General features: G+C 64.3%; 49 protein-coding genes (2 of these 49 running past the window's edge). 23 read left to right on the top strand and 26 right to left on the bottom strand.

The window, feature by feature from the left end; genetic code table 11:
- Positions 1–159: the 3' portion of a fumarylacetoacetate hydrolase family protein gene (locus ACVKN3_RS13625; RefSeq protein WP_354514682.1), read on the top strand. 822 nt of this gene lie to the left of the window's left edge; the window shows 159 of its 981 coding nt (coding positions 823–981); its start codon lies off the left edge, out of view; it ends in the stop codon at positions 157–159.
- Between the two features lie 102 nt (positions 160–261).
- Here the strand turns inward: ACVKN3_RS13625 and gap are convergent, their stop codons facing one another.
- Positions 262–1,278 (bottom strand): type I glyceraldehyde-3-phosphate dehydrogenase, encoded by a 1,017-nt coding sequence (gene gap / locus ACVKN3_RS13620; RefSeq protein ID WP_036139895.1) that lies wholly within the window; start codon positions 1,276–1,278, stop codon positions 262–264.
- Between the two features lie 173 nt (positions 1,279–1,451).
- Here gap and ACVKN3_RS13615 point away from each other — a divergent pair, with 173 nt between their 5' ends.
- The 5 genes from ACVKN3_RS13615 (at position 1,452) to ACVKN3_RS13595 (ending at position 7,881) form a co-directional block, all read left to right on the top strand.
- Positions 1,452–2,276, top strand: coding sequence for a S1/P1 nuclease (locus tag ACVKN3_RS13615; protein ID WP_285405869.1), 825 nt, complete (start codon positions 1,452–1,454; stop codon positions 2,274–2,276).
- 36 nt (positions 2,277–2,312) lie between these two features.
- Positions 2,313–3,782 (top strand): pyruvate kinase, encoded by a 1,470-nt coding sequence (gene pyk / locus ACVKN3_RS13610; RefSeq protein WP_354514679.1) that lies wholly within the window; start codon positions 2,313–2,315, stop codon positions 3,780–3,782.
- Between the two features lie 86 nt (positions 3,783–3,868).
- Positions 3,869–4,315 carry an energy transducer TonB gene (locus ACVKN3_RS13605; protein WP_354514677.1) on the top strand — a complete coding sequence of 149 codons (447 nt, stop codon included), beginning with the start codon at positions 3,869–3,871 and terminating at the stop codon, positions 4,313–4,315.
- 106 nt (positions 4,316–4,421) lie between these two features.
- Positions 4,422–5,447, top strand: coding sequence for a class I fructose-bisphosphate aldolase (locus tag ACVKN3_RS13600; RefSeq protein WP_354514675.1), 1,026 nt, complete (start codon positions 4,422–4,424; stop codon positions 5,445–5,447).
- Between the two features lie 193 nt (positions 5,448–5,640).
- On the top strand, positions 5,641–7,881 hold the full coding sequence (locus ACVKN3_RS13595; RefSeq protein ID WP_354514673.1) for a ricin-type beta-trefoil lectin domain protein: 2,241 nt from the start codon (positions 5,641–5,643) through the stop codon (positions 7,879–7,881).
- A gap of 77 nt (positions 7,882–7,958) precedes the next feature.
- Here the strand turns inward: ACVKN3_RS13595 and ACVKN3_RS13590 are convergent, their stop codons facing one another.
- Complete coding sequence (locus ACVKN3_RS13590; RefSeq protein WP_285405864.1) at positions 7,959–8,693, bottom strand: outer membrane protein; 735 nt, start codon at positions 8,691–8,693, stop codon at positions 7,959–7,961.
- A 223-nt stretch (positions 8,694–8,916) separates the two neighbouring features.
- Between ACVKN3_RS13590 and tkt the strand changes: the two genes are divergently transcribed.
- Both tkt and ACVKN3_RS13580 read left to right on the top strand, forming a co-directional pair.
- Positions 8,917–10,929, top strand: coding sequence for a transketolase (gene tkt, locus ACVKN3_RS13585; RefSeq protein WP_354514671.1), 2,013 nt, complete (start codon positions 8,917–8,919; stop codon positions 10,927–10,929).
- Positions 10,930–11,036: 107 nt separating this feature from the next.
- Positions 11,037–12,161, top strand: a complete 1,125-nt coding sequence (locus tag ACVKN3_RS13580) for an acyltransferase family protein (RefSeq protein ID WP_354514930.1) — start codon at positions 11,037–11,039, stop codon at positions 12,159–12,161.
- A gap of 157 nt (positions 12,162–12,318) precedes the next feature.
- Here the strand turns inward: ACVKN3_RS13580 and ACVKN3_RS13575 are convergent, their stop codons facing one another.
- From ACVKN3_RS13575 to ACVKN3_RS13555, 5 genes are all read right to left on the bottom strand, one after another.
- On the bottom strand, positions 12,319–12,870 hold the full coding sequence (locus tag ACVKN3_RS13575; protein WP_354514669.1) for a hypothetical protein: 552 nt from the start codon (positions 12,868–12,870) through the stop codon (positions 12,319–12,321).
- 885 nt (positions 12,871–13,755) lie between these two features.
- Positions 13,756–15,390 carry a hypothetical protein gene (locus ACVKN3_RS13570; RefSeq protein WP_354514667.1) on the bottom strand — a complete coding sequence of 545 codons (1,635 nt, stop codon included), beginning with the start codon at positions 15,388–15,390 and terminating at the stop codon, positions 13,756–13,758.
- Positions 15,387–16,331 carry a glycosyltransferase family 2 protein gene (locus ACVKN3_RS13565; protein WP_354514665.1) on the bottom strand — a complete coding sequence of 315 codons (945 nt, stop codon included), beginning with the start codon at positions 16,329–16,331 and terminating at the stop codon, positions 15,387–15,389. The genes ACVKN3_RS13570 and ACVKN3_RS13565 overlap by 4 nt, the downstream gene beginning before the upstream one ends.
- 73 nt (positions 16,332–16,404) lie before the next feature.
- Positions 16,405–17,055, bottom strand: coding sequence for an HAD hydrolase-like protein (locus ACVKN3_RS13560; RefSeq protein ID WP_354514663.1), 651 nt, complete (start codon positions 17,053–17,055; stop codon positions 16,405–16,407).
- A complete protein-coding gene (locus ACVKN3_RS13555) occupies positions 17,055–18,236 on the bottom strand; it encodes a phosphoglycerate kinase (protein ID WP_354514661.1) in 1,182 nt (393 codons plus the stop codon). Before ACVKN3_RS13555 ends, ACVKN3_RS13560 begins: the two co-directional genes overlap by 1 nt.
- A 113-nt stretch (positions 18,237–18,349) precedes the next feature.
- Between ACVKN3_RS13555 and maiA the strand changes: the two genes are divergently transcribed.
- On the top strand, positions 18,350–19,003 hold the full coding sequence (gene maiA / locus ACVKN3_RS13550) for a maleylacetoacetate isomerase (RefSeq protein WP_354514659.1): 654 nt from the start codon (positions 18,350–18,352) through the stop codon (positions 19,001–19,003).
- Between the two features lie 115 nt (positions 19,004–19,118).
- On the opposite strand, the gene ACVKN3_RS13545 is transcribed toward maiA, so the two are convergent.
- A complete protein-coding gene (locus ACVKN3_RS13545; RefSeq protein ID WP_285405857.1) occupies positions 19,119–20,228 on the bottom strand; it encodes a PilT/PilU family type 4a pilus ATPase in 1,110 nt (369 codons plus the stop codon).
- A gap of 95 nt (positions 20,229–20,323) precedes the next feature.
- On the opposite strand from ACVKN3_RS13545, the gene ACVKN3_RS13540 reads away from it, so the two are divergent.
- The 6 genes from ACVKN3_RS13540 to ACVKN3_RS13515 all read left to right on the top strand — a co-directional run bounded on the left by ACVKN3_RS13540 (position 20,324) and on the right by ACVKN3_RS13515 (position 26,726).
- Positions 20,324–20,881, top strand: coding sequence for a DUF4398 domain-containing protein (locus ACVKN3_RS13540; protein ID WP_285405856.1), 558 nt, complete (start codon positions 20,324–20,326; stop codon positions 20,879–20,881).
- Positions 20,881–21,531, top strand: coding sequence for a DUF4398 domain-containing protein (locus ACVKN3_RS13535; RefSeq protein WP_285405855.1), 651 nt, complete (start codon positions 20,881–20,883; stop codon positions 21,529–21,531). The genes ACVKN3_RS13540 and ACVKN3_RS13535 overlap by 1 nt, the downstream gene beginning before the upstream one ends.
- Positions 21,532–21,730: 199 nt before the next feature.
- Entirely contained in the window at positions 21,731–21,958 is a 228-nt protein-coding gene (locus tag ACVKN3_RS13530; RefSeq protein ID WP_285405854.1) for a YdcH family protein, read from the top strand.
- Between the two features lie 202 nt (positions 21,959–22,160).
- Positions 22,161–23,531, top strand: a complete 1,371-nt coding sequence (locus ACVKN3_RS13525; RefSeq protein WP_354514656.1) for a pyridoxal-phosphate dependent enzyme — start codon at positions 22,161–22,163, stop codon at positions 23,529–23,531.
- A 17-nt stretch (positions 23,532–23,548) separates the two neighbouring features.
- Positions 23,549–25,378 carry a glutamine--fructose-6-phosphate transaminase (isomerizing) gene (gene glmS, locus ACVKN3_RS13520; RefSeq protein ID WP_285405852.1) on the top strand — a complete coding sequence of 610 codons (1,830 nt, stop codon included), beginning with the start codon at positions 23,549–23,551 and terminating at the stop codon, positions 25,376–25,378.
- 4 nt (positions 25,379–25,382) lie between these two features.
- Positions 25,383–26,726, top strand: a complete 1,344-nt coding sequence (locus ACVKN3_RS13515) for a phosphohexomutase domain-containing protein (RefSeq protein WP_354514654.1) — start codon at positions 25,383–25,385, stop codon at positions 26,724–26,726.
- Positions 26,727–26,771: 45 nt separating this feature from the next.
- Here the strand turns inward: ACVKN3_RS13515 and ACVKN3_RS13510 are convergent, their stop codons facing one another.
- From ACVKN3_RS13510 to rfbB, 5 genes are read right to left on the bottom strand one after another with little or no spacing between them, the layout of a single operon-like run.
- Complete coding sequence (locus tag ACVKN3_RS13510) at positions 26,772–28,184, bottom strand: mannose-1-phosphate guanylyltransferase/mannose-6-phosphate isomerase (RefSeq protein ID WP_285405850.1); 1,413 nt, start codon at positions 28,182–28,184, stop codon at positions 26,772–26,774.
- A 7-nt stretch (positions 28,185–28,191) separates the two neighbouring features.
- Positions 28,192–29,124: a dTDP-4-dehydrorhamnose reductase gene (gene rfbD, locus ACVKN3_RS13505; protein ID WP_354514652.1), complete on the bottom strand. Its 933-nt coding sequence runs from the start codon at positions 29,122–29,124 to the stop codon at positions 28,192–28,194.
- Complete coding sequence (rfbC, locus tag ACVKN3_RS13500) at positions 29,121–29,678, bottom strand: dTDP-4-dehydrorhamnose 3,5-epimerase (RefSeq protein WP_036139942.1); 558 nt, start codon at positions 29,676–29,678, stop codon at positions 29,121–29,123. Before rfbC ends, rfbD begins: the two co-directional genes overlap by 4 nt.
- Positions 29,675–30,559 carry a glucose-1-phosphate thymidylyltransferase RfbA gene (gene rfbA / locus ACVKN3_RS13495; protein WP_036139944.1) on the bottom strand — a complete coding sequence of 295 codons (885 nt, stop codon included), beginning with the start codon at positions 30,557–30,559 and terminating at the stop codon, positions 29,675–29,677. The genes rfbC and rfbA overlap by 4 nt, the downstream gene beginning before the upstream one ends.
- Positions 30,556–31,605: a dTDP-glucose 4,6-dehydratase gene (rfbB, locus tag ACVKN3_RS13490; RefSeq protein ID WP_354514650.1), complete on the bottom strand. Its 1,050-nt coding sequence runs from the start codon at positions 31,603–31,605 to the stop codon at positions 30,556–30,558. Before rfbB ends, rfbA begins: the two co-directional genes overlap by 4 nt.
- A 212-nt stretch (positions 31,606–31,817) precedes the next feature.
- On the opposite strand from rfbB, the gene ACVKN3_RS13485 reads away from it, so the two are divergent.
- The 5 genes from ACVKN3_RS13485 (at position 31,818) to ACVKN3_RS13465 (ending at position 39,129) form a co-directional block, all read left to right on the top strand.
- Complete coding sequence (locus ACVKN3_RS13485) at positions 31,818–32,987, top strand: trans-sulfuration enzyme family protein (protein ID WP_354514928.1); 1,170 nt, start codon at positions 31,818–31,820, stop codon at positions 32,985–32,987.
- A gap of 31 nt (positions 32,988–33,018) precedes the next feature.
- Positions 33,019–33,846: an ABC transporter permease gene (locus tag ACVKN3_RS13480; RefSeq protein ID WP_240003867.1), complete on the top strand. Its 828-nt coding sequence runs from the start codon at positions 33,019–33,021 to the stop codon at positions 33,844–33,846.
- On the top strand, positions 33,836–35,212 hold the full coding sequence (locus ACVKN3_RS13475) for an ABC transporter ATP-binding protein (RefSeq protein WP_051938630.1): 1,377 nt from the start codon (positions 33,836–33,838) through the stop codon (positions 35,210–35,212). Before ACVKN3_RS13480 ends, ACVKN3_RS13475 begins: the two co-directional genes overlap by 11 nt.
- The gene (locus ACVKN3_RS13470; protein WP_354514647.1) at positions 35,209–36,771 is read left to right on the top strand and encodes a class I SAM-dependent methyltransferase; all 1,563 of its coding nucleotides are present in this window, start codon (positions 35,209–35,211) and stop codon (positions 36,769–36,771) included. The genes ACVKN3_RS13475 and ACVKN3_RS13470 overlap by 4 nt, the downstream gene beginning before the upstream one ends.
- Before the next feature lie 96 nt (positions 36,772–36,867).
- A complete protein-coding gene (locus ACVKN3_RS13465; RefSeq protein ID WP_354514645.1) occupies positions 36,868–39,129 on the top strand; it encodes a glycosyltransferase family 2 protein in 2,262 nt (753 codons plus the stop codon).
- A gap of 44 nt (positions 39,130–39,173) precedes the next feature.
- Here ACVKN3_RS13465 and ACVKN3_RS13460 read toward each other — a convergent pair whose 3' ends face one another.
- From ACVKN3_RS13460 to ACVKN3_RS13405, 12 genes are all read right to left on the bottom strand, one after another.
- Positions 39,174–40,487: a hypothetical protein gene (locus tag ACVKN3_RS13460; protein ID WP_354514644.1), complete on the bottom strand. Its 1,314-nt coding sequence runs from the start codon at positions 40,485–40,487 to the stop codon at positions 39,174–39,176.
- Between the two features lie 48 nt (positions 40,488–40,535).
- Positions 40,536–42,359: a hypothetical protein gene (locus ACVKN3_RS13455; RefSeq protein WP_354514642.1), complete on the bottom strand. Its 1,824-nt coding sequence runs from the start codon at positions 42,357–42,359 to the stop codon at positions 40,536–40,538.
- A 58-nt stretch (positions 42,360–42,417) separates the two neighbouring features.
- The gene (locus ACVKN3_RS13450) at positions 42,418–44,718 is read right to left on the bottom strand and encodes a hypothetical protein (RefSeq protein WP_354514640.1); all 2,301 of its coding nucleotides are present in this window, start codon (positions 44,716–44,718) and stop codon (positions 42,418–42,420) included.
- 38 nt (positions 44,719–44,756) lie between these two features.
- On the bottom strand, positions 44,757–45,149 hold the full coding sequence (locus ACVKN3_RS13445; RefSeq protein ID WP_036143922.1) for a GtrA family protein: 393 nt from the start codon (positions 45,147–45,149) through the stop codon (positions 44,757–44,759).
- A gap of 44 nt (positions 45,150–45,193) precedes the next feature.
- Entirely contained in the window at positions 45,194–46,492 is a 1,299-nt protein-coding gene (locus ACVKN3_RS13440; RefSeq protein ID WP_354514638.1) for an NAD(P)/FAD-dependent oxidoreductase, read from the bottom strand.
- A 22-nt stretch (positions 46,493–46,514) separates the two neighbouring features.
- Positions 46,515–47,459 carry an NAD-dependent epimerase/dehydratase family protein gene (locus tag ACVKN3_RS13435; protein WP_354514636.1) on the bottom strand — a complete coding sequence of 315 codons (945 nt, stop codon included), beginning with the start codon at positions 47,457–47,459 and terminating at the stop codon, positions 46,515–46,517.
- Between the two features lie 2 nt (positions 47,460–47,461).
- Positions 47,462–48,199: an SDR family oxidoreductase gene (locus ACVKN3_RS13430; protein WP_354514634.1), complete on the bottom strand. Its 738-nt coding sequence runs from the start codon at positions 48,197–48,199 to the stop codon at positions 47,462–47,464.
- Between the two features lie 3 nt (positions 48,200–48,202).
- On the bottom strand, positions 48,203–49,933 hold the full coding sequence (locus ACVKN3_RS13425; RefSeq protein ID WP_354514632.1) for a hypothetical protein: 1,731 nt from the start codon (positions 49,931–49,933) through the stop codon (positions 48,203–48,205).
- Positions 49,934–49,953: 20 nt separating this feature from the next.
- A complete protein-coding gene (locus tag ACVKN3_RS13420) occupies positions 49,954–51,258 on the bottom strand; it encodes an FAD-binding oxidoreductase (protein WP_354514630.1) in 1,305 nt (434 codons plus the stop codon).
- Entirely contained in the window at positions 51,258–52,694 is a 1,437-nt protein-coding gene (locus ACVKN3_RS13415) for a UbiA family prenyltransferase (protein WP_354514926.1), read from the bottom strand. Before ACVKN3_RS13415 ends, ACVKN3_RS13420 begins: the two co-directional genes overlap by 1 nt.
- A 93-nt stretch (positions 52,695–52,787) precedes the next feature.
- Positions 52,788–53,729, bottom strand: coding sequence for an electron transfer flavoprotein subunit alpha/FixB family protein (locus ACVKN3_RS13410; protein ID WP_036139970.1), 942 nt, complete (start codon positions 53,727–53,729; stop codon positions 52,788–52,790).
- A 21-nt stretch (positions 53,730–53,750) separates the two neighbouring features.
- Positions 53,751–54,497: an electron transfer flavoprotein subunit beta/FixA family protein gene (locus ACVKN3_RS13405; protein ID WP_285405832.1), complete on the bottom strand. Its 747-nt coding sequence runs from the start codon at positions 54,495–54,497 to the stop codon at positions 53,751–53,753.
- Between the two features lie 171 nt (positions 54,498–54,668).
- On the opposite strand from ACVKN3_RS13405, the gene ACVKN3_RS13400 reads away from it, so the two are divergent.
- The 3 genes from ACVKN3_RS13400 to ACVKN3_RS13390 are packed head-to-tail and all read left to right on the top strand — an operon-like array spanning position 54,669 to position 57,567.
- A complete protein-coding gene (locus ACVKN3_RS13400) occupies positions 54,669–55,649 on the top strand; it encodes a glycosyltransferase family 2 protein (RefSeq protein WP_354514628.1) in 981 nt (326 codons plus the stop codon).
- Positions 55,650–55,651: 2 nt separating this feature from the next.
- On the top strand, positions 55,652–56,635 hold the full coding sequence (locus ACVKN3_RS13395) for a glycosyltransferase family 2 protein (protein WP_354514626.1): 984 nt from the start codon (positions 55,652–55,654) through the stop codon (positions 56,633–56,635).
- Entirely contained in the window at positions 56,635–57,567 is a 933-nt protein-coding gene (locus ACVKN3_RS13390) for a glycosyltransferase family 2 protein (RefSeq protein WP_354514624.1), read from the top strand. Before ACVKN3_RS13395 ends, ACVKN3_RS13390 begins: the two co-directional genes overlap by 1 nt.
- Before the next feature lie 19 nt (positions 57,568–57,586).
- On the opposite strand, the gene ACVKN3_RS13385 is transcribed toward ACVKN3_RS13390, so the two are convergent.
- Positions 57,587–57,671, bottom strand: the final stretch of a protein-coding gene (locus tag ACVKN3_RS13385; protein ID WP_354514622.1) for an electron transfer flavoprotein-ubiquinone oxidoreductase. Its footprint extends 1,523 nt past the window's final position; 85 of the gene's 1,608 nt are visible here — the last part of the coding sequence; the start codon falls outside the window, past its right edge; its stop codon occupies positions 57,587–57,589.

The following is a 57,671-nucleotide window of genomic DNA, read 5'->3' as shown; positions in this document are numbered from 1 at the left end:
GCGTCCTGCCTGGCCGAGCAGCGCACGGTGGAGACCCTGCGCGACGGTAGCCCGAGTACGCCGTTCCTGTCGTTTGGGGACACGGTGAAGATCGACGTGGTCGACCAGGCGGGCGCCAGTATCTTCGGGGCGATCGAGCAGGTTATTCAGCAAGTCTGAGCGGTAGCCTGAGCGGCACCAAAAAAAACCCCGCACGGTGACGTGCGGGGTTTTTTCATAGGCATCGCGCGCATCGCGCGCTCCTACATGGGCGTTTTGGCCTTATTTGGCGGCCATCAGCGCCTTGGTCATGTCCAGCATACGGTTGGAGAAGCCCCACTCGTTGTCGTACCACGAGAGGACCTTCACCAGGGTGCCTTCCATCACGCGCGTCTGCGTCGAGTCGTAGATCGACGAGTGCGGGTTGTGGTTGAAGTCGATCGACACCAGCGGCGCGCTGTTGACGGCCAGGATGCCCTTCATGGCGCCGTTGGCGGCTTCATGGATGGCAGCGTCGATCTCTTCCTTGGTCGTCGCGCGTGCGGCGGTGAAGGTCAGGTCGACCACGGACACGTTGATGGTCGGCACGCGCATGGCGAAACCGTCCAGCTTGCCGTTGAGTTCCGGCAGCACCAGGCCTACCGCCGCGGCGGCGCCGGTCTTGGTCGGGATCTGGCTGTGCGTGGCGCTACGGGCGCGGCGCAGGTCCGAGTGGTAGACGTCGGTCAGCACCTGGTCGTTGGTGTAGGCGTGGATCGTGGTCATCAGGCCGTGCACGATGCCGATCTTCGTGTGCAGCACCTTGGCCAGCGGCGCCAGGCAGTTGGTGGTGCAGGAGGCGTTGGAGATGACTTCCAGCTTCGAGGTCAGCTTGTCGTCGTTCACGCCCATGACGAAGGTGCCGTCCACGTCCTTGTCGCCGGGCGCGGAGATGATCACCTTCTTGGCGCCGCCGGCGATGTGCGCGCTGGCCTTGGCCTTGGAGGTGAAGAAGCCGGTGGATTCCAGCACCACGTCGACGCCGTGCTCGCCCCAGGGCAGCTTGGACGGATCGCGCTCGGCGAAAACCTTGATCCGGTCGCCGTTGACGATCAGGTCGCCGTTGTCGACCGAGACTTCACCCGGGAAGCGGCCGTGGGCCGTGTCGTACTGGGTGAGGTGGGCGTTGGTTTCCGCGTTGCCGAGATCGTTGATCGCGACGATCTGGATGTCCTGGCCGTTCTTCTTCGACTCATAGAGCGAGCGCAGGATGTTGCGACCGATGCGACCGTAACCGTTGATGGCGACCTTGATGGTCATGTGCAGCCTCCGGGTGGGATTTGCTAACGAGGTAAGGGCAGGTGGCGTAAACCTCCATGGTAGCGGAACGTCGCAGGGGCCGGCTTGCTGCACCGCCGCGATTTGTCATCCGTGTGCTCGTCCGGCTGTGGCACACTTGGGCGTTCGCCCCGTCCGGAAACGTTTACCTGTCCATGAACGCCGTTCATAAGCGCCGCACCATCGCCACCCTGCTGGCCCTCGCCCTTCCGGCCTTCGCCAGTGTCCATGCCTGGGGCGACATCGGCCACCGGATCGTCGCCGAACTGGCCTGGCGCCAGCTGGACCCCGCCGCCAAGGCGGAAATCCAGCGCCTGCTCGGGGATACCGGCACCGCCGATCCCCTGCCGGACATCGCCAGCTGGCCCGATCGCCTCCGCGACGACCCCGCCACCAAGGCGCTGGGCAAGGCCACGGGCCCGCTGCACTACATGGATTTCGTGGACGGTAAGTGCCACTACGTGCCCGCCCGCGATTGCGCGGACGGAAAATGCGTCGTGGGCGGCCTCGAGAAGTACGTCGCCATCCTGGGCGACCGCCACAAGTCGCAGGCCGAGCGGGCCGAGGCGCTGAAGTTCGTCGTCCATTTCGTGGGCGACGTGCACCAGCCGCTGCACGCCGGCAACCGTGACGACAAGGGCGGCAACGACTACCAGGTGCAGTTCGACGGCAAGGGCACCAACCTGCACAGCGTGTGGGACTCGAAGATGCTCTACACCCGCGACCTGAAATGGCCCGCCTACGCCGACCGCCTGGCCGCGCAGGGGCCGGTGCAGCTGCCCAAGCCGCAGGCACCGCTGGACAATCCCTACGCCCAGTGGGCGGAGGAATCCTGCTCGATCGTGGCCACCGACGGTTTCTATCCCGACTCGCACACCATCGACGACGCCTACGTGGCGAAGCAGCTTCCGGTCGCGGAGACCCGCCTGCGCGAGGCAGGCAAGCGTCTCGCCGACCTGCTCAACAAGACGCTGGACTGATCCGCGTCCCGAATTCGAAGACAAGGTAGATACGTAATGACCGATATCCAGGTTCGCCGCACCAAGATTGTCGCCACCCTCGGTCCCGCCACCGACGCGCCGGGCATGCTTGAGAAAATCCTCGAAGAGGGCGTGGACATCGTCCGCCTCAACCTGTCCCATGGCGTGCCGGACGACCACCGCGCCCGCGCCGCCGCCGTGCGCGCCGCCGCCGAGAAGGTCGGCCGCGAAGTCGGCATCCTGGCTGATCTGCAGGGCCCGAAGATCCGCATCGAGAAGTTCGCCGACGGCCCGATCGACCTCCTGGCCGGTGACAGCTTCACGCTCGATTGCCGTCCGGACGCGCCGGCCGGTACCCAGACCCATGTGGGCGTGAGCTATTACGACCTGCCCCGCGACGTGGTGCCGGGCGACGTGCTGCTGCTGGACGATGGCCTTATCGCCTTGTCGGTACTGGAAATTTCGGGTTCCGAAATCCGCACCCGCGTCGTCATCGGCGGTCGTCTGTCCGCGCGCAAGGGCCTGAATCGCCAGGGCGGCGGCCTCAGCGTCTCCGCTCTGTCCGACAAGGATCGCAACGACATCAAGCTGGCCGCCGAGATGGGCGCCGATTTCCTCGCCGTGTCGTTCGTGCGCTGCGCCGACGATCTCCATGAGGCCCGCCGTCTCATGCGTGAAGCCGGTGGCGATGCCGCCATCGTTTCCAAGATCGAGCGCGCCGACGCCATCCCCGTGCTGGGCGAGATCATCGATGCCTCCGACGTGGTCATGGTGGCCCGTGGCGACCTGGGCGTGGAAATCGGCGATGCCGAACTTCCCGGTCTGCAGAAGAAGATCATCCGCGAGTCCGTGCAGCGCAACCGCTCGGTGATCACCGCCACGCAGATGCTGCAGTCGATGGTGCGCGCGCCCATCCCCACCCGCGCCGAGGTGCTGGACGTGGCCAACGCGGTGATCGACGGCACCGACGCCGTCATGCTCTCGGAAGAGACCGCCGCCGGCGCCCACCCGGACAAGGCCGTGGCCGCCATGCGCCGCATCTGCCTGGGTGCCGAGCGCCAGTTCGAGCCGCGCGGCGACCTGCGCCCGGACGTGCAGTCGCTGGATCGCAGCGACCAGGCCATCGCGCTGGCCGCCATGTCGCTCGCCGCCCAGGTGGGCGTCCGCGCCATCGTGGCGCTGACCGAGTCCGGTGCCACCGCGCAGTGGTTGTCGCGCTATCGCTTCGCGGTGCCGATCTATGCGATGTCTCCCTCGGACATGGCCCGCCGCCGCATGCTGATGCTGCGCGACGTGCAGCCGGTGGACTTCGAACAGGGCAACCTCGATCCCGCACACACCGCCCGTGCCGCGCTCCAGCACCTGTTCGCGCTGGGCAAGCTGGCGAAGGGCGACCGCGTCATTCTGACCCACGGCGACCACATCGGCCGCGGCGGTGGCACCAACACCCTGAAGCTGCTGGTCGTCGGCGACGACGGCATCGCCGACAGCCTGCGCGACCTCTGATCGACCCGCCGCGGACGCATGCCTCATACGCAGCGCATGCGTCCGCGGGGTTAAACTCGACGCCCTGGTTACCTACCGAGGGCGTCATGATCCGTATCTCCTCCCGCACCGGCGCCATTGCCGCCGCCGTCCTCCTCCTGGCCGCGGGCACCGCCCAGGCGCAGAACCTCCGCCGCGTCGCTCCGGAGCGACTGACCGGCTACTGGTACCTCACCAACAAGTCCGTCAGCCCCGATGTGCCGAACACCGGCAAGAACCTCAACCAGCCGACCTGCGTCGCCGTCAGCTACATGATCGGCTCGGACGGTCGCACGCAGAATGCAAGGATCGAGAAGGTCGAACCCCAGGGTGACCTCGGCCAGGTCGGCGTCAGCATCGTCAAGCAGCTGGTCTATGTGAAGGGCAGCCAGAACGGCACGGCCGTGCCCGTGCAGACCTACTACGTCACCGGGTTCAACCTTCCGGAAGACCCCGCCGCCAAGGCTGCCCTCCTGGCCAAGTGCAAGCTGCCGGGTTACGACCAGACCAGTTGATCGCAGCGCACAACGGCATTCGCGGCGCGCGGCCCTATACTCCGCCGGTTTCAGTCATCGCTTCGCCCCTGAAAAAGGGGCATACCACTACCATCATGGAGTTGTCATGAGCATCGAAAACCTCGAACAGATCGCGCAAGCGATGGTCGCCCCGGGCAAGGGCATCATCGCCATCGACGAGTCGACCAACACCATCAAGAAGCGTTTCGACAGCGTCGGCATCGAGAACACCGAGGAAAACCGGCGCGCCTACCGCGAGCTGCTGCTCACGACGCCCAACCTGGGCGACCATATCTCCGGCGCCATTCTTTTCGACGAGACGATCCGCCAGAAGACCAAGGACGGCGTGCCGTTCACCGAGGTCATGAAGAAGAACGGCATCATCCCGGGCATCAAGGTCGACAGGGGCCCGGTGCCGCTGGCCGGTTTTCCGGGCGACGTGATCACCGAAGGCCTGGATGGTCTGCGCGAGCGCCTGAAGGAATACGCCCAGCTCGGCGCCCAGTTCGCCAAGTGGCGCGCCGTGATCAACATCACCGACGACAACCCGAGCTCCACGGCCATCGAGGCCAACGTCCACGCGCTGGCCCGTTATGCGGCCCTGTGCCAGGAAGCCGGCATCGTGCCGATGGTCGAGCCGGAAGTGGTCATGGATGGCGCCGACAGCACGCACGACCTCGAGGTCAGCTACGAAGTGCACGAAGCCGTGCTGCGCAGCCTGTTCAACGCCCTCTACGAGCAGAATGTCATGCTCGAAGGCACCATCCTCAAGATCAGCATGGTGATCCCGGGCAAGAACGCCCCGGAAGAAAGCCAGGTCGATGCCGAGGACGTGGCCGATGCCACCGTCCGCGTCCTCAAGACCACGGTGCCGGCGACGCTACCGGGCATCGTGTTCCTCTCCGGCGGCCAGGAAGACACCCAGGCCACCGAAAACCTCAACGAGATCAACAAGCTCGGTCCGCACCCCTGGCCGGTGAGCTTCTCGTACGGCCGTGCCATGCAGGCGGAAGCCCTCGCGCTGTGGGCCAAGGACATCAAGGGCAACGTGGCCGCCGCCCAGAAGATCGTGCTGGAGCGCGCCAAGGAGAACGGCGAGGCCGCGCTGGGTCGCTGGAAGAAGCACGCCTAACCCGATCCTGAACGAACGAGAAGAGGCGCCCTCCGGGGCGCCTCTTTTTTTTGGGGGTACCGCCGTTAACTGATGGAATCCACATATTCGGCAACTTTGTTCAGTTCCTTGCCGTATATGTGGCAGTCCCCAGTCTGGGGACGGCGGGTCTTCTTCCTTGAAGCCCGATCCAGCGGCAGCGGAGAACGGCTCGATGAATCGTAAGAAAGGGACCGCCTGGGCGGTGGTCATGGGTACCCTGGCACTGGCCGGAGTCATGGTTTGGCAGGCGTCAGGCGCGACCGATCCCGGTAGTCGTCCCCCCATCGCTTCCGCGTCACCGGCCGCAGCCGCTTCCGTCGTAGCGCCCATCGTATCGACACCGCTTCGTCCCCTGGCTGCGAACGCCGCCCCCGGCGCCGCCGGCTCGGCCATGACGTCGTCCGCCAATGCGACCGCGCCGACGGGCGAGCTGTTCTCGTATTCGGCGACGGAGACGCCCCGCCGGGAAGGGCCGTACACCTACTATCCGGTCGATATCGACGTGGATCAGGTGCTCGCCTCCGCCTTGTCGGGCCACCTCGCGTTCACTGCGCCGGACGGCTCGCAGGTCGCCCTGGACTACGACAGGCACATCACCCACGAGGACGGGAACTGGACCTGGGTCGGCCGCAAGGACGGCGGTACGACGGGCCAGGACGCCGTGATCACCTTCGGTCCCGATGCCACCTACGGCGTGTTGCCGTCGTCGAACGGGCAGCAATTGCGCATCGCCACGCTCGGCGGCAAGACCTACGTGAGCAGCGCGCCTTTCAGCCAGCTGCAGCAAGGCATTCGTGCCGGTGGCGATACGGTGGTCAAGGCGGCCGACGAGGCCGCCGAGACGACCGGATCGCAGGCACCCGTCACGGCCGCGGCCTCCTCGTCGACCGCGGCGCCCGTCGACGTCCTGATCGGCTACTCCAGCGGCTATCGCGCGTACCTGGGCAGCGCCTCGGCGGTGACGACGCGCCTGACCAACCTGATCGACGTGGCCAACCGCGGCCTGGCCAACTCGGGCGTCACCACCGCCTCGTTCCGCCTGGTCGGTAGCCTGGAAGTGAACTACGCGGACAATACGGACAACGGCACGGCGCTGAGCGACCTGGCCTCGACCTCGGCGTCCTCGCCGCTGGCGGCCGTGCGTGCCGCCCGCAAGCAGTACGGTGCCGACCTGGTGTCCTTCATGCGTCGCTATGCCTCGGGCCAGAACGGCTGCGGCCTGGCCTATATCCCGCAGGCCCCCTACAACACCAATGGCCGCGACCAGACCTTCTCGGTCGTCGGTGACGGCAGCATCGACCTGGGCGGCGGCAGCTATTCCTATTGCCCGGACACCTCGCTGGCCCACGAAATGGGCCACAACCTCGGTGCGCAGCACAACACGCAGACCAACTCGACCGGCGCGCTGTATCCGTACTCGTACGGCTACCGGAACGACAGCGCCAACTTCTACGACATCATGTCGTACGGCCAGAGCGGCCAGGAAGCCGAGCTCATGTACTCGACGCCCGATGTGTCCACCTGCAAGGGCCTGCCCTGCGGTGTGGCCAATGCTGCGGACGTGGCGCGCACGTTCCGCGAGACCATGGTGACCGCCATGAATTTCCGCGCGACCGTGGTCGCCGATCCGACCTCGAATGCGCCCGGCCAGTTGACCCTGGCGAATGGCACGGGTCGCTGCCTCGATGTGTCCAACGGCAGCACCAATAACGGCGCTCCCATGCAGATGTGGGCCTGCAACGGGTTGCGGCAGCAGCAGTGGGGTTCGCAGGCCGATACCCGTGCCATATATAGCCTCGGCACATCGATGGTGCTTGATGCCGCAGGCTATGGCACGAGCAATGGCACCCCTTTGCAGTTGTGGAGCGAATCGTCCACGACCAATCAGGCCTGGACGTTCACCCATGCTTCGCTGGTTACCAACGGCGGCCGTGTGGTCGACTCCATCGGATTCGGCACGGCCAACGGTTCGCTGTTCCAGTTGTACGACGACGGTGGTACGTCGAATCAGCGCTTCACTTTCGATCCCTCCGTTGGTGAGTTGGTTAGTGACACGGGGCGCTGCCTCGACGTACAGGGGTATGGAACCGCCAGCGGTACCCGCGTGCAGCTTTGGGATTGCACGCACACGGACAACCAGAAGTGGAAGCTTGGCCCGAACGGAAGCATCGTGGGTTACGGCGGCAACTGTCTGGAGGCGGCCGATGGCGGCACCGCGAACGGAACCGTCATCCGCATGTGGCAGTGCAATGCCCAGCCCAACCAGAAATGGCGCATCCGCGGCGAAGTCCGCGGCACGCAGAGCAATCTCTGCCTCGACGACCCGTCGGGCGGCCAGAACAACGGCTCGCGCCTGCAGCTGTACGCCTGCCTGGGCAACGACCACCAGCGTTGGGAATACCAGCCCAACTGATGGATAAAAGAAAAGGAGCCGCGACGGCGACGTCGCGGCTCCTTTGTTTTACGTGGATCTATATCTGGAACAGGTGCTTAGAAGCGGTATTCACCGGCAAGCGAAACGATGCCCGTGGAGCGCTTGATACCGCGGGAGACTTCACCCGTGGCGTTGTTACGCACCTTGCCTGCGTCGGCGTGGAAGTAGTCATACGCCGCACCCACGCTGAAGTGCTCGTTGATGTCCCAACCGGTACCGACACCGCCGTACCAGCTACCACGGGAGGCGCTGCCGCCGCTCGAGAAGCCGAGGTCTTCGCTGACGCTGTTGTTGTAGTTCTGGTTGTTGTCGTTGGCGCGGAAGTAACCGCCGTGCGCGCTGAGGTACCAGCCCTGCACGAGGTTGATCTTGCCGTTCACACCGACCATCCAGCCGCGCAGCGCGTTGCGCGTGCCCTTCTGGTCGACGTCCTGGCCGTTCTCGAAGACGTTCTTCACGCGGTAGTTGCCCAGATCGGCATAACCGGCTTCAAGACCGAGACCCAGATCCGGGCCGACCTTCCAGCGGTAACCGCCCAGCAGGCCGTAACCCGTGCGACGGTCCTTGTTCCCCTTGAGGAAGTTGAAGCCGCCGTTGTTGCCGTCACCGAAGCCACCGTTGTCGCTGCCGTTGGTACGGCCAGCCTGAGCGGCGATGAACCAGTTGCCGCTGCCCACGGACTGGCTGGGCTGGTAGTTACCGCTGACGGCGGTGTTGGAATCCTGTGCGAAAGCCGGAATGGCTGCGAACGAAGCGCAAGAAACTGCAAGGGCAAGAGCTGCCTTTTTCATGGGGTATTCCTCTTATTGTCGGGGCGACCATCGTCGTGTGTGGGGAGGGGGCGACGACGGCTTGTGGCTATTAGAGGCCTTCGTACCTGAAGAAATTCAGAAACCGGTGTTAAAACATTAAGGCTTGGTTAACTTCCCTGCCGTGGCATGAACGTCCACGACAAGCTCATGCCCGATGCGCGACAATCACCGTTTGTCCGCCCTTGCTAACTGGAGAATGCCGATGACGACACGCCGCGAACGCGCAAACGCGATCCGCGCCCTGGCCATGGACGGTGTCCAAGCCGCCAATTCGGGCCATCCGGGCATGCCCATGGGCATGGCCGACATCGCCGAGGTCTTGTGGGGCGACTTCCTCCACCACAACCCGACCAACCCGCACTGGCCCAACCGCGACCGCTTCGTCCTGTCCAACGGCCACGGCTCCATGCTGCAGTACGCCCTGCTGCACCTGACTGGCTACGACCTCGGCATCGAGGACCTAAAGCACTTCCGTCAGCTCGGTTACCGCACCGCGGGTCACCCGGAATACCACCATACGCCCGGCGTGGAGACCACCACCGGTCCACTCGGCCAGGGCCTCGCGAACGCCGTGGGCTTCGCGATCGCGGAGGAAGTCCTCGCCGCGCGCTTCAATCGCCCCGGTCATGACATCGTCGACCACCACACCTTCGTGTTCGCCGGCGACGGCTGCCTCATGGAAGGCATCTCGCACGAGGTTTGCTCGCTGGCCGGCACGCTGAAGCTCGGCAAGCTGGTCGCGATCTACGACGACAACGGCATCTCGATCGACGGCGAAGTGCATGACTGGTTCACCGACAACACCGCCGAGCGCTTCCGCGCTTACGGCTGGAACGTCGTGGTGGGCGATGACGACAAGCCGGTCGACGGCCACGACGGCGAGGCCATCAAGAAGGCCATCGCTGCGGCGACGTCGCAGCACGAGAAGCCCTCGCTGATCATCTGCAAGACCGTGATCGGCTTCGGTTCGCCTAATAAGGAAGGCAAGGAGTCCTCGCACGGCGCGGCCCTGGGCGCGGACGAGGTCAAGCTGACGCGCGAGCGCCTGGGCTGGAACTACGGCCCGTTCGAGATTCCGCAGGACATCTACGATTCGTGGTCTGCCAAGGACACCGGCGCGCAGAGCGAAAAAGCCTGGAACGAGAAGTTCGATGCCTACGCCAAGGCCTTCCCGGAACTGGCCGCCGAGTTCAAGCGCCGCACCTCGGGTGAGCTGCCGGGCAACTGGAAGAAGGATTCCGACGCCTACATCGCCAAGCTGCAGGCCGAGGGCCCCGTGGTCGCCTCGCGCAAGGCGTCGCAGATGGCGCTGGACGCCTTCGGCCCGCTGCTGCCTGAACTGATCGGCGGCTCCGCCGACCTGGCGCCGTCCAACCTGACCATCTGGAAGGGCTCGAAGAACATCGCCGACGGCGGTGAGCAGGGCAATTACATCCATTACGGCGTGCGCGAGTTCGGCATGTCGGCCATTTCCAACGGCATCGCCCTGCATGGCGGCTTCGTGCCGTACGACGCCACGTTCCTGGTGTTCTCCGACTACGCGCGCAATGCCGTGCGCATGTCGTGCCTGATCCCGGCCCACGCCATCCATGTCTACACGCACGATTCGATCGGCCTGGGCGAAGACGGCCCGACCCACCAGCCGGTGGAGCACCTGGGCTCGCTGCGCCTGATCCCGAACAACCGCGTGTGGCGCCCGGCCGATGCCGTGGAGTCGGCGGTGTCGTGGCAGCAGGCCATCGAGCGCAAGGGCAACCCCTCGTGCCTGATCTTTTCGCGGCAGAACCTCAAGCACAACCCGCGTACGGAAGAGCAGGTGGCCAACATCGCCAAGGGCGGCTACGTGCTCTGGGAATCGGCGGACAAGTTCAAGGCGATCATCATCGCTACGGGCTCGGAAGTCGGCCTGGCCGTCGAGGCCGCACAGGCGCTGGGCGATCAGGGCATCCCCGTGCGCGTCGTGTCCATGCCGTGCACCGAGGAATTCGATGCCCAGCCGGCCGAATACCGTGAAGGCGTGCTGCCCTCGTGGTGCCGTGCCCGCGTGGCGGTCGAGGCCGCCAGCGTCGACTTCTGGGGCAAGTACGTCGGCCTGGACGGCACGACGGTGGGCATGACCACCTTCGGTGCCTCCGGCCCGATCGACAAGCTGTACGAGCACTTCGGCATCACCACCACGGCGGTGGTGGATGCGGTGAAGCGCGTCACCAAGTAAGGCGACATTGCCTGGTCGAGAAAAGCCTCCGCAAGGGGGCTTTTTCTTGGTTGGATGGCGAAACGGCCGACTGAGGTAATTTCTCACGGCTCATGCAAGAATTGGCCATGCAGAGCCGAAATCAGCCCTACGAGCCCGCCTTCGATCATATTCGCGCCTTTGCCGCGGTACTGATCCTTTGTTACCACTCGTTCCAGCACATGAGCGGATTCATGACCCACGGCAGTGGGTTCCAGGAATCCGACAGGGTGCTTACGCACAATCCGCTGTTTGCGCTGTTGCTCGAAGGCCACACGGCGGTGGGACTTTTCATCGTCCTGAGCGGCTTTCTTTTCACGCGAAGCGCCATCGGCAAGCACGTCGACTACCGCAGCTTCGTGCGCAATCGCATCCTCAGGATCTACCCGCTCTACCTGTTGCTGGTGGTCGTCGTGCTGGCAACCAATCCGCAGCTGACCCTGCAGTCCCTCGTGCTCGTGATCCTGCCGACCGGCTACATGCCGGCGGTGCAGTCGATGGGAGTGGTGGGATCGCTGTTCTGGGCGGTCGGCGTCGAGTTCCAGTTCTACCTCATCTTCCCCTTCCTGATGCGCATGCTGGAAACGCGGGGCGTCCGGCCACTCCTCGCACTGATCGCGTTCGCCATCCTGATCAGGTACGGCATGACGTACCAAGGCGCGAACATTCGCGATATTTCCTATTGGACCAGCGTAGGTCGTATCGACCAGTTTCTCATCGGCATGATGGCGGCCAAGCTGTGCGTCGACAGGCCGGCGCTCGCCGCACGGTTTGGGTGGTTTTTCGTGCCCAGCGTGCTGGTCGTCCTCGCCGTGATCTACGGTTTCCATGCACTCGGCGGTTGGCCGTCGGTCGCAAGCTGGAAGGGCGTGTGGCCGACCATCGAGGGGCTGGTCTGGGCGATGTTCATCTGTGCCTACGTACCCGTGGCGAAGCGGATACCGCGGCTGCTTTCCCGTGGCCTGTCGCGCATCGGGGAGGTCAGCTACAGCACCTATCTGCTGCATGTGTCGATCCTGATCGTCATCGGCGCCAACGGGTGGTTCCTCCGCCCGACCGGCGTTCTCAAGTTCGATGTACTGGTCACCACGCTGGTGGTCGTGCTTCCCATCGTGTTGGCTGTCTCGGCACTTTCGTACTATGCGGTCGAAAAGCCGTTCCTTGGCATGAGGGTGAAATACACCACGCCGCGGGAGGAATCCGTTGGGATATAGCTCGGGGCGGCAGCTTGCCGACGTCTCCGGTGTCGTCATGCTCGATTCTTGTGGCGTGTCCTGTGGCTTCCAAATCAAACGCGGCGAAAAGCGCGTTACCAAGTAAGTCGCAAAGCACGATATGAAGAGGCCCCTGAATGAAGGGCCTCTTTTTTTATCACCGCCCTTGATAGAGCCCTCCGTGAAGCTTACGGCCGCAGGCATGCGGATCTCCAATGCAGTACGGACCGTCGCCAAGGCGGCCGGGAACCCGGTCGTATTGCTTTGCAATCCATACGGGCTTGAACCGCAATTTCGCCCAAAGATTGGTTCCAGGCCCAGGCTGATGCCGCCTGACCTTGCCAGGTGCCATGATCATCGCCTGTCCGAACTCCGTCACGGTAAAGACTCTGTCGCGTCCCCAGCTTCGCGTATCCCAGACGGCGTGGCCCACTCCATCGTACAAAACAAAGTTTCCATCGAACTGCATGTTGGCCGTCACCGCGCCTCGCCCCGTTGTTCCGGTGGACCAGATCAGTCGTAGCGGTGTCTCATTCTTGTAAACGACGAAATTGCCATCGGGCTGCATGGTGGCAAGGTAGTGCCCATCTTCCGAATACATGACTTCTCCGCTGGACAGATATTCCCCGGGCATCAGTATCCGTGCGCTCGCACCACCAGACCAAGCGATAGCGACAGTGGCAACAACGGCGAACGATTTGGTACGCATGTATCTAATCATGACTACGCGTTATCCCTGATAAGGCCGCTCAATCGGCGGCATCTCCCAAGGTAGGTACACCGGAATACCGGTTCTATCGGTGTTCTATGTCAGGACGAGTCCTTCCTATGCTCTCTACGACAGGGGTGCTTATCGCAGGGCGATGAGTTGGCGGATGACATCGCCTCATGCTACGTCCGTTTCGCGATCAACGAATACGTCCGCTAAGGCCCGCGAACGGTGGATCCGAGGGCGACGTTGCTCGCCGCGGCACCTTGCCAATCTCTCCGGTGTCGTCACGCCCGGTCCCCGTAACGTGTCCTGTGGCCTCGAGCGCAAGCACGGCGGCACGTGTAGCCCACTCGGTGGCGGCGCTATAGCGGCGCGGCGCCCGGAATGCGCCGGCGATGGATTGCCGAGTGAGCTCCCTTGCCGAGGCTGCGTCTGGACGCCGGACGGTCGGCAAGGGGCGTGATGGCGAGTGCGTGGACAGGTTTTCGATGGGTAACCTGGCAAATGTCGTTACAACACCATCGGCGAGACAGGGGGAAGGGAACGAGACAATGCTCGTCAGAACGCTGAACACTATCGGGCGAGGCGGCATGGAAAGCTCCTGAGAGGACGCTTGGGTGATCGTCGTCTCGCGAAACTAGCTAGCTTGGCGAACAGGGGAAATCAGTGATGTCCCGCAGATCGGTTTTGAGACATCGTCGAATAGCGTGGGCAGGGCGCTGTTCCGCGGACATCGTGTCCTACACCGTTCGGCGATTTAGCTGATTACTGGCGCCGGCCAACGCCACGAGTTCCATCAGGGTTTCAATGGCCTCGATGCGCCGGTCAGGTTCCCGCGATCGACGAAGCCCCGCTGCAGACAGCTTGTACCTATGTCCTTGTTCACTCGGAGCCAGGCGCTGCTTGGCTTTTTCCAGTTTCCAAGCTGCTGATCCTGCAAATGCGAAGCCCATCCGAAAGATCCCTCCTGCGTCGCGTCTGCTCGATTTGGCTACGAATCTGCTGGCACGCATCGACCGTCATCGTCGGCAGGTAAGTGCGAAGCAGGGCCATGTCGCCCTCGGCGCTGTCACGCGTGATGACGTAGCGGGGGCCCTGATGCTCGACAATGGCCAACTTGGCGCGCTGGTCCAGTTCGAACCCCGATGCCTTGGCGTTCAACCAGGTCACTCCAACAAAGCGTGTCGTATCCGCCCTGCTGGTAAACGCCGCGAGGTAGGCGTGCGGCTGCGAGGCGAGAATGACCAGGCTGCCAGCCGGAATAGTCGGTACGTCGATATCGAACGACGTCTTGCCGAACGGGGCGTGTCCCCAGTCGGTATATCGTGTCGTGCCGAGGATCAGGACCAACAGGGCGACGGCAACGCCGGTGGGCCAGCGGCTCGCACGTAACGTCGGAAAAGCGTCCATGCAAGCACGCACCGCGGTCACCATGACGAGTCCGCTCAGGGCCTCTATCGGAATGGCGTAGCGCAAGATGGAGTACAGCCCCAGCCAGAGGACGTATCCAACGCCGACGAACGTAATGAGGAGGGTGTTGCCAGGATTCCGCGGGTTGCCGCGGCTTCGCATCGCGACGAGCCCGTAGGCGAGCATTGCGAGCATCGCCAGCGCGTAGCGCCAGTCGGCAAAGGAATTTCCACCCTGTGTCGTGTTGTTTCGCAGCCACCAGAACGGGTAGAAGATCGCCTGGACTATCGAATGCGGCATGAACTGCTTGTCGGTCCCGCTTTCCGCAGGCATCCAGGGCGAATGGAATACCTGGTTGAACATCGGGAAAATCGGGTTCCCGGTGAGCCGCGCAAGCGCCAGGCCCCAGGCGCCGTAAGTGATCGCGAAGCCGATGACGCTTGCCAGGCCAAGCAGCACAGCCAGCCCGAGTGCACGTCGTGCGAACCCGGATGCGGCCCACACAGCGAAGGCCAGTGCGGGGGCATAGACGATGGCGGTAGGTTTCAATCCTGCCGCGAGCCCACACAGCAACCCTGCGAACGCCGCGCGTTTCCAGTCGACGTTGCCCGATCCGGGAAGCGGCATGGCCAGCAGATAACCGGAAAGGACGAGTAGCGCCAGCGGAACCTCGTTCGTCGACAGACCTGCTTGGCTCCATGTCATGCTGCCGGTTGCGCCGATCGTGAGTGCGATCAGTGCCATCCATCCAGGTGCGCGACCCTGCGAAGCCTCGTGACGCAGGACGATTCGCAGCAGGACGAAGACGAGGGCACCGTACCAAAGCCCCTGGAACGCGGCCAGGAGGCGAGGGCTATGGTCAAGCACGCCTGATCCGAGCCAGTAGTAGGGTACGTCGGGTAGGGGATTGAAATAGCTCTGCAGACCGGCTGCGGCGATGTCGATCGTCAGCCGGTGATGAAGAAACGCCCACGCGTTATAGATGTGATAGTTCTTCAGATCCCAGGCGGCGTCCTGCCCGCGTGATACCGATAACATCGCACCCAGGACGAGCAGGACGGGCAGCACCAGCGGGCTGCCCAGCCAGCGTGCAAGGCGTGGGCTCATAGTGACTCCTCGCGCTGGGCGTGCGGGGATTGCGCCAGGTACGCCGAGTAACGCTGCTCTCGCCGGCCGAGCGTGACGGTGTCGAGAACCAGCCCGCAGACCATGAAAATGCCGCCAAGTAGAACGAGCGAGGCGCTGAGTATGGCTGTGGGAAAGCGGGGAACAAGTCCTGTCTCGAGGTAGGTGCGAAATAGCGGTATGGCCAGGCCGACCGCTAGGAAGGCACATAAAGTCGCACCAGCGGTGAAAAATGCCAGTGGCTTTCCGTTTTTCGCAAGGCGCACGATCGTCTTGAGGATGCGCCACCCGTCCCGGTACGTGCTCAGCTTGCTATGCGATCCCTCGGGGCGGCTGAAGTAACGCGTCTCCACCTCGCTTGCCGGAAGACGAAGTTCCAGGGCATGCACGGCCAGCTCGACTTCGGTATCGAAGCCACGGGCATGGGCGGGGAATGATTTGACGTATCGGCGCGACATAACTCGATAGCCGGACAGCATGTCATCGAAAGTCTGACCAAAAATCCAGCTGGTGAGGCTCGTCAGAGCCCAGTTACCGAAACGGTGCCCGCTGCGGTAGGCCGCATTTTCGGCGGTGACGCGCGCCCCTACCACCAGGTCCAGACGGTCCTCGCGGAGGCGGCGTACCAATTCAGGGGCGGCGCTGGCATCGTACGTGGCGTCGCCGTCCACCATGATGTAAACGTCCGCCTCGATCGTGGCGAACATGCGGCGGACGACGTTTCCCTTGCCTTGCTGCCGCTCGTGTCGGACATCGGCACCTGCGAGTCGCGCTATGTCGGCGGTGCCATCGGTGGAATTGTTGTCGAACACGACGATGCGCGCGTCGGGAAGGCTTTCACGAAACCCTTCGATAACCGACGGGATCGCCACCGCTTCGTTGAAACAGGGCACGAGGACGACGATGAGCGGCTTGTCTGCCATGAGAACGAGCTCCAGAAAAGGTTCCGGAGAGAGGCCGCCTCTCTCCGTCCAGAGTGAATGCCAATGTTACGTGTTAGCCGGCAACGCTCGCGCCTGCCAGCGCCGCGATATCCATCGGCTTTTCGACGACCTTCCAGGCACCGGCCTTTTCCAGCTCCGCATGATCCCCAAAGCCCCAGAGCACGCCGATGCCGCGCACGCCGTTGGCTACGGCGCCGTCGATATCGAAATGACGGTCGCCGACCATCAGCACGTCGTCGACGCCTTTTCCGAAATCGAGCACCGCGGCGCTGATCATTTCTGCCTTCTCGCTCTTCGCCGAGGACGGGTCGGGTGCGTATACCTTCTCGAACGCCTCGCCGAAGGGCAGGTGGTCGACGATGGGTTCGGCGTGTGGACGCACCTTGCTGGTGACCACGGCGAGTCGGTGGCCGGCGCCGACCAGGGCGGCGATCAGTTCCGGAATGCCGGGATACACGGTGTGTTCGGACCAGCCGATGTCGTGGAAGCGTTGCGAGTACGCCTCCACGGCTTTTTCGACGCGCTCGCTGTCATGGTCCAGGAGTGGGCCGAAGCTCACCCGCAGAGGGGGCCCGATCCAGGCGCGCAGCGCATCGTCATCCGGTGCCTCGGCGCCGACGCTCGCCATGGCATGGCGAACGCCGGCGAAGATGCCGATCTGGGAGTCGATGAGCGTGCCGTCCAGGTCGAAAAGGATCAGCATCAGTTCGCGTCCGCCCGCGCCTCTAGGGCGGCTACGGCCGGCAGTTCCTTGCCTTCGAGGAATTCGAGGAAGGCGCCGCCGCCGGTCGAGATGTACGACACGCCGTCTTCGATGCCGTACTTGTCGACGGCAGCGAGGGTATCGCCGCCACCGGCGATGGAGAACGCGCTGGACGCGGCGATGGCGCGCGCCAGCGTCTCGGTGCCCTTGCCGAAGGCGTCGAATTCGAACACGCCGACCGGACCGTTCCAGACCACGGTGCCGGCCTTGGCGATGAGCTCGGCGTAACGCTTAGCGGTGTCCGGGCCGATATCGAGAATCATCTCGTCGTCGGCCACCTGGTCCACGGGCTTCACCGTGGCCTTGGCGTCGGCGGCGAACGCCGTGGCCACCACGACATCGGTCGGCACCGGTACTTCGGCGCCGCGCGCCTTGGCGTCGGCCATGATCTTCTTCGCCGTATCCAGCAGGTCGGCCTCGACCAGCGATTTGCCGACCTTGTGCCCCGCGGCCAGGATGAACGTATTGGCGATGCCACCGCCCACGATCAGCTGTTCCACGCGGCCCACCAGGTTCTGCAGCAGTTCGAGCTTGGTCGATACCTTGGAGCCGGCGACGATCGCCAGCAGCGGCTTCTGCGGGTCTTTCAGGGCTTTACCCAGCGCGTCCAGCTCCCTGGCCAGCAGAGGGCCGGCAGCGGCAATGGGCGCGAAGCGGATCACGCCGTGGGTCGACGCCTGCGCGCGATGTGCGGTGCCGAAGGCATCCATGACGAAAATGTCGCACAGGGCGGCGTACTGCTTCGACAGGGATTCGTCGTCCTTGCCCTCGCCGACGTTCATGCGGCAGTTCTCCAGCACGACGACCTCGCCTTCGGCCACATCCACGCCGCCCAGGTAGTCACGCACGAGGCGCACGTCGGTGCCGAGCTTCTCGCCGAGCCACGCGGCTACCGGCTTGAGCGAGGAGGCTTCGTCGAACGCGCCTTCCTTCGGCCGGCCCAGATGCGAGATGACCATGACCCGGGCGCCGGCGTCGCGTGCGGCCACGATGGTGGGCAGCGAGGCGTCCAGGCGCTGGGTGGAGGTGATCCTGCCGTTCTCGACGGGCACGTTCAGGTCTTCGCGGATGAGGACTCGCTTGCCCTTGAGGTCGAGGTCTTGCATGCGGATGACGGACACGATGGGTCTCCAGCTGGGGGTCGAGAAGAATTCCCCATTGTCCGCGTCCAGGGTGGATGGGCGCAAACGGCGGCGGGCTAGAATGCCCCCATCCCCGACCGGAAGCCCCCGCCATGGCCCTTGTTCTGTACACGTACTGGCGCTCCAGTGCCGCGTATCGCGTCCGCATCGCCCTCCAGCTCAAGGGCCTGGCCTATGAATCGCGGCCGGTGCACCTCGTCCAGGACGGCGGCGAGCACCTGAAGCCTGCCTACCGCGAGCTGTCGCCGCAGGCCCAGCTGCCGACGCTGGTGGACGGCGATCGCACGCTGCGCCAGTCCATGGCGATCCTGGAATACCTGGACGAGACCCGCCCGGATCCGGCCCTGATGCCGGCGGATGCGCAGGGCAGGGCGAAGGTGCGCGAACTGATGCAGGCGGTGGGTACGGATATCCATCCGCTGGGCAACCTGCGGGTGCTCAAGGCCATCGAAGCGGAGTTCGGTGCGGACCAGGCGGCAAAGGAGGCGTGGTCGCGCCGCTGGATCGCGCATGGATTCAGTGGGTTGGAAGCCTTGCTGGCCGAAGGCGACGCGGGGACATTCAGCTACGGTGACTCACCGACCCTGGCGGATTGCTGCCTGGTGCCGCAGCACTACAACGCCTTGCGCTGGGGCGTGGATATGGCGCCGTATCCGACGATTCGCCGGGTGGTGCAAGCCTGCCAGGGGCTGGAGGCCTTTCAGAAGGCGGCGCCTGAGGTGCAGACTGACGCTCCGGTGACCTGATTCGCCCACATCGTGGGCTCCTACCGCGGGATCGCGCACATCGTGCGCTCCTACGGAGGCGGCCCGTTGTAGGAGCGCACGATGTGCGCGATCCGGCCGTGCCGCAAGCTCCGGCCTAGACCCCAATCCCATAAGGATCGCTGGAAGCGAACTCGTTGCCGGTCGCCCCCTCGGACAGGCGGATCTTCAACGCCAGGCCATCGCGGGAATCCGCCTTGTTCAGGCATTCCTCCAGCGTGATCTTGTCTTCCTTGTAGAGGCGATAGAGCGACTGGTCGAAGGTCTGCATGCCTTCCTGCAGGCTGCGGTCCATGGCGTCCTTCACCTCGTGGATCTGGCCGCGGCGGATCATGTCGCGGATCAGCGGCGTGTTGAGGAGTACCTCGGTGGCCGGCATGCGGCGGCCGTCCTTGCCGATCACCAGGCGCTGGCTGATCACCGCGCGCAGGTTCAGGGCCAGGTTCATCAGGACGTTCTTGTGCGCGGCTTCCGGGAAGAAGTTGAGGATGCGCTCCAGGGTCTGGTCGGCGTTGTTCGAATGCAGCGTGGCGAGGCACAGGTGGCCGGTCTCGGAGAACGAGATGGCCGCTTCCATGGTCTCGGTATCGCGGATCTCACCGATCATGATGACGTCCGGCGCCTCGCGCATCGCGTTCTTCAAGGCCTCGTGGTAGCTGTGGGTGTCGAGACCCACCTCGCGCTGGTTCACGATGGACCGCTTGTGCCGGTGCAGGTATTCGATCGGGTCCTCGATGGTGAGGATGTGGCCCGAACTGTTGTTGTTGCGGTGGTCGAGCATGGCCGCCAGGGTGGTGGACTTGCCCGAGCCCGTGGCCCCCACGACCAGGATGAGGCCGCGCGGCTCCATGATCAGCTCACGGAAGATGGTGGGCAGCTGCAGCTCTTCCAGCGAGGGGATCTCGCTCTTGATGGCACGGATGACCATGCCGATCTCGCCGCGCTGCTTGAACACGTTGATGCGGAAGCGCCCGGCTTCCTTCACGGCCAGGGCCATGTTCAGTTCCAGGTCGCGCTCGAACTGGGGCACCTGGCCCTCGTCCATGAGCGAGTAGGCGATCTTCTTCACCATGCCCGCGGGCAGGCCGGTGTTGCCCAACGGGTAGAGCTTGCCTTCCACCTTGATGTTCACCGGGGCACCCGTCGTCAGGAACATATCCGACGCGCCCTTGTCCACCATCAGCTTCAGGAAATAACCGATATCCACCTAAACCCCCGGACGTTCATTACAATCGAGTCGAGGTCAGCCCCTGACCCTATATATATCGACAATATCTCGCAAATCTGTAAGAGGAACGAGTGATGGTGCACAACTTGCCGTCGAAAGCCCTTTCCAAGGGCCGCCGACTCCTTGCCCTGGCCGCTCTCGGCCTGGCAGTCATGACGATCGCCGGCTGTGCCAGTGTCCCTCCGCCCGATGGCTCGATGAACCAGGCACTGGCCCAGTTGCAGGCCGCCCGGGATGCCGGGGCGGCCGATTACGCGCCGGTGGACCTGGACTACGCCCAGAGCAAGTTCCGCCAGGCGCAGGCCGCCATGGCCAGCCGTAAATACGACGAGGCGGCCGTGCTCGCCGACGAGTCGCGTGCGGACAGCGAACTGGCCCGTGCCAAGGCCCGCCTGGGAGCCGCCCGTGCCCAGAACACGACCAAGAGCAAGGAAAACTCACGCATGCGTGTCGAGATGATCGACAACCATGCCAACGACACGGTGCCCATCCCGTCCAATGTGCAGGAGTCGGAATCGGTGCTGCCCGAGCCCACGAACACCACCCCGCCGCCCGTGGGGGGGCAGACCCAGCCGCTGAACGATCCGTCCGGCAGCCAGATCCAGCCGTCCAACCCCCAGGGAGGCCAGTGATGAAGCGTTCCACCCTCCTTACCTCGGCCCTTGCCTTCGCGCTCGCGGCCGGCAGCGCCATGGCCGCCACGGACGACCTGGACATCCGTCGTCTCAATTCCAGCCTGGACCAGCTCTCCTCCGACCCCGTGCTGGGCAGCTACGCGCAGGCCGAGCAGGCGCGCGCCCGCGAGGCCATCAACCAGATGGGCCAGTTCCGTCCCAAGGACAAGGAACACGCCCATTACCTCTACGTGGCCGAGCGCCGCGTGGATATCGCCAAGGCCATGGCCCAGTACCAGGATGCCCAGGCCAAGAGCGCCCAGCTCGACCGTGAGCACGACGCCATCCTGCTGGAGGCGAGCCGGCTGGATGCCGAGATGGCCCGCCGCCAGCTCGAGCAGCAGCGCGCCCAGAACCAGATGATCCAGGAAGAGGCCGCCCGCCTGCAGCAGCAGGGCGTGGAATATTCCCAGGCGCTGGACCAGGCCAAGGCCGAGGGTGACAAGGCCAGGCAGGTCGCCGCGGCGCAGGCCAAGGTGGCCAACGCGGCCAAGAAGCAGGCCGCACTGGCCGAGGCGGCCGCACGTGCCATGCGCGACATGAACTCCTCCGATGGCGGTGCGCCCGCACCGACCCCGAAGAAGCCCAAAAAGTCGAACGGCAACTAAATCGCGTTTTTATGCGTTTTTAGGCGTGTAATGTGAGAAAAATCGCCCTTGCACGGCTCCGGTGAGCGGAGTAGCTTCGGTATCCCGTCACCGGAAAAACACGGTGGCGGTCCTGCCGGAGCCGTGCAACGCAGCGACCGCATGGCTCCCCTCACGACCGGCCCGCGCTGCGGGCCGATCCCACCGCGAGGAGTTTGCAATGTTCGAAAACCAGCAGCGTGACGACGTCGAGAAGTTCATCCACGCCAACGCGGAAACCCGTCGTCTCTTCTATCACCACCAGGAACTCGATACCAAGTTGCATGACGCCAACATCGGCTGTCTGCCTATCGATGACGCCAGCCTGGCGGGCCTCAAGAAAGAAAAGCTGCAGGCCAAGGAAAAGCTCCAACGAATGTGGGATAGCTGGCAACGGTCTCCACACTGAGCCCTGACCCGGCTCCATCGACCGACGGGCGCCGCAAGGCGCCCGTTTTCGTTCCATCGACCGGGTCGTCGCGCCCGGGTTGTACTACGCCATTACGGGTCGGCCGATCGGCCGGGCATCGGTTCACCGGCTCACCCTTTATGATGGGCGCCCAGAGGGCGAGGTCGAAGGGGCCACGCCGCAAAAACACGATGGAGTTCCAATGACTGTTCATGACAGCGTCCTCGACCTGATCGGTCACACCCCGATGGTGCGCGCCCAGCGCCTGGACGCAGGTCCGTGCGAGCTGTTCCTCAAGCTCGAGAGTGCGAATCCCGGTGGTTCGGTCAAGGATCGCATCGGCATGTCGATGATCGAAGGCGCCGAACGCGCCGGGAAGATCAAGCCGGGCGACACCCTGGTGGAAGGTACGGCGGGCAACACCGGCCTGGGCCTGGCGCTGGTCGCCCAGCAGAAGGGCTACCGGCTGGTCCTGGTGGTGCCGGACAAGATGAGCCGCGAGAAGATCTTCAACCTCAAGGCGATGGGCGCTGAGGTGGTGCTGACCCGTTCCGATGTCGCCAAGGGCCACCCCGAGTACTACCAGGACATGGCCGAGCGCATTGCGCGCGAAACCCCGGGTGCCTACTTCATCAACCAGTTCGGCAACCCCGACAATCCCTTGGCGCACACGCAGACTACCGGTCCTGAGATCCTGGAGCAGATGGGTGGCGACGTGGATGCGATCGTGGTGGGCTGTGGGTCCTCGGGCACCGTGAGCGGGCTCACTGCCTACCTCAAGGAGCACTCGCCGAAGACGCGGATCATCCTGGCCGATCCGGTCGGCTCCATCCTGGCGCAATACATCAACGAGGGCATCCTCTCGGAGAAGTCCGGCAGCTGGATGGTCGAAGGTATCGGCGAGGATTTCCTCCCCTCGATCAGCGACTTCTCGCTCGTGGAGAAGGCCTTCGCCATCACCGACAAGGAAAGCTTCCTCGCCGCGCGCGAGTTGCTGTCGAAGGAAGGCGTGCTGGGCGGCTCGTCCACCGGCACGCTGCTGGCCGCGGCGCTGAAGTACTGCCGCGAACAGGCCACGCCCAAGCGGGTGGTCACGCTGGTCTGCGATACCGGCAACAAGTACCTGTCGAAGATGTACAACGACTACTGGATGCTGGACAACGGGTTCCTCGAGCGCGAGCGCTACGGTGACCTGCGCGACCTGATCCTGCGTCCTTACGCACAGCGCGACACGGTGGTGATCAAGCCCGACGACATGCTGATTACGGCGTACAACCGCATGAAGCTGTACGACGTGTCGCAGCTGCCGGTGATGCAGGGCGATCGCATCGTCGGCATCCTCGACGAATCCGACGTCCTGCTGCACGTGCATGCGGACGAATCGAAGTTCCGCGACCCGGTGTCCACCGCGATGATGGCGTCGCCCGAAATGCTCCAGGTCAGGGAGCCGATCGAGGCGCTCCTGCCCGTGTTCGAGAAAGGTCATGTCGCCATCGTCGTCGACGGGGAGCAGTTCCTCGGCCTCATCACGCGGATCGACCTGCTCAATTACCTGCGTCGCAAAGTCAACTAAGGCCAAGGGGAAGCGTCATGTGTGGAATCGTCGCCGCTGTCGCGCAGCGTGATATCGCGCCCATCCTCATCGCAGGCCTGAAAGCCCTCGAATACCGGGGTTACGACTCCGCGGGCATGGCCATCGCGGATGGCGGCCAGATCCGCCGCGTCCGTGCCAAGGGCAAGGTGCGCGAGATGGAGGCCTTGTACGACGCGGACCCGGTACCCGGCGGGACCGGCATCGCGCACACGCGCTGGGCCACGCACGGCGTGCCCAGCGAGCACAACGCGCATCCGCATGTGCAGGGCCGCATCGCCATCGTGCACAACGGCATCATCGAGAACTACGCCTCCCTGCGTGAGCGCCTCAAGGCGCAGGGTCGCGTGTTTCATTCGGAAACGGACACCGAGGTGATGGGTGCCGTGATCGACGAACATGTGCAGTCCGGCAAGCCATTGCGCGAAGCGGTCACCGCCGCCGTGCGCGAACTGGAAGGTGCCTATGCCATCGCGGTGATGAGCCTGGACGAACCCGAGCGGGTCGTCGGTGCCCGTCGCGGTTGCCCCCTGCTGGTCGGCATCGGCATCGGCGAGCATTTCCTCGGCTCCGACGCGCAGGCACTCATCAAGGTCACCAACCGGATGATGTACCTGGAAGAAGACGACGTGGTCGAGATCACGCGGGAAACCGTGGAGGTGTTCGGCCTGGACGGCCAGCGCGTGGACCGCACGGCCCACGAAAGCGAGATCAGCGCCGACTCGGTGGAGCGGGGCGAATACCGCCACTACATGCAGAAGGAGATCTTCGAGCAGCCGCGCGCCGTGGCCGACACCCTGGAAGGTCGTATCGGTCCGCATGGCGTGTTGCCGAACATCTTCGGCATCGATGCCGACCCGATCCTCGACAAGACCCGTGGCATTCATATCGTCGCTTGCGGCACCAGCTATCACGCCGGCATGGTCGCCAAGTATTGGATTGAGGAATTGGCGCGAATCCCAGTGGTGGTTGAGGTAGCCAGCGAATATCGTTACCGCGACGTGGTCGTACCGGAGAACACCCTGTTCGTCGCGGTGTCGCAGTCCGGCGAAACCGCCGATACCCTGGCCGCCATGCGCGAGTCCCGTCGTCGCGGCTACCTTGCCACGTTCGCCATCTGCAACGTACCCGAGTCCTCGGTGGTGCGTGAATCCGACCTGCGCCTGATGACCCGCGCGGGCCCGGAGATCGGCGTGGCCTCGACCAAGGCCTTTACCACCCAGCTCACCGCGTTCGCGCTACTGGCGTTGGATCTGGGTCGGCGCCGTGGCCTGGATGAAACCAAGTACCTGGCGCACTGCAAGGAACTGCAGTCGCTGCCGCGCTACATCGAGAACGCGCTGAAGAGCGAGCCCGAGATCATCCGGATCGCCGACCATTTCGCTGCCAAGCAGCATGCGCTATTCCTCGGGCGCGGCGCGCAGTTCCCGGTGGCGCTGGAGGGTTCGCTCAAGCTCAAGGAAATCTCCTATATCCACGCGGAGGCCTATCCCGCGGGCGAGCTCAAGCACGGCCCGCTGGCGCTGGTGGACGAGAACATGCCGATCGTGGCGGTGGCGCCCAACGGGCCCTTGCTGGACAAGCTGAAATCCAACCTGCAGGAAGTACGCGCCCGCGGCGGCGAGCTGATCGTCTTCGCCGATGAGCGTGCGGAGCTGGATGCGGATGCCGACCATATCGCCACGGTGCGTGTGGACGGCGGTGGCGATCTGATCGCCCCGGCGGTCTTTACCATCCCGATGCAACTGCTGGCGTACCACGTCGCGGTGATGCGTGGCACGGATGTAGACCAGCCACGGAACCTGGCCAAGTCGGTGACGGTGGAATGACCGTATGACGTGTTTCAAGGCATACGACATCCGCGGCCGCGTCCCGGATGAACTCAACGAGGACATGGCGTACCGTATCGGGCGGGCGTGTGCGCGGACCCTGGGCGAGGGCGTCGTGGTCGTGGGCTACGACATCCGCGTCGACAGCCCGGCGTTCGCGGCCGCGGTAGTGCGCGGTCTGAACGATGAAGGTCGGGACGCCATCGACATCGGCTTGTGCGGCACGGAGGAAGTCTATTTCCATACGTTCCACCGCCAGGTCGCCGGCGGCATCATGGTAACGGCCAGCCACAATCCCATCGACTACAACGGCATGAAGTTGGTGCGCGAGGGTGCGCGGCCTATCAGCGGCGACACGGGGCTGCGCGATATCGAGCGGATGGTGGAGGCCGATGACTTCGGCGACGCTGCCACGATGCGCGGCAAGGTGGTTCACGACCACGACAAGTCGGCTTACATCGCGCATCTGCTCGGCTACATCGATCCGAAGGCCCTGCGGCCCTTGAAGATCGTGGTGAACGCGGGTAACGGCGGGGCCGGTGCGATCGTGGACCTGCTGGCGCCCCATCTCCCGTTCGACTTCGTTCGCATACATCACGCCCCGGACGGCACGTTTCCGAACGGCATTCCCAACCCGTTGCTGCCGGAGAATCGCAGCGCGACGGCGCAAGCGGTCGTGGCCCATGGTGCCGACCTGGGCCTTGCATGGGACGGCGACTTCGATCGCTGCTTCTTCTTCGATGCGCAGGGAAACTTCATCGAGGGCTACTACATCGTCGGGCTGCTGGCCGCGCAGCTGCTCGAGAAACAGTCGGGTGCGAAGATCATCCACGACCCGAGGCTTACCTGGAACACCATCGACATGGTGGAGCAGGCCGGTGGCGTGCCGGTACAAAGCAAGACGGGGCATGCCTTTATCAAGGAGCGCATGCGCCTCGAAGACGCCATCTATGGCGGCGAGATGAGTGCGCACCATTATTTTCGTGACTTTGCGTATTGCGACTCGGGCATGATTCCCTGGCTGCTGGTCGCCGAGCGCATGTCGAAGACCGGGGTCAGCCTCGGGGACATGCTGGAGCAGCGCATGGCGGCCTATCCCTGCAGTGGGGAAATCAATTTCGTGGTGAAGGATGCACCCGCGGCCGTCGCGAAGGTTATGGCGTTCTACGCGGATCAGGGCCCTTCGATCGACCATACTGACGGTGTGAGTGCCGACTTCGGCGACTGGCGCTTCAACCTGCGCTCGTCGAACACGGAGCCCTTGCTGCGGCTCAACGTGGAATCCCGCGGCGGCACGGCGTTGATGCACGAGCGTACGGCCGAGTTGTCCGCGTTGATCGAGCAATAGAAAAGGGGCCTCCCGGCCCCTTAACTTGCCAGGTACTGCCTGACGCTAGGCGCGGCCGTATACATCGTCGAAGCGAACGATGTCGTCCTCGCCCAGGTACGAACCCGACTGCACCTCGATCAACTCCACGGGCACCTTGCCCGGGTTGCGCAGGCGGTGGCGGCTGCCCAGGGGCAGGTAGGTGCTCTGGTTCTCGGCCAGCAGGAACACCTTGTCGTCGCAGGTGACCTCGGCCACGCCCTTGACGACGATCCAGTGCTCCGCACGATGATGGTGCATCTGCAGGCTTAGCGCGGCGCCTGGCTTGACCACGATGCGCTTTACCTGGAAGCGGTCGCCGGACTCGAGTGAGTCATAGCTGCCCCACGGGCGGCGCACGACGCGATGCAGGTCGTGCTCGCTGCGACCGGCGGCTTTCAGTTGTTCGACAATCTTCTTCACGTCCTGCGACGCATCGCGGCGTGCGACCAGTGTCGCGTCCGGCGTGGTGACGACCACCACATCGTCCAGGCCGATGGTGGCGACCAGGTGGCGATCGTGCGATCTGATCAGCGATCCACGGGTATCGAGTGCGATGACATCGCCTTCGATGTGGTTGCCGTGTTCGTCCTTGCCCGCCGCCATCCACAGCGCGTCCCACGAGCCGATGTCACTCCACCCGCACGCCACCGGCACCACGGCGGCGTGGCCGGTTTTTTCCATCACCGCGTAGTCGATGGAATCGCTCGGCGCGGCGGTGAACGCGTCGGCGTCGAGCCGGATGAAGTCCAGGTCGGTATTCGCCTTGCCGAAGGCCGCTTGAGCGGCCTCCAGCATCGCCGGTGCCAGCGTCTTCAGTTCCTCGATGTAACGCGAGGCGCGGAACAGGAACATGCCCGAGTTCCAGTCGTAGTCGCCACTGGCCAGGTACGACTCGGCCACATCCAGCGCCGGCTTTTCCACGAACTGGGCCACACGGAAGGTCTCGCCCTCCAGGCTTGCGCCGCGGCGGATGTAACCGAAGCCGGTTTCCGCCCGGTCGGGCCGGATGCCGAAGGTCACCAGCCAGCCCTGTTCGGCCAGGCGGCGTGCCCGTGCCACGGCCTCGGTAAAGGCGCCGGTGTCACCGATCAGGTGATCGGCGGGCAGTACGAGGATCAGGGCATCCGCATCGCGCGTCATGGCCTGCAGTGCGCCGACGGCAATGGCCGGCGCCGTGTTGCGCGGCACCGGTTCCAGCAGGATGTTGGCGTTGGCGATGCCCAGTTCCTGCAGCTGCTCCGCGGCAAGGAAACGCTGGTCGTCGCTGGCCACGACGACCGGCGCGGCGGCATCGGGGAGGGAGGCCGCGCGTAACACCGTCTGCTGGAACAAGGTTTCCTTACCCGACAGCGAGAGGAACTGCTTGGGCAGGTTGCGGCGCGAGATCGGCCACAACCGCGTTCCGCTGCCGCCGCTCAGGATAAGGGGAATCAGCATGACCGCCTCACGAAGTGGGGAGTTGACCGAGCGTTGCGCGAAGTCCTTCGCGCCAGTCGTGCAGCGGGTGGCCGAACGTGGCGGCAAAGCCCGAGTTGTCCAGCACGGAGTATTCCGGACGCCGGGCGGGCGTGGGGAATTCGCTGCTGGCAATGGCGGTTACCCTGGGCTTCCGGGCGATCACGCCGCTGGCCGTCGCCTCGTCGAAGATCGCCTCGGCAAAACCGTGCCAGGTAGTCTCGCCCGACGCGGTGAGGTGGTACGTACCCGACAGGCCGGCGAGATCCGCGGCGGGTGCCGACTGCATCCGGTCGATGGCGGCCAGCGTTCCCTCGACGATGAGCGTCGTGGTGGTGGGCGTGCCGCGTTGGTCGGCGACGACACGCAGTTCGTCGCGATCGGCGCCCAGGCGCAGCATGGTGCGAAGGAAGTTATGACCGACCGCCGAGTAGACCCAGGCCGTGCGCAGGATCAGGTGGTCAGCGCCGCTGGCGCGCAGGGCTTCTTCGCCAGCGAGCTTGCTGCGGCCGTACGCGCCCTGGGGGCCCGTCACCGCCGTCGGCGCGTAGGGCGCGGTGGCGTCGCCGGGGAACACGTAATCCGTGGAGTAATGCACCACCAGGGCGCCGTGACGGGCGGCCCAGTGTCCGATGACGCCCGGGGCGTCGCCATTGACACGGGTGGCCACGGCCTCGTCGGACTCGGCTTTATCCACGGCGGTATAGGCGGCGGCATTGACCACCACGTCGGGCCGCTTGGCGTCCAGCAAGGCTTCCAGCCCGGCAAGATCTGTCAGGTCGCCCACGACGCCACGGCCGCCGCCGACGGCAAGGGAGCCGTCCCGCGAGGCGGCAATCAGCTCACCCCGGGCAGCGAGGCCGCCCTGGCTGAGGAAGGTCTGGCCTAGCTGGCCGTTGGCGCCTAGCAGCAGGATCTTCACGGACGGAACTCCGGCAGACGGTCCTCGGCGATATCCGCCAGCAGGGGCGCCTTGGTGTCCTTGTCGGACAGCAGGGGCTCGGAGATCGGCCAGTCCACGCCGATGGCGGGGTCGTTCCAGCGTACGCCGCCGTCGGCCTGGGCGTTGTACAGGTCCGTGCACTGGTACGAGAACGTGGCGTATTCGGAGACGACGCAGAAACCGTGCGCGAAACCCTCCGGTATCCAGAAATGCCGGTGGTTCTCGGCGGTCAGCATCACGCCAGCCCATTGCCCGAAGGTGGGCGAGCCGCGGCGGATATCGACGGCGACGTCGTACACCTCGCCTTCCAGCACGCTGACCAGCTTGCCCTGTGGATGCGGCCACTGGTAATGCAGGCCGCGCAGCACGCCGCGGGCGGAGCGGGAGACGTTGGACTGGACGAAACGGCGGTCGATGCCGGCTTCGCGGTACTTCGCCTCGTTGTAGCTCTCGTAGAAGAACCCACGGCTGTCGCCGAACACCTGCGGTTCGATGACTATGCAGCCGGGCAGGGCGGTTTCAATGAATTTCATCCGACGTAACCTTGCTCGATCAGGTGCTGGAGGTACTGGCCGTAGCCGGTCTTGGACAGCGGCTTGGCGAGCTTGAGCAACTGCTCGGCGTCGATCCACTGGTTGATATAGGCGATTTCTTCCGGGCAGCAGACCTTCAGGCCCTGGCGGTTCTCGATCGTCTGGATGTACTCGCCGGCTTCCATCAGGGATTCGTGCGTGCCCGTGTCGAGCCAGGCGTAACCGCGGCCGAGCTGTTCCAGGTGCAGCGACTCATCGTCCAGGTAGCAACGGTTGAGGTCGGTGATCTCGAGTTCGCCACGCGGCGAGGGCTTCAGGTTTTCGGCGTAGTCCACGGCGCGGTTGTCGTAGAAGTACAGGCCCGTGACCGCATAGCTGGACTTCGGCTTGGCGGGTTTTTCCTCCAGGCCGATCACCTTGCCGCTGGCGTCGAATTCGGCCACGCCGTAGCGCTCCGGGTCCTTCACGAAGTAGCCGAACACGGTGGCACCGGATTCCCGGGAGGCCGCGCGCTTCATCCGTTCGGTCAGGCCGACGCCGTAGAAGATGTTGTCGCCGAGCACCAGGCAGCTGGGATCGTTGCCGATGAAGTCCTTGCCGATGATGAAGGCCTGGGCCAGGCCATCGGGCGACGGCTGCACGGCATAGGTGATGTTGATGCCCCACTGGCTGCCGTCACCGAGCAGGCGCTGGAACAGGGCCTGCTCGTGCGGCGTATTGATGACCAGGATGTCGCGGATGCCGGCCAGCATCAGCGTCGCCAGCGGGTAATAGATCATCGGCTTGTCGTACACCGGCAGCAGCTGCTTGCTGACCGCCTGGGTGATCGGATAGAGCCGCGTGCCGGAGCCGCCGGCGAGGATGATGCCCTTGGTCGTCATGCGCCGAGTCGCTCCAACTGGTAGCTGCCGTCGAGGATGTTCTGGATCCACGGTTTGTTGTCGAGGTACCACTGCACCGTGGCCTTGATGCCGGACTCGAACGTATGTGCCGGCGACCAGTTGAGTTCGTCCTTCAGCTTGCTGGCATCGATCGCGTAGCGGCGGTCGTGGCCGGGGCGGTCGCGGACGAAGGTGATCAGGCTTTCGTGTGGCTTGCCGTTCTCGAGGGGCGAGACCTCGTCGAGGATGGCGCAGATCGTCTTGACCACCACCAGGTTGGCGCGTTCGGAATTGCCGCCGACGTTATAGGTTTCACCCAGGCGGCCGGCTTCGAGCACGCGGCGGATGGCGCTGCAGTGGTCTTCCACGTAGAGCCAGTCGCGGACGTTCATGCCATCGCCGTACACGGGCAGGGCTTCACCGGCCAGGGCCTTCTGGATGACCAGCGGGATCAGCTTCTCAGGGAACTGGAAGGGGCCGTAGTTGTTCGAGCAGTTGGTGGTGAGCACCGGCAGCCCGTAGGTATGGTGGAAGGCGCGGACCAGATGGTCGGACGCGGCCTTCGATGCCGAGTACGGGGAGTTGGGGGCGTACGGGGTGGTTTCGGTGAAGAAACCTTCGGCGCCCAGCGAACCGTACACCTCGTCGGTGGACACGTGCAGGAAGCGGAAGGCCTTGCCGGCCGCCTCGTCGAGGCCGCGCCAATAGTCGCGGGTGGCTTCGAGCAGGCCCAGGGTGCCGACCACGTTGGTTTCGATGAACGCGGCGGGGCCGTCGATGGAGCGGTCGACGTGGCTTTCGGCAGCGAAATTCACCACGGCATCGGGGCGGTGTTCGGCCAGCAGGCGCGTGATCAGCTCACGGTCACCGATATCGCCCTGCACGAAGACATGCGCCGGGTTGCCGGCGAGGGACTGCAGCGTCTGCATGTTCCCGGCGTAGGTGAGCTTGTCGAGATTGACGACACGGAGGCCGTCAGCCACGGCCTGGAGGACGAAATTGGCGCCGATGAACCCCGCGCCACCGGTGACTAGTAAAGTTTTCATGGAGTTACGCGTGATTCCTGGGTAAGCGATCGGATATTCTCGCATGCACGCGGGCGGGTTCAACGGTATCGCCTGTCATATTCAAAAAGATGAATGGTGTCAGAGAGCGCCTACAGGGCTCTGAAACCTCGCCAGGCAAACTGGTTAAGATATGCGGTCCTCTGCGCCCGGCGCAGTCATGCTGGCTTGCCAGCCAATCAAATCAGGCGCTTATGGCTTCGAAACCTTCCAAATCGACTCGTCAGGGCCTGGGCACCCGCGCCATCCATGCGGGGCAGTCGCCCGATCCGAGCACCGGCGCGATCATGACGCCGATTTACGCGACCTCCACCTACGTTCAGGAAAGTCCTGGCGTCCACAAGGGTTATGAGTACTCGCGTACACAGAATCCGACGCGGATGGCGTACGAGCGTTGCGTAGCCGACCTGGAAGGCGGCGTCGCCGGTTTTGCCTTCGCTTCGGGACTCGCTGCGGCGGCCACCACGCTAGAGCTCCTGGATACCGGAAGCCACGTGATCGCCATGGACGACCTCTATGGCGGCAGCTACCGTCTGTTCGACAAGGTTCGCCGTCGTTCGGCGGGGCTGGATTTTTCCTTCGTCGATCTCAATGACACCGCCGCCCTCAAAGCGGCGCTGAAGCCGAATACCCGGATGATCTGGGCGGAGACCCCGACCAACCCGATGCTCAAGCTGGTCGACCTCGCGAAGGTGTCCGCCTTCGCACGAAAGCATGGGCTCATCCTGGTCGTTGACAACACGTTCTGCTCCCCGATGCTGCAGCGGCCGATCGAGCACGGGGCCGACCTGGTCCTGCACTCGGCGACCAAGTACCTCAACGGCCACTCCGACATCGTGGGTGGCATCGTCGTTGCCGCGAATGCCGACATGGCCGAGCGGATGGGCTTCCTGCAGAATTCCGTCGGCGCCGTCGCCGGGCCCTTCGATGCGTTCCTGGCCATGCGGGGCCTCAAGACCCTGCACCTGCGCATGCGCCAGCACGTCGAGAGCGCAACGGATCTCGCCGCCTGGCTCGAGCGCCATCCGGCCGTGAAACGTGTCATCTACCCCGGCCTGAAGAGCCATCCGCAGCACGCGCTGGCCCGCCGCCAGATGGACGGCGCGGGCGGCATCATCACGGCTGAGTTACACGGCGGCCTGCGCAAGACACGTCGCATACTCGAACGATGCGAGCTGTTCGCGCTGGCCGAATCGCTGGGTGGCGTCGAGAGCCTGATCGAACACCCGGGCATCATGACCCACGCCTCGATCCCCCCGGCGACACGCAAGCGCCTTGGCATATCGGACGGCCTCATCCGGCTTTCGGTTGGCGTCGAGGACATCGAGGATCTCCGCGGCGAACTGGCCGCGGCTCTGGCCTGACCACGCGACTGAAGACTGGAGTAAGTGCACCTTGTCGTACCCCTCGTTGCAGAAGCCCACGCTGTCCGGTCCTTTCGAGGCCTTCGGCAAATACCGCTCGCTGACCCTGGCGTTGAGCAAGCGGGAGTTGCTCGGTCGTTACCGGGGAGCCACGTTCGGCCTGTTCTGGTCGCTGATCAGCCCGTTCCTGATGCTGGGCGTGTATACCTTCGCGTTCGGTTACATCATGAAGAGCCGGTGGCCCCATACGTCCGACAGCACGGGCGAGTACGCGCTGATCCTCTTCGTGGGCCTGATCATCCATGGTTACTTTGCCGAATGCCTGATCCGCTCGCCGACCCTGATCGTCGGTAATCCCAATCTGGTCAAGCGGATCATTTTCCCGCTGGAGATCCTGCCGTGGCCGATGGTGCTTTCCGCGCTGTTCCACGTGGCGGCGAATTTCATCGTGTTTTCGTGCCTGCACCTGGTCTTCAAGCACTACGTGCCCTGGACGATCATCTTCCTCCCGGTGGTGCTGGCGCCGTTCGTCCTGTTCACCATGGGTGTCAGCTGGTTCATGGCGTCCCTCGGCGTGTACATCAGGGATATCCCGCAGGTCACCGGCGTCATCGCCACGGCCATGCTGTTCCTGTCGTCGGCCATCATCCCCGTCGACTCGCTGCCGCCGCAATATCGGCTGTTCTTCGCGATGAATCCGTTGTCTTTCATCATCAACCAGGCGCGTGAAGTGGCGCTGTGGGGCAATGTGCCCGACTTCTTCGGCCTTGCCCTGTATGCGGCGGGGAGTTTCGTCGTCGCCTACCTCGGCTATGCCTGGTTCCTCAAGACGAAGCGGGGGTTCGCCGATGTCATCTGATCCGTCATCACTGGTCGAATCGCCCGCCGGCGCCGGTCCCGACGTGGCTATCGCGGTCAACGACGTCAGCAAGTGCTATCACATCTACGACCGGCCGGTGCATCGGCTGCTCCAAGGGCTGGCCGGGTCGCGACGCACGTATTACCGCGAGTTCTGGGCGCTGCATGGCGTGTCATTCGACGTGCGCCGGGGCGAGACGCTGGGCATCATCGGGCGCAACGGCTCCGGCAAGTCGACCCTGCTCCAACTGATCGCGGGCACGCTCGCGCCCACGGAAGGTTCGGTATCGGTCAGCGGTCGCGTCGCGGCGCTGCTCGAACTGGGTAGCGGTTTCAATGCGGAGTTCACGGGGCGCGAGAACGTTTACCTCAATGCCTCGATCCTCGGTCTGACTAATGCCGAGATCGACAGCCGTTTCGATGCCATCGCGGAATTCGCCGACATCGGTGCCTTCATCGACCAGCCGGTGAAGAGTTACTCGAGCGGCATGGTGATGCGCCTCGCCTTCTCGGTCATCGTGCATGTCGATGCCGACGTCCTGATCATCGATGAGGCGCTGGCGGTCGGTGACGCGTTCTTTACCCAGAAGTGCATGCGGTTCCTGCGGGACTTCAAGGCGCGGGGCACGTTGCTTTTCGTCAGCCACGACGGCGCCGCGGTCACGGGACTGTGCGACCGCGCCATCTGGCTCGACAGCGGTGTGGTCAAGGCCGCCGGCGTGGCCAAGGATGTCATGGCCGCCTACACCGAAGCGTTCATCCACGAACGTCAGGGCACCAAGTCGGGCACGCTGGTCGCCCGGGCCAAGACCGACGCACGCGTCGCCCGGCGACGGGACGAGAGGCTCGAGCTCCGGGATCGTTCGGTACTACGCAACGATATCGAGCTGCTCCCCTTCGATCCTAATGCGCCGAGTTTCGGTGAATCGCGGGCGGAGATCGCGCACGTTGCCATGGTGGGCAGCGACGACAGCGAACTCGGCCTGATATTCGGTGGCGAGGAAGTGGCACTGAAGATCGACGTGGTCGCCAAGGGTGATCTCGACGGCGTCATCGTGGGGTTCTACATCAAGGATCGCCTCGGACAGCTGCTGTTCGGGGACAATACGCATCTGTACATCGACGAGAAGTTCCAGGTCGAAACAGCAGGGACGCTGACTGCGGTCTTCAGGTTCGAAATGCCAAGACTGCAGGCTGGCGAATATTTCGTGACGGCGGGCGTGGCGGAAGGTGACCAGTCGGAGCATGTCATCCAGCACTGGATACACGAGGCCATCAAGTTCAGGTCCGATGGTCGGGGTACGCCCTCCGGCCTTATCGGCATCAACATGCTCGACGTCGAAGTCATCAGGGAAAACCAATCGTGAATTTCAACCTCGACAAGTATCGGACCGCTTTCCTCAAGCCGTCGCTGACGTTCCCCTATCCTTGGGCAGGGCATATCCCGTTCGCCTATGCGGTGATCGAGATGCTGCGCCCGCGAAAGCTGGTGGAGCTGGGCACGGACTCGGGTAACTCCTATCTGGCGTTCTGCCAGGCAGCCGAAGCGATCGGCCTGGAGGCCGAATTTTTCGCTGTCGACAGCTGGGAAGGCGATCCGCAGGCGCGGTTCTACGACAGCTCCGTGCTGGAAAGCCTGCGCGCGCGACACGACAAGCGGTTCGGCCACTTCTCGACGTTGCGACAGGGCTATTTCGACGACGTGCGTGACAGCTTCGAGGATGGCAGCATCGATCTGCTGCATATCGATGGCCTGCATACCTATGAGGCGGTCAGTCACGACTTCAACACCTGGTTGCCGAAGATGAGCGACCGGGGTGTCGTTCTCTTTCACGACAGCCAGGTGCGGCATGGTGACTTCGGCGTCTGGAAGTTCATTGCCGAACTGCGCGAGCGTTACCAGGTATTCGAGTTCAATCACAGCAACGGCCTGGCCGTGTTGCGCGTCGGCTCCGCTTCCACTGAAGCGTTCGACGACTTCATGGCGCTCGCCGCGGCACAGCCGGATCGGGTCCGGAACTACTTCGAGCAGATCGCAGGCACGATCATCGACGAAGAAACGCGGCTTCTCGATCGAGCCATCGCCCTGCCGTCCGGGGTCGAGGCTCGCATCTATTATCGCAATGAAGACGAAGGCTTTTCGGAGCAGAAGTCGATATCGGCGAAGGCGGGCGGCGCGCTCGGCCAGGTCAGCCTCATGTTCCGGCTTCCCCCCGGTGAGCGCCCCGATTTCATCCGTATCGATCCCGCCAACGTGGGTGGTGTGTTCAGTGTCCTTTCCATGGCATTCCGCCACGAGCTGAGCGAGGTCGTGAGCCTCGATGTTCGTGCGGTGGAGCGACTGTTGAGCGTGAGTGGCCAGCTGGTGAGCGATCGATTCGAGGGCGGACTGCGCATCGCCTCTTTCCACGACGATCCCAATTTCGAGATCTACGTCGGTGATGTGTGGGGCAATCTCAGTCGTGAAGGCTGGGTCGCGCTGGAGACGACGCTCGATTATGAGGTGCTGCTGACGGATCGCGATGTGGCCGAGGTCGCGCACTCGCAGCTTGCCGGCGTGACGGCTGAGGTCAACGGCCAGGAGAAGCGTTTGCCACTGGCCGCACTGCGTTCGCAATTGGCCGCCTTCGACGCGTCGGTCGCGGAAGCGAGGGCACGGCTGGATGTAAATACACAGGCGACGAACGGCCTCATAGCCGATCTCGGCGAGAAACTGGCGCAGTTGATCGCCAAGACGGATGAACTCACCGCGAAGACGAGCGCCGTGGAAGCGACGACAAACGAGTTGGTAGCAAAAACGGATGGCCTCACCACGAGGGCCGACGATCTGTCCGCGAGGATAGACGTCTCTTCCGCGCTACTTCAACATATGAGCCAGCGATCCTTCTTTGATCGCTTTCGCGTACGACCACGATCACGTTCATGAGCCGTCACGGCCTCGACGTCGTACATGTGTCATTTTGGGGGTTAAAAAAAGGTGTCTCTGGTGATTGACAATAGCGCGCCGCATCGCGGTCCGGGTATGAAACTCGAGCCGGCTAACGATCTGGTGGCCAGTGCCGGTTCGGCGAAGCGCTGGAAATCCACGGGTCCTGATCCCCAGTTCCGCGTCGAGCTTCCAGGCGGCCGCCTGGAAGCCGGCTGGTACGAGGTAACGTGTGATCTTGAGGCGGTTGATGGGGCGGGCCTCTCCGCAGTGCTTTATCCCGATTTCGGCACGCCGGTGCTGGAATCCGACGGCATACCGCTGTTCGGTGCGGCCACCCGGACGCGCACCTCTATCATTGTGCTCAAGCGCGATATCGTCGGCCTGCGCTTCGATCCGCTCAGCAGCGAGGCGGAGTTCGACCTTGAGTTGTTCACCCTCACCAAGGTGGGCCGCTTCCATGCGGCGCGCGAGATGTGGAGCGCGATCACGCAGCGTTCGGGCGTCGTCATGTCGCGCAAGCGCCTCATCCGGCGCTGTGCATACCAGCTTTTCCGCAACGGGCCGCGTGCCGTCGGGCAAGCGCTGTATGCGCTGTACCTCGACATCGTAGCGATTTCGCTCTCACGGAACTACCTGAACTGGGTGCTCACGAACGACACATGGACGCCGGCGAGGGCGGAAGAAATCAGGGCATCGTTCCGTGGTCGCGAAGATGCGCCCTCGATATCCGTGGTGATGCCCGTCTACAACCCGCCGGAAAAGTGGCTGCGTCGGTGTATCGATTCCGTCATCGAGCAAAGCTACGAGGCATGGACCCTGTGCATCGCCGACGACTGCTCGCCCAATCCCCGCATCCGCTCGGTGTTGAGCGAGTACGCGGCCCGCGACCCGCGTATCAAGGTGGTGTTCCGGGAGAAGAATGGACACATCTCGCGCTCGTCCAATTCCGCACTGGAATTGGTGACGGGCGATTACGTGGCGCTGCTTGACCACGACGATGAACTCTCGCCCGTTGCCCTGTCCACCATGGCCAAGGCGATCATGGACAACCCGGATGCCCAGGTCCTGTACTCCGACGAGGACAAGATCGGTGAGGACGGGATTCGCTTCGATCCGTACTTCAAGCCGGATTTCAACATCGACTTGTTCCGTGGGCACAACATGGTTAGCCACTTCGGTGTCTATCGCACGGCGTTGCTGCGCGAACTTGGTGGCTTCCGCGAAGGTTATGAAGGCAGCCAGGATTACGATCTGGCGCTGCGTTGCGTCGAGCGACTGTCGCCCTCGCAGATCGTCCATGTGCCGCACGTGCTCTATCACTGGCGGACCATCGCCGGCTCCACGGCCGCCGGGCCGCAGGAGAAGAGCTACGCAGGCGTTGCGGCGAAGAAGTCGCTGACGGCGCACTTCGAACGGGTGGGTATTCGCGGTCGCTTTGAAGAGCTGTCCTCGTTCCCGGGCAACTTCGCACATACGATCGAGCCAGACGATGTACCGCTCGTCTCGATCATCATCCCCACGCGTGACCGAGTTGATCTTCTCAAGCAGTGCGTCGAGAGCATCCTGGAGAAGACGACCTACGCCCGCTATGAGGTGCTGATTGTCGATAACGGGTCGGTCGAGCAGGAAACGCTGGATTACTTCGAAGGGCTGACCGTCGCGAACCGGGCGAAGGTGCTTCGCTATGACGCGCCGTTCAACTTCTCCGCGATCAATAATTTTGCGGTAGGCCAGGCGGCCGGCACGGTCCTGGTTTTTGCCAACAACGATCTGGAAGTGATCTCTTCCGGCTGGCTCGACGAGCTCGTCTCACACGCACTGCGCAAGGAAGTGGGGGCGGTGGGCTGCATGCTGTATTACCCCAACGATACCGTCCAGCATGCCGGTATCATTCTCGGCCTCGGGCAGGCGCGCATTGCGGGCCATGCCTACCATCTGCAGCAGCGTGGCTATCCCGGTCAGATGTGCCGGATGCACCTCACCCAGCAACTGTCGGCCGTCACCGCGGCTTGCATGGCTGTTCGTCGCGAGGTGTTCGACGAGGTCGGTGGCTTCGACGAGGCACTGGGGGTGGCATTCAACGATGTCGACCTGTGCCTTAGGATTCGTGCGAAGGGCTACGCCGTGGTCTGGACGCCCCGCGCCGAGATGTATCACCACGAATCCGCATCGCGCGGCCACGACGATGTGGGCGCCCGCAAGGAACGGTTCGACGCGGAGTCTGCGTTCATGGCTTCTCGCTGGGGCGCCGAGTTGCTCAACGATCCTTATTTCAACCCGAACCTGAGCCTGGACGACGCATCGTTCATGTTCGGTCCGAAGCGCCATGTCCGGCAGTGGCAGGCGGGCGCCTGAAACGAAAACCGGGGCGGCCATCGCCGCCCCGGCTCGCTTAGGCCCTAGGGTGTGGTGACGTTCAACCACCATCCCGGCGGGATGGGAATAGCATGGGGACCCGTCTTCTGCAGCTCCCTTGCGTGCGCCTTCCACTGGAAGTCCGGCATGGGATCGCGCCGCATATGCCCGGGGTTGGACAGGGCGACCATCGCAATGCACACGAGCACGATCGCGCAAACGTCCTTGCGCCGATAAGCCGTCGCGGACGCGATGGCGGCGAATGCGGCCCACCAGAAGACAATCCGCAGGGCGTGGAAATACCTGTCGGCGAACGTAAGTTCGTAGTGGTCGGCGATGGTGGCGGTCTTGGCCATCCCTGATAACGCGCCGACGACAGTGAACAGAAGAAGGGCGAGGATCGTCATCCGGTGCTCGCCCTTCATGCGTCGCCCGAAGATCAATGCGCCGACGATCACCACATAGAGCAACGCGCAGGTACCGTTGGTGAGGAAATCGAAGCCGAACACATGGGACGGGATCAAGTCGAACAACCCGATCTTCAGCAGCCTGATTGGCGTTGGTGCATCGCCCGGAAAAGGCATCGGGTGAGTCAGGAGTGTTACCAGTTGGGCGAGTCCGCCGGTGGCGACGATGGCTATGGCACGTCGATCGCTCAGGGCGCTCCAAGTACCGAGGTGCCCACCGAAGGCGCCGATGCCGAAACGACGGTCGAGCCACGAGGACAGCCATAGTCCGACGACGAGACATGACGTGATGAGCGAGAACGGTCCGGTTAGCGCGACGAGCAGCAAGACCATGTCGCCGGCATGCGCGCGCCAGCCACGCAAACGTGGTGCCGTGGTAAGGCATGCCACAGGAAGCACCAGCTGCAGGAACCACTGCACATTCGTGAGGTTGCCGAAGATCTCACCGCTCGTTGGCAGGACAAGGATGGTCGCCAGCATCAGGGAAAGCGGCAGGACATGGCGCAGCCTGCCCAAGACAAAGGCGAGACCCGCGGCACTCATGACGATGGCGGAAAGGTTGTAGATCAGCGGCGCGCGCACGGGACTGGTGAAGTTCGCCATCCATGCGACGAGTCGGGGGATGGCGTGCAGGTAGCCGGCGTACGGGGTGAACACATGGGGAAGCCATTGCGCATACTGCGCGGCGAAGAAGTCCTTTCCGTCCTCGGCCCAGAACTGGGGCGTCGTCAGCGCGTCATTGGACTTGAAGGCAATGGCGAGGAAGAGCACCAGGAATAACGAATAGGTGCCTGCGGGGGTTTTGTCGCTTTCGACGGCAGGTGCCATCGGCGGCTCGTTGCGTCGTATTTCATGTTCGGCGAGCAAGCTGGCATCCTCTGCATCGTTCACGCGTCATGGCGCGCCTTTATTGTCGTACCTGGCACCGCCTGTCCGGATTTACGGTGGGGTGACACCCATTCGTGAAAGGCGCCGGACGCTGACGTCCTGGAAGCGGTGCGCCCACTCGCTCAGCACGCCGGATTCGACGGGCGCACCGAGGCCCATCCAGCTGTTTGCCGAACGATCATGTGCGTCGACGTGAAATTCCTGTTTCGGGGCTGCCACAAAGGCGAACGTCCATGTCAGCCCCGATTGACGTCGCTGCTCGATAGGCGTCGAGTGACTCCCCTCGACGATGACGATTGCCAACCCATTTCGGCCAATTCGCCCACCAACCGTCGGGATAGCGAGGCGGGGAAACGCGGAACGCAGGTCAGGCGATGTCATGCTGGCCTCGAAGGACTCGTGTTCCGACGGCGAATAAGAGCCGATCGCCGTGCGATCGATGCCGTCGTTCACGGAAGGAGGCAGGTTGTCGCGGCTGAACCCGCCCAGGGGCATCGGCGCCCATAGCGGGGTTCGAACCGAGATCGGCAGCATGTGCCTGACGACCGGATCGTCCAGGAGCGATCGTAAGCGCTTGGCATCCGGGTACGGGATCGTGAAAAAAGGCTTATCGAGGTCGGCTGGGTCGCCGGATGCCATGTAGTTTCTTACGTTGACCGTTTGCAGGTCCGTATGTTGTTGTCTGTCGATGGCCAGGCGCCAGTCCGCAGGCGTTCGCAAATAGAGACCTGCAGTGGCGCCGGCGACGCACAGCGCGAGTGAGGCGGCACTGAGCCCTAAGGCTTCCCGGCGCTTCAGCACGGTCGTAGACAAAGCGAACCAGACATTGGCCACGATGCCTATGGCGGGAATGTCCATATAGCGAGATGCGAGCGCCCCAAGACCATGCCCACGCGAGTGAGCAATCGCGGCAGCCTGGACGAGGACCCAAATGCAGACGCCGATCGCGAAGAGCTCCTGGGACGTCGCGGCTCGCTGCCGCACGAAACGAACGATCCAGAGAAGGCTGGGGAGCCACAGGACAAGCACGATGCCGACGATCGACACGGTGCTCCTGGCCACGGCCATGCTCGGCTCGAACGGCCACATCAGCACGATGGTGAACGCTCGAACGTGCTCCGCGAGGCCGACGGAAGTGTTCGCTTCGTGACCAGGCAGCACCGGCACCAGGAGCACGCCTGTCACGGTTACGAGCACCATGGCGCACACACTGCCGAGGATGAAGCCTCGCGACAGGGGCTCGCGCCACGCGCGGAGGACGATCACGCCGATGCAGGCCACGGCCGCGGCGACCCCGGATGCCATGGTGAAAAGGGTGGCGATGCCCACGATGGTGAGGTAGGCAATCATCCGCGTGGACGGCTGCTTGTAGGCCGCGATGGCAAGCATCGCGAAGGCGCCGATCGCCATCAGATAGAACTGGTTCTGGAATCCGACCAGCGCATTCTCCCAGCTGAAGGGCAGCGCGGCGATGGCTATCACGAGGATCGCCGACACCAGTCGAACCGTTGTCGATCTACCGTTTCTGTTCAGCAGGGCCCAAAGAGTCACGAGGGCCGTACTGAATATCCCGGCGGTTACGTAGGCCTCTACGAGGTTGTCCCACTGACCCGAATTCAATTTGAAGATGGCGAGCGAGATCAGCCGGGTGAAGGCGATGCGATGCTCGTTGTGGGATGAGAAGAGCTCGGCGACCTTCCATGTGCCGTTCATCCACGCACGCAGGAGAAAGTCTCCCTCTGCATCCCATTGATCCCATTGAGGCAGGTCGCAGGCGAAAAGCGAAACATAGACGCTGCGCAGGAGAAAACACGTTACCAGCAGGGCCGCCGCCTGGAGCGCGCGCATCGACGGCATCGCGAAGCGGGGTGTCATGTGGACCTTTTTCAACGAACTCTCTCCAAGCGTCGTACCGGCAGACCGTGCCTCGCGGTCACGGCAAGGTGATGCTGGCCTTGATCGGGCAAAGATACTGCGCACCGCCGAAGGTTTGCAGGAGGCGAAGCTGGAACGTGCCGTGGGCGGATGACGTGTCGACCTTGGCCTCGAAGCCGAGATCGCTGACGTCGGGGTGGCCGAAGTACGCGCCTACGTCCGCCCTCGGATGGCGATGGACCGGCGCTATCAGGGCTTGATCGCCTTGCAGCATCACGAGCCTTATGTCGTCACTGATCTTGCCATCCTTTGCCGATGCCATGGCCCACCCGCGCACCTTGAGGAGGTCGCCCTGCAGTACGGATCCTGCCGGGGTAGCCTTGTCGCCGCCGACGAAATCGATGGAGCAGTCGCCGCCATCAGCGACGTCGGCGACGGGTCTGGTGGCGACAGGCTTGTCGAACAGCAGTGCGTCGGTGCTGTCTCGCGCGGGGATATCCACATTCTGCAAGCTGAGCTTGAAATCGCTCTTCCACAACCAGCGGGTTCCGCTTTCGCCTGCGATGGTTACCGTGGTTACGTATTTTTTCGCCAGCAACGTGGCCTGCCGGTGTGAGGTGAGTGCCACGAAATCATCCGTTGTCGACACGGTCGGCGAAAGCAGGAAGCCCTCGGACGCCATGCCGGGTACGAACGTATAGTTGTCCCGGGAGCCGTCGGCGTAGCTGACCGACATGATGAGCCGAGGTGCCTTGTACAGCGCTGCGGCGATCCTACCGGCCATGGTCGGCTCGACATCGAACTTCGCCCACAACGCGCCCTTGTGGGCGTTCAGGACGACGGTGCGGCCCAGCGTCTGCATGGACGTTTCAGGTTGTCCAAAGGCCATCTTCTGCTGCGATGGGCTGCGATCCAGGATGGCGTAACGCCCTGCGAAACCCGTGGGAGCATAGTCAGTAAGCAGCGAGGGCCAGCTGAGCCCGTCCTCGAAGGCCGGATACCTCAGGTCGATAGCGGATACGGCGAAGTAGATGCGAGCCGCTCCATGCAGGCGCAGATGATCGGCGTCGGCGCGTAACAGGGACGGTGAATAGGCGGTATAGGTAAGCACCGCTGGCCGCGGATTCCAGCGCGTGTCGGTCGCCAGCACTGCCGCTACGTTCTCCGGATAAAGATCTGCATCACCCGAAAACTCGGGCAACGGAAAGACTTTCCTGAGTCGCTCGTTTTCTTCGACAAACCTGCGTTGCAGTTCACCGGGGTGCTTCACGCGCGTCATGAGACCGGACCAGGAATCGGCCAACTCGCGGAAAAGGCGCTCCTGCATCACCCGCGTGTCGAAGGACTGATATGCCATCGAAATCAGCGCGAAGCCCGCAAATCCGGCCACCAGGCCCAGGGTGCCCTGCCCGGTGATGCGCGGTTTTTCGATGAACGCGATCAGGCCGGCCAGTGCCAGCGAACACGCGGCGATCGTCGCGTGCGTGTCGTGGCGGACGAAGCCCGCCTTGAATGCAAGGAAGAGGAGCAGGGCGAGGGCGGCCATGATGCGCCAGCCCTGCCTGAGATCGGGACGCCACATAGCCCAGAGAACGGCAACGGCGAATATCGGAAAAATGATGACTTCATAGGTGTTGCCCGGCTGGGCCATGCCTACCGTATAGCCGGATACGACGGGAACCTGGCTGATGAAGAAGCCAGGCAGTGCAGACAGGGGCTGCCCCGTGAGCACCCACGTTCCACACAACGTGAGCAGCCCGATGACGACCAGCCCGAAAGAGGCGACACGGGAGCGCCGCCAGAGCGCCAGGAACGTGAGACCGATACAGGCCGTAACGGCGATGGCCATCGTGCCCTTGACCAAGGGAAGCAGGGTGCATGCCACGACGAGCCCGTACGTGGCGACCAGCTGGAGCCGACTACCCGTCGTGGCCGCCTTTTCGGCGGACAGAAGGAGCAGAAGGGGGAGCGCCAGGATCATGGCGCCCTCAAATGTGGTCTGGCTGAGCAGCACGGGCAACAGCAACAGCCAAGGCCGGCGCGCGGGCGGAGTGATGGCAGCGAAGCCAGCAAAAAGCGCCGTGGCCAGAATCAGGGATACGCCGATCAGGAAGACGTCGGTCGCCGGATGATAGGCATGCGTGTACACCGTGCTGAGCGGCCCGGCGGTAAAGATGATGTCCCTCCCGAAGACCATATGGTCGGCGACGGCGACGTTCATTGCATATCGCCAGGCTTCGCCATCCAGGCCCGCCACGAAGGGTGCGAACGGCACGACAAGCAGGATGGTGGCGGCAAAGGCCATGACGACGGCGGACAGCCGCGCCAGCCTTGCGTAATCGAGTCGCTGGAGGTGCATCGATAGGTCCGTGTATTCCGGGTGGGACGTGTTGCCCTTCAGTTCCTGAAGGACAGGTACTTGTGGCCGAAGTAGCTCGACACGAGGGGGAGCATGATCCCGATGGCATGCGCGACAGCTTCGGGGTGCCATGTGAAGCCTATGGCGGGGAAGCCGTACTTCGCCAGCACGACGCTGACGATCAGCGTCTGGACCAGCGCGAACAGGTTGACGAGGATGAACCAGAGTGCCTGGTGGTGCACGGCCTGGGACGACCCCTTGAACACGAACAGGCGGTTCAATACGAAAGCCGTCGTCATGCCGATGACATACGCCAGGCCGACGGACCAGGCGTAGCTGGTCCAGTGGTTGATCACTACCCGGGAAAGGAAGTTCACGACCGCCGCAGACCCGCCGACGATCAGGAAAAGCACGAACTGGGACTTCATCAGGTCCCGCAGGCGGCGGTGTAGCGGTGCCTTGATGGTGTGTTCGGTCATGCCACGACTTCGCGTGCCATCATCCGGCCGAAGTCGATGCTCTCGGAGATGCCCCGATCCTCGGGATAATAATGCGAGGTATCCGCCACCCAGAGACCGTGCACGGGCAGCTTGCGCGGAGGGATCGATTCCAGGTAGCCCGGCGGGCAGATCGGCTGTGCGTAGCGGTACCGGTTCGCACGGATGTCGATGAAATCCTCGTCGGTCAGCGACGGGTTGATCGTCTTCAGGTATCGGCGGACCTTGTCGGTGAAGACCTCGTTGGCCTCCGCATACTTCGGGTGCTCGCCCGGCATGTAGAACGGCACGTACACGACATGCTGATCGAGCGGGCGCAGGTTGGTGTACTCGACCAGACCCGGGATATCCATGTCGTCGTCGTTGGTGTTGAGCCAGAAATTCTCCGTCACCGGCTTGCGCAGCTTGGCGATGACGCACACCACTGCCACGTTCTTCAGCGCACTGAACTTGGCGAGGATGTCGGCGGGCAGGTCCGGCATGACGCGCGGGACAAAGGGCAGCGGAATCGTGCTGACAACCTTGTCGAACGCTTCGAAGCCTGCGGGCGTCTCCACGCCCCTGACCGTGCCATTCTCGATCACGACGCGGGTAACGGGCGTCGACAGGCGGAACTCGCCGCCATGGTTCGTGATCCACTGCTGCATGCCGTGAAGCAACGTGTCCGAGCCACCTTCGAGGTAGCCGAGTTTCTCGCGGAACATGCTGTATCGCGAGGTGCCGATGCGGCGGATACGGCTCCATATCCAGGCGGCCGAAAGATTGTCGCTGTAGTCGTAGAACTTGTAGTCGAACAGGCGCTGCCAGAGCGACCGCCATGCTTCCTCGCCCACCCAGCGGCGAATCCATCCGGTGGCCTCGATATGATCGAGCGGACGCCAGTCCTCGCGCTTGCGCTTCGTCGAAAGGAAGGCATGCAGACCGTAGCGGACCTTGGCCGTGAGGCTCAGACCCTTGAACTTCAGCAGGGCCACCGGGTTGCCCCAGGCTTGCAGGCGCTTGTCGAACCAGTAGCCCATCTTCGTTTCGGTCCAGCGCATGCGGTCGGCCAGGCCGAGCTCGTCCAGCATGGTCAGGAAGCCGGCATCCGAGATGCAGTGGAAATGGTAATACCGTTCGATCTTCAGGCCGCCGAAGTCGAAGCTCGCCGTCATGCCGCCGACGCGGTCGTCGGCTTCGAAGATGACCGGCGTGTGCCCGTCGCGGGCAAGCTGGTAGGCCACGGCCAGGCCCATGGGGCCGGCACCGAGTACGGCAACACGTTGGGGATGATTCATCGACTGCATTCCGGCGGGGCGCTCAGCGCTTCAGGACAATAGAGGAGTAGCGGGGGTCGCAATAGCTCTCGCGCACGGCATCGGCGAACGGGGTTTGCCGCACGCCGAACACGGCCTGCGTGTCCACGCCCTTGAAGTCGTCGCCGGCGCTCAGCGCCTTGAGCTGGCTTTCGGTAAAGGGCGGTTTCCCGCTGAATAGCGCATACACCCTCAGCAGGAAGCCGAAGAAGCCATAGGGGATGTGCACGATCAGCGTCTTCAGGCCCTTGGCCTTCTTGATCGTATGGATGATGTCCACGTAGTCGATGCGTGTATCGCCCACCACGTCGTACACCTCGCCGTTGCGCTCGCGCACGATGCAATCGGCGATGCAACGGCAGAAGTCGCGCTCGTAGAGCGGCTGGCGCATGTAGCGGCCATCGCCGGGGATCGGGAACACCGGCGTCTTGGCCATGAAGCGCGACAGCCAGCCGAAATGTTTCGGATCGAACCAGCCGAACATCAGGGTGGGGCGCAGCACGGTATGGCGGATGCCCGACTCCACCACCAGTTTTTCCTGGGCCTTCTTGGTGTTGGTGTAGTCGTCGTTGGCGACCGAGACCACCACCGAGGAGCTGATATGCACCATATAAGGCACGTTATGGCGCTTGAACGCGTCCAGCACCACGCGCGTGGCATCGATGTTGTTGCGGACGAATTCCTCGGTGAACTTGCTGGTGATCTGCGCATGCAGCTGCACGACGCACGACGCACCGGCAAAGGCCTCTTCCCACGGGCCCGGCACCGCCACGTCCGCCTCGATCGTCACCACGTCCGGATGCAGGTCGCGCAGGATGCCCATGTTGTAAGCGTGCTTGTCGATCGCCACCAACTGGGTGAAACCCTGGCTTTTCAGTTCGACGATGAGGTTCTGGCCGACCAGACCGGCCGCGCCTGTGATGACGATCTTGCTGTGCTTGTCTGCCATGGTCAGAGGCTGAGCCGTTTGAAGAGGAATTCGGGGATGCAGCGGATGATGGTCATGATGCCGAACCAGAACCACGGCAGGTAAGCCACGGCGCGGCCCTTGTCCACGGCGGAGACGATGCCCTCGGCGATGGCCTCCGGCTTGGCCCAGAGGGCACCCTTCTTGAACTCGCGGGTCATCGGCGTGTCGACGAAGCCGGGCTTGATCGTGATGACGGCCACCCCGTGCTTCGCCATGCGCTGGCGCAAGCCGCTGAGGAAGGCACTGACCGCGGCCTTGGCCGAGCCGTACAGGTAGTTGCTGGCGCGACCCCGGTCGCCAGCCACCGACGAGATCACGGCGATGCTGCCGCGGCCGGCGGTCTGCATGCGGTTGGCGATCAGGGTCAGCAGGGCGATGGTGGACGTGCCGTTGGTGGCGAACTCCGCCAGGGCGGTCTCCACGGAGGCCTCGCAGGCCTTCTGATCGGGCAGCGTGCCGTGTGCGATCAGCACTACGTCGACCTCACCCAGCGCCGCCCAGGCCGCGTCGAGAGCGGCGCCGTGGGCGGCAAGATCGTTGATCTCCAGCTCGGCGCGTGTGACCTCGGGGGCGCCGCGGACCAGCAGGTCGTCGGCAATGGCATCCAGCCGCGCCCGGTTGCGGGCGACGAGATGGAGCCTTGCACCGCGTTCGGCGTACAAGCGGGCGGTGGCTTCGGCGATCGCCGAGGTCGCGCCGATGATCAGGACTCGCTGCATGTGTTACTCCGAATACGCGAAAGAGGCGCCCATGGGCATAGCGCAGATGCGCAGGGAGCTGGTCATCCAGCCGGCATGATCCACCCGCGGGTCGTCGACGAAGCCGCTGAAAGCGGGCCCGTCGACGCCATCGCCACGCTCCCGGGCCGCCTTTGGCCGGACCAGCGCCCAACCGACGATTATATCGTGCTCGTCCACGACCAGGGCCGCCCCGTCGGACGATTGGCTGAACGCGATCTTCAGATGCCCATCGATACGGCGCTGCGGACGGCCCGAGGCGAGGACCTGTGACGTTTCGATACCGGCCTGGCACCTGGCAGCGGGCGCGCGTCTGCCCAGCCACCCTATCGCCGCCAGCAGGTGGTTCCTCCCGAAGGCGGAGAGACGGGCCTTACCTGCCTTGTTGGCGATGTCGAGCACATGCGCCGTCTGTTCGGGCGGATACAACGGCGCGATGGCAGACGGATCGTTCATCTGCGTGGCGAGGGCCAGGGCGCCCAGATCACGCGAATAGAGGGTGGACGCCTGATTGCGGATGGCCCTGAGTTGCCAGGACATGAGACCGAGGAGCACCAGGGTGGCCGCCAGGGGAAGAGCGCGCACGATGCGATCGCCTAGGGCAGGCGCCACCATGACCAGACTCGCCAGCCAGGCCAGTCCACCCATCGTGGTGTATCGGCTGACGAACGCGCCGGCAAGCCCGTAAGGCAGGGGGAGACGGCCCAACGATGTTCCGAAGGCGCTGACGGCCACATAAGCCACCACGGCCACCATGGCCAACGACATCGGGTGGGTGCGGCGCGTGCGCCATGCCGTGGGCACGAACGCTAAGGTGCCCAGCAGCAGCAGCGCTGCGGCGATTTCCGTGATTCCAATGGCCCAGTTTGCCCTGCCGAATGCAAACCAGAGCGGACCGCCGACATAGCGCAGCACGAAGTGGACGACGTCCATCGGCCGATCCATGAGGACCGCCAGCATCGGCACATGCGTCTGTCCGCCGCTGAACCCCTGCCGGAACAGCAGCACGGCAAGTGCGGTCGTCAACGCCGTGCCCGCCAGCCAGCGGGGGCTCAGACCCACGCAGGCACCGAGGACGAGCAGGATCGGCAGGGCAAAGATGCCGTTTGCCATCGCACCCAGTGCCAGCGCAGCACATGCCGTTGCTGCCGGTGCAAGATAACCGCGTGTTGATTCCGACGCAGCGCGCGCCGCGAGGCAGAACGCGGACAGGGGCAGCCAGGCGACGAGGAAGAACTGCACCTGGAAAGCCCAGGTGAAGTTCTCGCGTTGTGACCAGAAAAACGTGCCGCCAAGAAGAACGGCGCAAAGGGCTTTGCGTGCCGCGGGTGTCAGTGCGTCCGATGAGCGCCTGGCAGCCTGGATGAAGATCGTCGCGATACCGACCGTGATGGCCAGGCCTGCGGCGATCGGCAGGATACCCCGCGCCCCGAACCAGGCAATATCGGCGTAGAAGAAGGGCCGCGACAGCACGATCCGGTGCTCGGCATGCCCATCCAGCCATGGCAACCAGCCGCCTTCCCTGGCTTGCAGGAAGAATCCGATATACCCGTCCCACATGTCCCACAACGGTACGGGCGAATAGGCCCGAACGACGCCGATCAGGGTATACAGCACCATCACCAGGGCCAGGACAGTGGCCGCCGTCGCCCAATGCGGGCTTGTGAGGCGATGGCGGTGGGGCGGATCAGATGGGGAGGCGAACGAAGCGTTCACTCCGTGCCACGCATCCCCCCTCATGCCGAAACACGCCGCCAGAAACTGGACGACACACCGGGATCGACGAACACCGAGAACGCCTCGTGCGCCGGGAAGTAAGCGCGGAAATGGGCGGCCGACATCCGCGCGTCCTTGGCCGGATACACCGCGCCGCCCTTGTCCGCGACGATCGCGTCCAGGCGGTCAAGCAGCGAGAACACGCCTGCGCCGTCGTTCGGAAAATCCAGGGCCAGCGTCGTGCCTTGCCGCGAGAACGACAGCATGCCGGGCGAAGGCCGGTCACCGAACTGCTTGAGCACGGCCAGGAACGAGCCGCCGCCGGCGTCGGCGATCGTCTTCACCAGTTCGAACATGGTCGCTTCCGCGGCGGCGGGCGGCACCACGCACTGGTACTGCAGGAAGCCACGCGGGCCGTACATGCGGTTCCAGTGGGCGATGCTGTCCAGCGGGTAGAAGAACGGCTGGTAGTGCGTCGTCGCGTGCGCCACGCGTTGCCGCTGGCGGTGGTAATACAACTGGTTGAACGCCCGCAGGCTGAGCGAATTGACCAGGCTGACCGGTGGGGTGATCGGCATGGCGAGGCGCCGAGACGACGGCGCCGGGCGCTGGTCCGGCCGCGACGGCGCATGGTTGGCCCGGCTGAACAGGCCGCGGCCAAGCGCCTTGCCCTTGGCCGCGCAGTCGATCCACGACACGGTGTATTCGTAGTCCCGGTCGGAGGCCTGCGACAAGTCGAAGAAACCGGCCAGGCTTTCGAAGCGGTGGCTCTCGGTAGACATCCACGGCCCGGCGATGCGGCGCAACTGGATCGTGGCACGGGTGATGACGCCGGTCAGGCCCAGGCCACCCACGGTGGCCGCGAACCAGTCCGCGTTTTCGGTGGGCGAGCAGACTCGCCGTGAGCCGTCCGTACGCAGTAGTTCGAAGGCCAGCACATGGTGGCCGAACGTGCCGGCGCGATGGTGGTTCTTCCCATGCACGTCGTTGGCGATGGCGCCGCCGACAGTCACGAAGCGGGTGCCCGGGGTGACCGGCAGGAACCAGCCTTGGGGCACCACCAGGTCGAGGATGTCGGCAAACAGCACGCCGGCCTCGCAGGTCAGCACGCCGGTGGCCGGATCGAAGGCGATGAAGTGGTCCAGGCCCCGCGCCGCGAGCAGCACGCCGCCGTCGTTGAGGCAGCTGTCGCCGTAGCTGCGTGCGTTGCCCAGGGGCAGCACGGGCAGGGTACTGGGCGGCAGGGGGGCATGCCGATCGCTCAGGGCGATCACTTTTTCCGTGGTGACGGGGTAACGGCCCCAGGAGCGTCCGGCGCGGGCCATCAGACGGCCGCTGCGACGATCACCGCCGCGATCACGCCGAGGATCTGGCTGGTGCGGTCCATCACGGCGAAGACCACCGGGTCGTCGTGCATGATGCCGCGGTGGGCGATTGCCCAGGTGCGGCTGATCCAGTACAGCAGCAGCGGGCACAGCATCCACAAATAGTGCGGATGGTCGTAGAGCGACATGCTGGCCGTGCTGTCCACATAGAGTGCCAGCACCAGCACGGCAAGGTAGCCGCTGGAGCCGCCCAGCGACTGGATCAGCGGAATGTCCTCGACGTCGTAGCCGCGCCCGCTGGCCTTCACCTGGCCCTTCTTCTGCAGCGCCAGCAACTCGGTGTAGCGCTTGACCATCGCCAGGCTGAGGAAAATGAACATCGAGAAGGCCAGCAGCCAGAACGACGGCTTGGTGTGGATCGCTGCCGTGCCGGCGAGGATGCGTGTCGTATACAGCGTGGCCAGTACCACCACGTCGAGCATCATGATCCGCTTCAACCGGATCGAGTAGGCCGTGGTGAGGATGTAGTAACCCAGCAGCACACCGACGAACAGGTGCGAGACGAAGAAGGCCAGGCCGAAACCGGCGATCAGCAGCAGCACTGCGGCGATGGGGCCGGCGATCAGCGGCAGCGTACCCGCCGCGAACGGGCGGTTGCGCTTGCGATGGTGCTGGCGGTCCGATGGCAGGTCGAGCAGGTCGTTGGTCAGGTAGACGCTGGAGGCGCACAGGCCGAAGCAGACGAAGGCCAGCAGGGCCGCCGCGACGCGATCGAGTTCCAGCACGCGATGCGAGGCCAGCAACGGCAGGAAGACCAGCACGTTCTTGATCCACTGGTGCACACGCAGGGCTTTCGCCCAGGCCTTGATGCCGCCGCTACGCACGGTGAAGCGCTTTTCCACCGGGGCGACGCGTGCCGCGGCTTTCGACAGGGTCTCGCCCTGCTCCACGACCAGGGCCGCGTGGGCGTGCTTCCACACGGCGAGGTCTACGGGCGCGTTACCGATGTAATCGAAGGCTTTCTCGCCGAAGCGTTCCACCAGCGCCTTTGCCTTGTTGGCACCGGACAGGTTGACCTGGCCGTCGCTGGCCATCACCTCGTCGAACACGGCTGCGTGGTCGGCGACGGGTGTGGCGAGGGTCACGTCCGAGGCGGTGCACAGCACCACGTGACGATGGGCGCGTTGCTCGCGCAGCCAGTCGATCAGCTCGTGGTTGTAGGGCAGGGCGACCGGATCCAGCTGCACGCGCCGCGCGATCTCGCGCTTCAGGTGGGCCTTGCCCCGGAGCAGCCAGCCCAGCATCGAGAAGATGGCCAGCGGATGCTGCGCCAGCAGCGCCAGTGCCGACTCGATCAGCAAATCGGAGCGGATGAGCGTGCCATCCAGGTCGACGCAAAGCGGGATGCCCGTCTTTGCCGCGTTTTCCACCGCCATGTCCGGCATTGCTAGTCCCTGAATCAGAAAAACGGCCGCGGCGGACGCCGCGGCCTTGAACGTGACGGCCCAGGCGCCTGCCTGGGCCATGGGTCAGCCGAGGGCGGCTTCCAGCTCGGGCAGGATCTTGAACAGATCGCCGACCAGGCCGATGTCGGCAATCTCGAAGATCGGCGCCTCGCCGTCCTTGTTGATGGCGACGATGGTACCCGCGTCCTTGATGCCCGTCAGGTGCTGGATGGCGCCGGAGATGCCGATGGCGATGTACAGCTCCGGCGCGATGATCTTGCCGGTCTGGCCGACCTGCATCTCGTTGGGCACGTAGCCGGCATCGACCGCCGCACGCGAAGCGCCCACGGCCGCGCCGATCTTGTCGGCGAAGGCGTAGACGATCTCGAAGTTTTCCTTCGAGCCCACGCCACGGCCCCCGGAAACCACCTTGGCGGCACCCTGCAGGTCCGGACGGTCGCTCTTGCCCTGCTGCAGCCCGACAAAGCGGGTGTGCGAGGGCAGGGTAGCCTCGACGGTCAGCGCCTCGACCGGGGCCGAACCGTTGGCGGCGGCCGCGGGCCACGACGCGGTGCGGATGGTGGCGACGACCGTGGAGGCGGCATCCACTTCCACGGTAACGATGGCGTTGCCGGCGTAGATGGGGCGCTTGAAGCTGTGCGGCCCCTCCACGGTCATTACGTCGCTGACCTGGGACACGCCCAGCAGGGCGGCCACGCGCGGCGCCAGATCCTTGCCGAAGGTGGTCGAGGGCAGGAACACGTGGCTGTAACCCGCGGCCGCCTTGGCGATCTGCGGCGCGAGCACGGCAGCCAGCGCGTGGGCGTTCTCGGCGCGGGCCACGGTCAGCACCTTGCTGACGCCGTCGATCTTCGCCGCCTCGGCGGCAACCGCGTCGGGGGCGTCGGACAGCACGATGACGTCGATGGTGTCGGGCTTCACGGCCGAGGCGGCACTGACGGCGCGGGCGGTAGCACCGTTCAGCTTGCCGTCGAGGTGCTCGGCGATAACGAGGATCTTGGACATGGGATTCTCCGGTCGGCTGCCTTACAGCAGGCCCTTCTGTTTGAGGGCCGCGACGAGTTCGGCGGCGTCCTTCACCATGACGCCCTTGCTGCGCTTGGGCGGGGCGGCGTAGTGGGTGGTCTTGATGTGGTCTGCCGCATCGACGCCCAGCGAGTCCAGCTCGATCACGTCGATCGGCTTGGACTTGGCTTTCATGATGTCGGGCAGCTTGATGAATCGCGGTTCGTTGAGGCGCAGGTCCGTGGTGATCACCGCGGGCAGGTCGGCCTCGATGGTCTCCAGGCCGGCGTCGACCTCACGCGTGACCGTGGCCTTGCCGTCGGCGATCTCGACCTTGCCGGCGAAGGTGGCCTGCGGACGGTCCCACAGGGCCGCCAGCATCTGGCCGGTCTGGTTGGCGTCGTCGTCGATGGCCTGCTTGCCCAGGATGACCAGCCCCGGCTGCTCCTTCTCGATCAGCTTGAGGAAGGTGCGGGCGGCGGTCAGCGGCGCGATGGCCTCCGCGGTCTGGACGTGGATGGCGCGGTTGGCGCCCATGGCCAGGCCGTTGCGCAGGTGAGCGGTCAGGTCGGCCGGGCCGATGCCCACCACGATCACTTCATCGGCGACGCCCTTCTCGCGCAGGCGCAGGGCCTCTTCCAGGGCGATGTCGTCGAATGGGTTGGCGGAGAGCTTCACGCCGTCGGTCACGACGCCCGTGCCGTCCGGCTTGACCTGAATGCGGACGTTGTAGTCCACGACGCGCTTGTAGCCGACCAGAATCTTCATTCGGGGTTCCTGTGCGTAGGGGCGGCCGTCGTTGCGGTCGCCTCGGGTTGACTCCGTATTCTATCCAAACTTCAAACCGGCGTTTGACGCGCCGCGGGATGGCAGACGGCAGAGGTGGCGCGCGGGGGTATCTTTGCGATAATCCGGGGTCATGTCCGGAATCGACCTTTAATGACGCCGACCGTTAGCGTGGTGGTGTGCACCTACAACGGATCGGCCTATGTGGAGCAGCAATTCGCCAGCCTGTTGGCCCAGTCGCGCCTGCCCGACCAGATCGTGATCGCGGACGACGCCTCCTCGGATGGTACGCCCGAGGCCATCGAGCGGTTCGCGGCCCGTTGCCGCGGCCAGGGCGTGGAGGTCGTGCTTCGCCTGCGGCCGGCCAACGTCGGCTTCATCGCCAACTTCGCCGATGCGCTCACGTTGGCGACGGGCGATCTCATCTTCCTTTGCGACCAGGACGATCGGTGGCATGAGGAAAAACTGGCGCGGATGGCCGCGACCCTAGCCGAGGAGCCCGACCTGACCCTTCTGTTCACCGATGCCCGCCTGGTCGATGCGGCCGGCGCCCCGCTGGGGCAGACGTTGTTCGACGCGCTCGAACTGCTTCCGGCCGACTGGCACGCCCTGCGCTCCGGCCATGCGTTTCCGGTGCTGCTGCGACGTGCGGTGGTCACCGGGGCGACGACGGCGTTCCGGCAGCCGCTGGTGCGTCGTGCGCTGCCCGTGCCCCCGGGCTGGATCCATGACGAATGGCTGGCCACCGTGGCGGCGCTGACCGGGCGCATCCTGCCGCTGTCGTCGCCGTTGATCGATTACAGGCAGCATGGCGGCAATCAGATCGGGATGCGCAAGCGCACGTGGCGCCAGCGGATCGCCGACCTGTTCCTTCCGCGCAATGCGCTGCTTATCCGGGGGCTGGAGCGCATGGCCGCACTGGACGAACGTTTTGCCGAGGACGCGATGGTGCCGCTCGCCTCGCGCCAGCTGGTCACCGACCGCATGCGTCATTTTCGCCGACGCGTGGCGATCGGTTCCCGCCCGCGTTACGCGCGATGGCCCGACCTGTGGTCCGAGTGGCAAAGCGGCGGGTATCGTCGGCACGGCAACGGCCTGTCGTCGGTACTACGCGACGCATTGAGGAAGCATTGACCATGGCGCCCGCCTTGCGCATTTCCGTCGTGCTTTGCACATGCGATGGCCAGGCCTACCTTGCGGAACAGCTCAGTACGCTGCTGACGCAGAGCCGCCTGCCTGACGAGGTGATCATCGGTGATGACGACTCGACGGACGGCACATGGACCATCGTCCAGGACTTCGCCGTGCTGGCGCGGACGCGGGGTGTCACCGTGCAGGCGGTACGTCGCCCTCGCCGGCTGGGCTATGTCGCCAACTTCTCCGCTTCGCTGGCGCAGTCCTCGGGCGATCTGGTCTTCCTGTGCGATCAGGACGACGCATGGCATTCGGACAAGATCGGCACCATGGCATCGCGTTTCCTGGCCGATCCGGCGTTGACCTTCCTGCACAGCGATGCCCGCCTGGTCACCGCAGACGGCGCGGACATGGGCTGTGGCCTGTTCGAAGCGCTTGAACTGTCCTCGATCGAACGGGGCCTGATCGACGGCGGTGAGGCGCTACGCGTCTACCTGCGCCGGAACATCGCCACGGGAGCCACGGCGGCATTCCGCCGCGAGTTGTTGGGCCGTGCCTTGCCCGTGCCCTCCGCCTGGGTACACGACGCATGGATCGCCACCCTCGCCGCGGCGACGGGCAAGGTCGATTTCATCGACGATCCGCTGATCGACTACCGCCAGCATGACGGCAACCAGATCGGTATGCGGCCTCGCACGTGGCAAACGCGCCTGGCCGAATTCCGGATGCCGCGTGGGGATGAATTGCGTGCAGCCGTTGCACGCGTCGACGCGCTGGATGAGCGCCTCGATACCGAAGGCGCCCCCGACGGCGTGCAAAACGAAATCGATGCCACGCGACGGCATCTCGAGCGACGCCTGCGCATCGGCACGCGCGCTCCGCTTTTCCGTGTGCCGTCGGTGGCCTGGGAATGGCTGACCGGCGCCTACACGCGTTTTGCCACCGGCACGCGAACGGCGTTGCGCGACCTGTTGAGGAAGGGATGATGGTTACCGGGACGCAGCATGTCGCCATCCTCCTGGCCACTTACAACGGCACCCGCCACCTCGCCGAGCAACTCGACTCCATCGTTGCCCAGACCCATACGGACTGGACGATCCACGCCTCCGACGACGGCTCCACCGACGCGACCCTCGCCCTCCTGCTGACCTATCGCGAGCGGCTCGGCGCGGAGCGCGTGGTGCTCTGGCAGGGCCCTAGCGCCGGTTACTCGCGCAACTTCATGTCGATGCTGCATCGTGAGGGCATAACGGGCGACTACGTGGCGTTCAGCGACCAGGACGACATATGGGATGCGCACAAGCTGGAGACCGCGCTTCGCGCGCTCGCCGCGGTGCCGCCGGACAAACCGGCCCTGTACGGCGGCCGTTCGCGGCTGATCGACGAGGCGGGCCGGCCGTTTGGCCTCTCGCCCCTGTTCGCACGCCGCCCCTCGTTTGCCAATGCCCTGGTGCAAAGCCTTGCTGGCGGCAACACCATGGTGCTCAACCGTCGCGCGCGTGACCTGATGTGTCGCGCACCGGCGTCCGCCCGCGTGGTCTCGCACGACTGGTGGGCGTACCTGGTGGTCTCGGGTGCCGGAGGTCGGGTGATCTACGACCGAGAGCCGACGCTGGGTTATCGCCAGCATGCCGAGAACATCATCGGTTCGAATGCCGGATTGGGCGCTCGCCTGCGCCGCATGGCCGACATGGTGGGTGGCCGTCATCGCGAGTGGAACGAAGCCAACGTTGCCCTGCTGTCGAACATGCGCGATGCGCTGGGCGACGACGAACGCGCGCGCTTCGACCATTTCGCACGGGGCCGCGCCACTTGGTTGCTGCCGCGCCTGTGGCACTTCGCGTGCGCCGGCCTTTATCGGCAGACCGCCATCGGCAATGCGGGGCTGCTGCTCGCCGCGGTGCTGGGCCGGCTGTGAGCCGGCCCCCGCGTGAGCGCTACAGGTTCTGGTAGTTCGGGCCCGAGCCGCCTTCCGGCGTGACCCACGTGATGATCTCGTACGGGTCCTTGATGTCGCACGTC

The organism is Luteibacter sp. PvP120, assembly GCF_054055715.1.
This window is presented reverse-complemented; position numbering and strand designations above follow the sequence as displayed.

What these genes read in the sequence shown, in the direction of transcription:
- rfbC (WP_036139942.1), bottom strand. Translation starts at nt 29,678, where the DNA reads ATGAAATTCATTGAAACCGCCCTGCCCGGCTGCATAGTCATCGAACCG.
- ACVKN3_RS13510 (WP_285405850.1), bottom strand. Translation starts at nt 28,184, where the DNA reads ATGCTGATTCCCCTTATCCTGAGCGGCGGCAGCGGAACGCGGTTGTGG.
- ACVKN3_RS13440 (WP_354514638.1), bottom strand. Translation starts at nt 46,492, where the DNA reads ATGAATCATCCCCAACGTGTTGCCGTACTCGGTGCCGGCCCCATGGGC.
- ACVKN3_RS13600 (WP_354514675.1), top strand. Translation starts at nt 4,422, where the DNA reads ATGAGCATCGAAAACCTCGAACAGATCGCGCAAGCGATGGTCGCCCCG.
- tkt (WP_354514671.1), top strand. Translation starts at nt 8,917, where the DNA reads ATGACGACACGCCGCGAACGCGCAAACGCGATCCGCGCCCTGGCCATG.
- ACVKN3_RS13410 (WP_036139970.1), bottom strand. Translation starts at nt 53,729, where the DNA reads ATGTCCAAGATCCTCGTTATCGCCGAGCACCTCGACGGCAAGCTGAAC.
- ACVKN3_RS13400 (WP_354514628.1), top strand. Translation starts at nt 54,669, where the DNA reads ATGACGCCGACCGTTAGCGTGGTGGTGTGCACCTACAACGGATCGGCC.
- ACVKN3_RS13415 (WP_354514926.1), bottom strand. Translation starts at nt 52,694, where the DNA reads ATGGCGGTGGAAAACGCGGCAAAGACGGGCATCCCGCTTTGCGTCGAC.
- ACVKN3_RS13575 (WP_354514669.1), bottom strand. Translation starts at nt 12,870, where the DNA reads ATGCGTACCAAATCGTTCGCCGTTGTTGCCACTGTCGCTATCGCTTGG.
- ACVKN3_RS13455 (WP_354514642.1), bottom strand. Translation starts at nt 42,359, where the DNA reads ATGACACCCCGCTTCGCGATGCCGTCGATGCGCGCGCTCCAGGCGGCG.
- ACVKN3_RS13420 (WP_354514630.1), bottom strand. Translation starts at nt 51,258, where the DNA reads ATGGCCCGCGCCGGACGCTCCTGGGGCCGTTACCCCGTCACCACGGAA.
- ACVKN3_RS13435 (WP_354514636.1), bottom strand. Translation starts at nt 47,459, where the DNA reads ATGGCAGACAAGCACAGCAAGATCGTCATCACAGGCGCGGCCGGTCTG.
- ACVKN3_RS13530 (WP_285405854.1), top strand. Translation starts at nt 21,731, where the DNA reads ATGTTCGAAAACCAGCAGCGTGACGACGTCGAGAAGTTCATCCACGCC.
- maiA (WP_354514659.1), top strand. Translation starts at nt 18,350, where the DNA reads ATGGCCCTTGTTCTGTACACGTACTGGCGCTCCAGTGCCGCGTATCGC.
- ACVKN3_RS13475 (WP_051938630.1), top strand. Translation starts at nt 33,836, where the DNA reads ATGTCATCTGATCCGTCATCACTGGTCGAATCGCCCGCCGGCGCCGGT.
- ACVKN3_RS13590 (WP_285405864.1), bottom strand. Translation starts at nt 8,693, where the DNA reads ATGAAAAAGGCAGCTCTTGCCCTTGCAGTTTCTTGCGCTTCGTTCGCA.
- ACVKN3_RS13565 (WP_354514665.1), bottom strand. Translation starts at nt 16,331, where the DNA reads ATGGCAGACAAGCCGCTCATCGTCGTCCTCGTGCCCTGTTTCAACGAA.
- ACVKN3_RS13535 (WP_285405855.1), top strand. Translation starts at nt 20,881, where the DNA reads ATGAAGCGTTCCACCCTCCTTACCTCGGCCCTTGCCTTCGCGCTCGCG.
- ACVKN3_RS13605 (WP_354514677.1), top strand. Translation starts at nt 3,869, where the DNA reads ATGATCCGTATCTCCTCCCGCACCGGCGCCATTGCCGCCGCCGTCCTC.
- ACVKN3_RS13580 (WP_354514930.1), top strand. Translation starts at nt 11,037, where the DNA reads ATGCAGAGCCGAAATCAGCCCTACGAGCCCGCCTTCGATCATATTCGC.
- ACVKN3_RS13525 (WP_354514656.1), top strand. Translation starts at nt 22,161, where the DNA reads ATGACTGTTCATGACAGCGTCCTCGACCTGATCGGTCACACCCCGATG.
- ACVKN3_RS13595 (WP_354514673.1), top strand. Translation starts at nt 5,641, where the DNA reads ATGAATCGTAAGAAAGGGACCGCCTGGGCGGTGGTCATGGGTACCCTG.
- rfbB (WP_354514650.1), bottom strand. Translation starts at nt 31,605, where the DNA reads ATGAAAACTTTACTAGTCACCGGTGGCGCGGGGTTCATCGGCGCCAAT.
- ACVKN3_RS13430 (WP_354514634.1), bottom strand. Translation starts at nt 48,199, where the DNA reads ATGCAGCGAGTCCTGATCATCGGCGCGACCTCGGCGATCGCCGAAGCC.
- ACVKN3_RS13465 (WP_354514645.1), top strand. Translation starts at nt 36,868, where the DNA reads ATGAAACTCGAGCCGGCTAACGATCTGGTGGCCAGTGCCGGTTCGGCG.
- ACVKN3_RS13560 (WP_354514663.1), bottom strand. Translation starts at nt 17,055, where the DNA reads ATGCTGATCCTTTTCGACCTGGACGGCACGCTCATCGACTCCCAGATC.
- glmS (WP_285405852.1), top strand. Translation starts at nt 23,549, where the DNA reads ATGTGTGGAATCGTCGCCGCTGTCGCGCAGCGTGATATCGCGCCCATC.
- gap (WP_036139895.1), bottom strand. Translation starts at nt 1,278, where the DNA reads ATGACCATCAAGGTCGCCATCAACGGTTACGGTCGCATCGGTCGCAAC.
- pyk (WP_354514679.1), top strand. Translation starts at nt 2,313, where the DNA reads ATGACCGATATCCAGGTTCGCCGCACCAAGATTGTCGCCACCCTCGGT.
- ACVKN3_RS13570 (WP_354514667.1), bottom strand. Translation starts at nt 15,390, where the DNA reads ATGAGCCCACGCCTTGCACGCTGGCTGGGCAGCCCGCTGGTGCTGCCC.
- rfbA (WP_036139944.1), bottom strand. Translation starts at nt 30,559, where the DNA reads ATGACGACCAAGGGCATCATCCTCGCCGGCGGCTCCGGCACGCGGCTC.
- ACVKN3_RS13450 (WP_354514640.1), bottom strand. Translation starts at nt 44,718, where the DNA reads ATGCACCTCCAGCGACTCGATTACGCAAGGCTGGCGCGGCTGTCCGCC.
- ACVKN3_RS13540 (WP_285405856.1), top strand. Translation starts at nt 20,324, where the DNA reads ATGGTGCACAACTTGCCGTCGAAAGCCCTTTCCAAGGGCCGCCGACTC.
- ACVKN3_RS13395 (WP_354514626.1), top strand. Translation starts at nt 55,652, where the DNA reads ATGGCGCCCGCCTTGCGCATTTCCGTCGTGCTTTGCACATGCGATGGC.
- ACVKN3_RS13485 (WP_354514928.1), top strand. Translation starts at nt 31,818, where the DNA reads ATGGCTTCGAAACCTTCCAAATCGACTCGTCAGGGCCTGGGCACCCGC.
- ACVKN3_RS13390 (WP_354514624.1), top strand. Translation starts at nt 56,635, where the DNA reads ATGGTTACCGGGACGCAGCATGTCGCCATCCTCCTGGCCACTTACAAC.
- ACVKN3_RS13615 (WP_285405869.1), top strand. Translation starts at nt 1,452, where the DNA reads ATGAACGCCGTTCATAAGCGCCGCACCATCGCCACCCTGCTGGCCCTC.
- ACVKN3_RS13405 (WP_285405832.1), bottom strand. Translation starts at nt 54,497, where the DNA reads ATGAAGATTCTGGTCGGCTACAAGCGCGTCGTGGACTACAACGTCCGC.
- ACVKN3_RS13515 (WP_354514654.1), top strand. Translation starts at nt 25,383, where the DNA reads ATGACGTGTTTCAAGGCATACGACATCCGCGGCCGCGTCCCGGATGAA.